Genomic DNA, 57671 nt, shown 5'->3' with positions numbered 1-57671 from the left:
GTTTGATGCATGCCTTGAACACCTAAAATAGTTTCGATTTTTCCGAATTTAGGGAAATGGTATTTTGCATTATAATTGAAAGTGTTCAATTTCATGTGAAGCGAAGCCTCGTTGCTGTCTTCAAATTCGCTTCTGTCATTGGAAATATAGCCTAAATCAACATCTAATTTTGAGTTTTCAAAAAACACAACATTGTTTAAACTCAATAAATGGTTGAAAATACCTTGTCTCGGAAATTCTGTGTCCTTGCTTGAAGTTTGTTCTGCAATTCCTTCTTCTGGAATTCCAATGTCCAATTTGTTGTAATTGTATCTTAAAACACTTGAAAAACTTGAATTGCTATACCCAATTCCGGTTTTGAAATCGGTTTCATTGTAACGTGAATTCGTTACGCGATCACCGCCAGAAATCTTGTAATCAGAATGTGTATTGTAACTTCCTCTTGCTAGAAATTTCCAATTATCTGTAGAAGTTTTTAAACCAATAGATGAATTGCTCCCTTCTGTATTGGTAAAATATTTTTGGCTGAAATTTGCTTTGAAAGTTCCTGCATCAGCAAATTTTTCAGGATTGAAATATAAAACACCACCAAGTGCATCTGAACCATATAATAAAGATGCTGGTCCTTTGATTACTTCCACACTTTCAATTCCGGCATCATTTAAACCTAAACCATGTTCATCACCAAATTGTTGATTTTCGATGCGCACACCTTGAGAATAAACCAAAACACGATTCCCACTAAGTCCTCGAATTACTGGTTTTCCTATCGAAGTTCCTGTCGAAATCTGAGCAACTCCAGGAATTGTAGCCAAACCTTCAATTAAAGTCGATGTTCCTTTTTGTTGCAATGTTTTGATGCTCTCATGCTCAATTTTCATTACGTTTTGCGATTGCAGTTTGTTGAATGGAGTTGAAACTACAACTTCATCCATTTCCATAATCGATTCTAAAAGTGTAATGTTCAGTGTGTTTTCTCTAGATAATTTTGCAATAGTTTGATTTTGATTGGCATAACCTACAAAGTTGAAAGCGAGGCGCAGACTTCCGTTAGGAAGATTGTTCAATTCGTATTTTCCGTTTACGTCAGTTGTAGTTCCTTTATGTAGTTCTGGTGCATATACAGAAACGCCAGGAATTGGTTGATTTTGATTGTCGGTAACAATTCCTGAAACCGAATTTTGAGCAGAAAGAATGCTCGAGAACCCCAAAATTAGGGCTAGTATTAATTTTTTCATTTGGAAATGATGCTATAGTTAATTGATTTTCTTCTTTCAAATAAAAAACAAAGCAAACAGCAAAGCATTCTAATCCTGATTTGTTTGAAATAGGACTAGGAAACTCAATGTAATTTGAATTTTAAATTGAAAGAAATAAGATTTTTTTCGAATGATCGAAATCTAAGAAACTAAAGCAACAGGAGGTCCCCGAAGTAAATAAACGCTTTTTGAAAACGAGCGAATGTTTTCTGAAAATGAAAAGAAATAAGGAATTTCTCTATGAAAACTGTGAAATTGAAAAGAAAAAACTTCAGCAACCGTATAACTTCCAAAAGCAAAATTACAAACATAACATAAGTCGTAATTGTGATGCTGATGCGTTATTTCACCACTCGGATCATTGTAAGCGTGATGACATTGTTTTTCTGAAAGTTGTTTTACAATATGCTCAAAACTGTGCAACGACTGAAACAATATTGTAAACAATATCGTCAGCGTCATTGAAACACTTAATATGAGCTGTTTTCTTTTCATGCAAGGCAAAGGTATAAAAGCGGATTGAAAAAATGGGTCATTTTTTGATTTCTGTTGCAGATTTATTGAAAAAAGTGCAACAAATGCCTTTGTTCGCGCTGAAAAAGAGAATAATTGTTTTCAAATCACATCTTCAACTAGCATTATATTATATTTGTATGTAAAATAAACTTACGGCAAAAAACGTTTAAACTTGAAAACCTCTTTAAAACCAAAATTCGATATGCGATTATTTTTTACTTGTTTGTTTTTTGTTTCATTTTTGAATGTCTTTTCGCAGCAAGAAGTGAAACCTGAAATCAAACCCGTAATTAAAATCGATTCTTTATATCGTGAAGATCAGTTTTACTTTTCAGTAGCGTATAATCTTTTAGTCAATACGCCCGAAAGATTGAAACAAGATAAGTTTTCTGCTGGGCTTTCTGCGGGCTTTTTGCGCGATATGCCAATTAACAAAAAAAGAACTGTTGCTATCGCGGCAGGATTTGGACTTAGCTATCAGAACTTTTACCAAAATTTCACCGTTTCAGAAGATACTAACGGCGCTCCGATTTATGGGGTAAATGACTATGGCGAGTTTGTTTCCAACAAATACAGACAATATTCGGTTGATTTGCCGATTGAGTTCAGATGGAGAAATTCGACTTACGAAAGCACTAAGTTTTGGCGAATTTATGGAGGGGTAAAAATGAGTTATATTTTCTCGAGTAAATCGGTTTTAGACGATGGAGAAAACACTTATAAAATAAAAAATAATCCTGATGTCAATACATTTCAATACGGAATTTACCTCGCAACAGGATATAATACATGGAATATTTATGCTTATTATGGCTTAAATCCTTTATTTGATTCGGTTTCAACCGTCTCTGGCGAAAAAGTAAATATGAAAGCCATGAATGTCGGGCTTATCTTCTATATTTTATAACCACAAAAATAAAAAGAGCAATTGTGGCAAGACTCCAATTGATAGTCCAATAAGAATTTCTTTTGCATCATGTGCCTGCATTTCCAGTCGGGATGAAGCAACGATTCCGGTCAATAAAATCAAAAGTGCTGGCCAATATGGATTTTGCATTTGCAAGTGCATATTCATTCCAATTACAAAAATGGCAAAACCACTAATAGCGGCTACGTGAAGACTGGCTTTTATTTTAAATAAAGAACAAACCAAAGCTAAAATCGTGGTGAACAACGCGCCTAGAAAAAAGAAATGCAATTCTGGATAACGTGTAATAATGATGCTTCTTTTTACCAATAAAATATACAGAAAGCATTGTAGGACTAAAGGAATTTTTCGTTGTGAAGTTTCATGAACCATTATAGAGGTCACGTGTCCTGTTGATTTTAACAGCAGAAAAAACATAATCGGAACTAGAATCGTAATAATCAGAATTTGAAATAAAACAAAGTATTTTTCATTATTCGAAAAAGCGTCTTCTTTGCAAAAAAGATAAAACAAAGTAGTGTACATCGCAATAAAAATCGGATGTAAGATATAGGAGAATAAAGGCAATATTTTTTTCAAAACGCGGTTATTTGTGGTGTAAAAACAAATATAATCAAATAATGGGGTTCGCCACGAATTGCACCAATTTTCGCAAATTCGATTGTGTTAATTAACATTTTATTTTTCGTCACAGTTATTTTTGCCACAGATTAAAGGATTAGAAATAATTCTAAGATCTATGTTTTTATTTCACGCAGATTTTACAGATTTAGGCAGATCAAAACCGATTTAATATAAAAAAATCTGTGGCATCTGCTAAGATCTTTTTAAATCTGCGTGAAACAAATTAATGCAATTCGTGCAATTCATGGCAAACCTTTTTTTAAATTTGACAAAAAGAATTTTTCAATGAGCATAAATATTAAAAGCCTTATCTCGGTTCTTGATGCGGAATGGATTGGCTCAAATTCGGATGTTTTTATTGATCATATTTCGATCGATAGCCGTTCACTTCAAAACGGATCCAAAACCTTGTTTATTGCCTTGTCAGGTGTTAACAACGATGCTCATTTGTATATAACTGAATTAATTGAAAAAGGCGTTCAGAATTTTGCGGTTCAATATATTCCTGAAAATGTAAAAGGCAAAGCCAATTTTTTAGTAGTGAAAAATACTTTAAATGCCTTGCAACAATTTGCCGCTTATTACAGAGATTTATTCGATTTCCCTGTAATTGGTTTAACCGGAAGCAATGGGAAAACGATTGTGAAAGAATGGCTTAACTTTTTGTTGAGTCCAGATTACAATATTATTCGAAGCCCAAAAAGTTATAACTCTCAAGTAGGTGTTCCATTGTCTGTGATCGCCATAAATGAAAAACACAATTTGGGAATTTTTGAAGCTGGTATTTCGACGATAAATGAAATGGAAAAGCTCGAAAAAATCATTAAACCAAAAATTGGAGTTTTGACCAGCATTGGCTCTGCGCATGATGAAGGTTTTGAGAATTTGGAGCAAAAAATCAACGAAAAACTATTGCTTTTCAAAAATACGGAAGTGATAATCTATCAAAAAAATGAATTGGTAGATAAGTGTCTTACTTCTTTTTCAGCAGAAAATCCAATTCAAAATAGAACTCTTTTTTCATGGAGTTTTAGCGATAAAACTGCTGATGTTTTTGTTCTGAAAAAAGAAATAAAAAACGAATCGACAACTATTCAATATCAATATCAAAACGAAATTTTCGATCTAGAAATTCCGTTTAGCGATTCGGCTTCTGTTGAAAATGCAATTTCGTGTTTGTTGGTTTTGCTTTATTTTAAATACGATTCTAAAACCATTCAAAACCGAGTGCAACTATTGTATCCGGTTCAAATGCGTTTGGAAGTCAAAAACGGAATAAACAATTGCAGTATTATTGACGACAGCTACAGTTCCGATTTTCAATCACTTAAAATTGCTTTGGATTTTTTAGAAAGCCAACAGAAAAAGAATGCTACAAAAACAGTAATTCTTTCCGATATTTTTCAAAGTGGCTTTTCGAATGAAGAATTGTATTCGAAAGTTTCGCAATTGATTTCTGACAACAAAATCAATCGCGTAATTGGCATTGGACCAACAATTTCTTCTTTTAAGGATAAGTTTTCTAATTGCATTGCATTTCAAGATACAGCTTCGTTTATTGAAGCTTTTGAAAGTCTGAATTTCAACAACGAAACCATTTTGATCAAAGGTGCGCGATCTTTTCAGTTTGAAGAAATTGTCTCGCTTCTTGAAGAAAAAACGCATGAAACGGTTCTTGAAATTAATCTCGATTCAATTAGTCACAATTTAAATTATTACAAATCAAAATTGGCCGATGATGTCAAAATCATGGTCATGGTGAAAGCTTTTGGTTATGGAAACGGAGGTTTGGAAATTGCAAAATTGCTCGAACATCATAAAGTGGATTATTTAGGTGTGGCTTTCGCCGATGAAGGAATTTCGCTGAAAAATGGCGGTATCAAATTGCCGATTATGGTTTTGAATCCAGAATCAACAAGTTTTCCGTCGATTATTCAATATAAATTAGAACCTGAAATTTACAGTTTAAAAGGATTAAATGCCTTTTTGAAAATTGCCAAAGAAAAGAATCTCAAAGATTTTCCGATTCATATAAAAATGGATACAGGAATGCATCGTTTGGGTTTTGAGGAAAATACAATTGATGAGTTGATTTCGACTTTAAAAAACAATTCAACTGTTCGCGTTCAAAGTGTTTTATCGCATTTGGCGACAAGCGATGATCCGAAACACTTTGGTTTTGTGGAAAAGCAAATCAATTTGTTTGAGAAATTGTCTTCTAAATTAATTTCGGAATTGAACATAAATCCGATTCGTCATATTTTAAATACGTCAGGAATCAGCAATTTCCCGAATGCACAATACAATATGGTGCGCTTAGGAATTGGTTTATATGGTGTTTCTAATGACCCAGCAGAACAAAAACATTTGGAAAACGTTGGAACTTTAAAATCGATTATTTCACAAATCAGAACAATTCCAGGAGGTGACAGTGTAGGTTACGGACGACGTTTTATGGCCGAAAAGGAAACTAAAATTGCGACAATCCCAATTGGTTATGCCGATGGAATTTCAAGATTATGGGGCAATGAAGTTGGTTTTGTGACCATCAAAAATCAAAAAGCCAAAATCGTTGGAAGCGTCTGCATGGATATGCTTATGGTCAATGTTTCGGATATTGATTGCAAAGAAGGTGATTCAGTAATTATTTTTGGCGAAAGCCCGACTGTCATTGAAATGGCTGAAGCATTAAAAACCATTCCGTATGAAATTATGACGAGCATTTCGCAACGAGTAAAACGCGTATTTTTTAGGTAAGTTGAGAGAAATCTGAAGAAAATTACGTATTTTCGATATTGTTATTAATAAACTTAAAAGAGATAATTATGGGATTTTTTTCAGAATTTAAGGAATTTGCAATGAAAGGCAACGTAGTTGACCTGGCTGTCGGTGTGATCATTGGTGCTGCTTTTGGTAAAATTGTAAGCTCATTTATAGAAAATGTAATTACGCCATTGTTATTAAAACCAGCTTTAGACGCAGCCCATTTGTCAACTATTGAAGAATTAACCGCTTTTGGAGGAGTCAAATACGGACTGTTTTTATCAGCAGTTTTAAACTTTATAATTGTTGCTTTTGTATTGTTCTTGATAATTAAAGGAATAAATTCTATTAAAAAGAAAGACGAAGCTCCAGCACCTCCTGCAGGACCAACGCAAGAAGAATTGCTTACACAAATTAGAGATTTATTGAAAAATAAATAAAAATATAATACCGCTACACTAAGTCTAACTTAACCACCTTCTAAAGAGGTGGTTTTTTTACAATTTGTTTATTTTATAACAATTTGTTATTTTTTGTGAATCGCCTTGCGGAGACTTTTATTATACTTATTTTTGCGCTATAAATTTGATTATAGAATTATTTAAAGATATAAAAATGAGAATTGCAGTTGTAGGTGCTACCGGAATGGTTGGCGAAGTAATGCTTAAAGTTTTAGCAGAAAGAAATTTTCCTGTTACAGAATTAATTCCTGTTGCATCAGAAAGATCAGTAGGAAAAGAAATTGAATATAAAGGAACAAAATATAAAGTAGTAGGATTGCAAACAGCTGTTGATATGAAAGCTGATATTGCTGTTTTCTCTGCTGGAGGAGATACTTCATTAGAGTGGGCTCCAAAATTTGCAGCTGCCGGAACAACTGTTATCGACAACTCATCTGCATGGAGAATGGATCCGACTAAAAAATTAGTAGTTCCAGAAATCAATGCTTCTGTATTAACCAAGGAAGATAAAATTATTGCAAACCCAAACTGTTCTACTATTCAAATGGTATTGGCTTTGGCTCCTTTACATAGAAAATACAACGTTAAAAGAATCATTGTTTCGACTTACCAATCAATCACAGGAACGGGTGTAAAAGCGGTAAAACAATTAGAAAATGAGTATGCAGGAATTCAAGGTGATATGGCTTACAAATATCCTATCCACAGAAATGCAATTCCACATTGCGATAGCTTTGAAGACAACGGATACACTAAAGAAGAAATGAAGTTAGTTCGCGAAACTCAAAAAATTCTTGGTGACAACACAATTAGAGTTACGGCTACTGCAGTTCGTGTACCAGTTGTTGGAGGACACAGCGAGGCAGTAAACGTTGAGTTTACAAATGATTTTGATGTAAACGAAGTTCGCGAAATCTTGCACAACACTGATGGAGTAGTGGTACAGGATAATTTAGATACATTCACATACCCAATGCCATTATACGCAGAAGGCAAAAATGATGTTTTTGTTGGAAGAATCCGTCGTGACGAAAGCCAGCCAAATACATTAAACATGTGGATCGTTGCTGATAACTTGAGAAAAGGCGCAGCAACAAACACCATCCAAATTGCTGAATATTTGATTCAAGCTGGATTGGTATAATCGGAGAGATTAAATAAAATTGTTATAAAGGAAAAGCCGTAATTACTTATTGTAGTTACGGCTTTTTTGATGAAACAAAATTTATTTTTAGTAATAAAAACTTTATATTAGCATCAAATACAAATAGGTAATTTAATTAAAAATATAAAATAATTTTATATGAGCGAAAATCAAACAAATGGAGCACAAACTGATCTTTCGATTCGGAATGAGAGTATCCAGAGAATTTTCAATTTTTATAAAAGTGATATACTTTTTGTAAATCGAAGATATCAAAGAAAACTTATATGGACTATAGAGGAGAAACAGCGTTTTGTTGATTCAATTGTGAAAGGACTTCCAGTTCCTTTAATACTTTTGGCAGAAACTGATGAAGGTGGAAGAACTGTTTATGAGATTATTGATGGTATGCAACGTCTTAATACTATTAATTCATTTATTGAAGGAGAATTTACTTATGATGGCAAATATTTTGATTTAAATACATTAGTAGAGTCAAAATCACTACTTGATGAAGGACTGCTCCAGCAGAAAACACCAATTCTTGATAGAAAAATATGTGAAAAGTTTTCGAGTTATATTTTACCAATTTCTATTTATTCATTTACAGATGAAAATAAAGTTGATGAAATTTTTATTCGTATTAACAGCTATGGTCGACATTTATCAAGACAAGAATTAAGAGCGGCGGGTACTTTAGAGACATTCGGAGATCTTGTTCGCCTTACTTCGTCTGAAATTAGAACAGACGTTTCACATGATGATATATTGAATCTAAAGCAGATGAAAGAGATCAGTATAACAAATTCCGGTTTAGATTACGGAATAAATGTTGATGAATTATTTTGGGTCTCAAATAATATTATTACGAAGGAAATGGTAAGAGAATCCAGAGATGAAGAAATTGTAGCTGATATTATTTCAGCAATGGCATTTACTACAATTCCATCAACAAGTTCAATAATATTAGACGAATATTATGGATTAAAAAAAAGTGACAGGTCTGAAGAATTAGATGTTGCTCTAAGAAAAGTTAAAGTTGACGTATTAAGACATCAATTTTTAACTGTTCATAATGTGATAAGACAAGTTATCTCAATTTCGGGTAAAAATTTCCGTGACTTATTGTTTAATGACAGCTCTCAAAGGATACCAAGATATTATCAAGTAGTTTTCCTTGCGATACATAAATTGTTATTTAAAGAAAATAAGGAGGTTAATAGTTATACAGAGTTAATTTCAAAATTACAAGGAATCTCCGCACAGATTAATATAACAGAAGGAGGCAATTGGAGTGCGACGAATCGAACTCAAAATGTTGATGCAATTGCTGGTGTAATTGGTAGTTGCTTTAGAGATAAAACTTCAGATCCTGCTGCGGCAAAATGGTTAACTGAATTTGAATCTTTATTAATGCAATCTAAAACCGAGCAAGCTTCATACGATTTTAAGCAAGGTTTTACTCGTTTAGATGGTAATTTGAAGTTTGATGATGAAAGCTTTGACAAAATTATACTTACTTTAACAGCTATTGCTAATATTTCCGCTAAAAGTTCTGGTTACGTATGTGTTGGAGTCAGCGATAACAAGAAAGATTCTGATAGGATTAAGCAAGTATATAACGTTGACTCTCAAAAATACAGAAATTTCTTTATTAATGGTATTGAGCATGAGATAAAAAGTATCGCAAAGGATTTAGACGATTTTTTCAGACAATTAATTCAAAAAATTAAAACCCAACCTATCTCAGATGAAGCTAAAGATTACATATCTAAAAATATTAGGATAATAAATTACTTCGATAAAGATGTAGTAATTTTCAAAACATCATCATTAAAAGCGCCAATGTTTTATGATTCCAAATATTATGTAAGACATGGGGCAAATGTTGAAGAAGTGAAACCACAAAATTATCCAACTTTCTTTCAATCATATGTCTAGTAAGATTAATGAGGAGATTTTAATTTTAGATAATAATTTTCATACCGAATAAAAAAAAGCGAGAATCAATAAATTCTCGCTTTTGTATTTTTTAATATTCAGGAGCCAATTCTAATTCCAGTCCTTCTAATTCTTCAGTAATTGGAATTTGGCAACCTAAACGGCTATTTGATTTTACATAAAATGCTTCCGAAAGCATAGCTTCTTCTTCATCTCCCATTTCTGGCAAAGCAACATCATTTAGAACATAACATTGGCAAGAAGCGCACATTGCCATTCCGCCACAAGTTCCTTCAACAGGAAGTTCGTATGCTTTGCATAATTCCATTATGTTCATTGCCATATCGGTTGGAGCTTGTAATTCATGAACAACTCCTTCTCGATCTTTAATCTTTATTAATACATCCATTTTTAGTATGGGAATTTTAATGTAGGATTTTATAACGTGAAAAAATCCTGGTTCAATTTAACTTGTTGGTTTTAGGCTGAATGCGTATTCTTTTTGCGTATTTTCTTTAAGATGCATTTTTACACCCAGATAGTTGCCTCCTTTTTCAAGCAATGTTACAACCGCAATTACAGAATAATAATCTCTATCACTTTGAAAGATTAATGTTCCTTCATACGTTGAATTCACAACTCCTTGTTTGTCTGTGGTTACAGAAACTTTTCTCGGATGTGAAAATTCAGCTGTGCTGTAAGTTGCTTTGTTGGCAAATTTTGCTTTTCCTTCGGCAAAATCATATAAAAAATCATAATTGCCAATTCTTAAACTTCCCTCTTCATTTGTTGCATTCGTATTGAATACAATTTGTCCTGAAAATTTGAAATCTGACCATTCTTCAGACTCACTTACCCATGCCTTGTCAACAATTAGAGTTTGTGCTTGCTGAGCATAATTTACAGATACAAAAAACAACAATAAAAATAAAGTGTAATAGTGTTTCATAAATTTAAGATTTAGGGTTATTTTACAAAAATAAGTTAAATAAGTAAAATAGCTTAACTAAAACTCTTAAATCTTTATATTGTTTTTTGTTAAATTCGCAATATTCAATATGTTTTTGATTGTTTTTGTTGAAAAATACAAGAAAAATATTCAAAAGAAATACTATTCTTGTTAATAATCAAAAATCATAAATCTGCAAATTTGATTTTCTACATGATGTTTACCACAGTTTCAATTTGTGGTGCATACTTTTTTATAGTGGTTTCAACGCCTGCTTTCAAAGTCATTTGATTTACGCTGCAGCTAATGCAAGCGCCTTCAAGACGAACTTTTACATGCTTATCATCATCGATAGAAACTAATGTAATATCGCCTCCATCTGATTTTAAAAATGGCCTTATTTCATCTAAAGCCAATAAAACGTTATTTGTTAATTCTTCTGTTGTCATAATATTTAATGTGTCAATTATGAAATGTGTCAATTAGAAAATTTAGTAATTAGATAATTACGCTTATTATCTAATTGGCACATTGTCTAATTATCTAATTAGTTTTTCTTTACCGCCGAACATCCTGCCATAGTTGTAATTTTGATGGCTTCTGTTGCTGGCAAGCTTTCGTTTCTGTTTACCGTTTCTTGTACAACATTTCGAGTGATTTCTTCAAAAACAGATTCGATTAATGAAGCTGTCTGCAAAGCAGCTGGGCGACCGTAGTCTCCTGCTTCACGAATAGATTGTACAATTGGAACTTCACCTAAAAATGGTACATTTAAGTCGGCAGCAAGGTTTTTTGCGCCTTCTTGTCCAAAGATATAATATTTATTGTTCGGTAATTCTTCTGGTGTAAAGTAAGCCATGTTTTCAACAATTCCTAAAACAGGAACATTGATATTGTCTTGCATGAACATTGCCACTCCTTTTTTAGCATCAGCAAGTGCAACAGCTTGTGGTGTACTTACTACAACTGCCCCTGTAATAGGAAGTGATTGCATGATAGAAAGGTGAATGTCTCCTGTTCCTGGAGGCAAATCTAAAAGCATGAAATCAAGTTCTCCCCAGTCAGCATCAAAAAGCATTTGGTTTAACGCTTTTGCAGCCATTGGACCTCTCCAGATTACAGCTTGGCTTGGCGCAGTAAAAAATCCGATAGAAAGCATTTTGATTTCATAACTTTCAATTGGTTTCATTTTTGATTTTCCGTCAACTGTAGTCGAAATTGGTTTTTCATTCTCAACATCAAACATAATTGGCATCGAAGGTCCGTAGATATCTGCATCTAAAATACCAACTTTGAATCCCATTTTTGCAAGTGTTACAGCAAGATTTGCAGTAACGGTTGATTTTCCAACTCCTCCTTTTCCAGAAGCAACGGCAATAATATTTTTGATTCCTGGAATTGCGCGACCTTTGATTTCGACTTTTTCAGGAACTTCAACTTTTACATTTACTTTTACTTTAGCGTCAGCCGAGATCAATTCATGAATTGTTTTTTTAACATCGTCTTCTGCTCTTTTTTTGATGTGCATTGCTGGAGTGTGAAGTACTAAATCTACTACAACTTCATCGCCAAATGTAATAACATTGGCAACAGCGCCACTTTCCACCATATTTTTACCTTCTCCTGCTATAGTAATAGTTTCTAAAGCTTTAAGGATTTCTTTTCTATCTAATTTCATTTTTAATGTAAGTGTTTTCTAGTGATGAAACTTGTTTAAGTACTATGTTTATTTAAACTCGTTTCAGAGTGCAAAGATAACAGATTAAGTTCGGATTCTTACCTTTTTTGAATCGTATTTATTGATATTGAAATTATTCAAAATGATGGAGTTGTATTTTTTTAAGGAGATTGCAAAAAGATGAAGTAAAAAGGAATGGGTTTTTAAATAAGAAAAATAAAATTTAAGCTTAAAATTGAAAAAAAAGAAACCCGCCAAGATTCTGATTTGGCGGGTTTCTTAAAAAAAATGGTCTACAAGTTATTCGTATTTTAAATATTTCAAAACATCTATTTTAGTTACTTGATAGGCTTTTGTCAAGACAATCAATAAAGTAAAAAACAGTAATGAAACTAATGCGATTGAAAAAGGCAAAGTTGAAATGCTGATTCTAAATGCGTAATCTTCAAGCCATTTTTGTAATAAAATATAAGCTGGAACAATTCCGATTCCAAATCCAAGTAAACAGAATAAGATATATTGTTTTGATAATTCTTTTAACAAGATATCAGTTTCTGCACCTAATGTTTTTCTAATTGCAATTTCTTTCAATCTTCTCTCCATCGAAAATGATGCCAAAGCGAACAATCCGAACACCGCAATTATAATTACAACCAAATTTAGAATGAAAAAAAGGTTTTTTTGCTTGATTTGTTCCTGATAGGTTCTTGCGAATCCTTTGTTAACAAATTCATATTCAAACGGATAATCTGGATTTACATTTTTGGCCCAATAGGTTTTTAATTTTTCTAAAGTTTCTGTCAAATTGTTTGGAGAAACTTTCACAAAAACATTGTTGAAGTTGTTCCACCCCAAAGTTTTGATGTTTACGAACACCATTGGAGGCACTTTGTTTTGTAAACCCGTAATGTGAAAATCTTTTACGACTCCAACAATTTTAAATTTCAAATTCCCACTATCGTCTTTCGACCAACCCGAAGTAATGATTGTATTTATTGGGTTTTTTAAATTCAAAGTTTTAGCAAGTGTTTCATTGATCAGCATACTGCTCACGGTGTCAGAAGCAAATTTTGGAGACAAATCACGTCCTTGAACGATTTTGATTTTCATCATTTCAAGAAAGCCAAAATCCATTTCTACATTTCGAGGCTGTACAAAAATACCTTTATGCGTAAATCCAGAACTTGAATTGGTGCTGCCACCAAAACTTCCAGCAAAAGTAGAAACATCAACAACGCCTGGAATTTTTTTGATTTCCGGTTTATCAACGCCATATTGTTGTGTTCTTTTTTGTCTGTCTGGTTTGTTGTACGGAATTGAAATTACTTGATCGCCACTAAATCCAAGGTCTTTGTTCATCATATAATTCACCTGCGAATTGACAATCAAGGCGCCAATGATGAAAAATGCTGCGATTCCGAATTGAAAAATAAGCATCGAATTACGAATCCAAATGCCACTTTTACTTCTTGAAAAATTACCTTTAAGGACTTTTAACGTCTCAAAATTTGAGATATAAATGGCAGGGAAAATACCCGCAAGAATGATTACTAATCCAAATATCAAAATGAGCTGCAGGTAAAATTCGCTGCCATTCATAGTCAAAGTCTTTTTCAAAAAGGTATTGTAGTACGGTAAAGAAAGCTCGACAATAGCTAATGCAAAAACAATTGCAAGTGTAACAATTATGGCAGTTTCAAATATAAATTGTCTGATGATTTGGCTTTTTGAAGCGCCCACAATTTTACGCACGCCAACTTCCTTAGCACGCTTGATTGCTGATGCTGTAGCTAGATTGATGTAGTTTACCAATGATAAAACCAAAATCAAAATAGACAAACCGGCCATGATGTAAAGCAGTTTTAAATTCCCCACACCTTCAGGGAAATTTTGTCCTGCTGAGCTTTTTGTTCCATGCAAACGAGACATTTGCAATTGGTCCAAAATAACCGTGACTTCACCATTTTCTTTTACATATTGCTCTGGAGTTTGGCCATTTTCTTTAGCATCTTTTAAAGTTCGGTTTACGTAATTTACGTTTTGCATTTTCTTTAAAACAGCAACAGGATCAGCATCTTTTTTGATTTTTACTAATAAGCCATAATTAAAATTTCCCCAGCTATTAATATCATTTTCACGTTTTACACCGCTAAAAACATAATTAGGCTCCATTGATGAAGGTGAAGTGATGCGATAAACGGCTTTTACAGTATAAGCTTTAGTATTGAATACAATTGCTTTCCCGATTGGATCTTCATTTTTGAAAATCAATTTTGCTTGTTCTTCAGAAAGGGCAACGCTGTTTTTTTCTTTTAAAATATTAGTTTTTGCCCCTTTTAAAATTTCAAAAGGGAAAAAATCGAAGAAACTTTCATCGCTTACAGTAATCTTTTTTGCCATTAATTTTTGGCCTTGATATTTGATGATGTCCTCATCGTACCAAGTGTTGAAAAAGCATATTTTTTCGATTTCAGGAATTGTTGCTTTGCAGGTTTCTCCAAACGGAATCGAGTTAGATCCCCAAGTGTCGCCCGTTGCGCCAATTTTGTTCAAAACCATATAAGCACTTTCCTTATTTGGATTCCATTGGTCGTATGCGTGCTCATTGTTCCAATATAAAATCGCGAAAATCACGCTCGCAATCCCGATGCTTAATCCTAAAACATTTAAAAACGAAAACAGTTTGCTTTGCTTTAAATGATAAATAAATATTTTAAACCAGTTAAAAATCATGGTGGTATGTTTTGTAGTTATTGAGGTTTATAACCCTATTATTTTTTTAAATCAAAGCCCATATTTTGCAGACAAATTCTACCAGAATTACGATTGCTGCTACGATAAATTTTACCATTTTTCTTCTTATTTAGCGTCCATAAAAACATCTACATTTCTCTGATTTAATTTTTCAGAGAATATCACACCGTCTTTCATATGAATCGTTCTTTGTGAGAACGAAGCATCATAATCAGAGTGGGTTACCATCAAAATTGTTGCGCCTTTTGCGTGCAAATCGGTTAAAAGTTCCATTACTTCATTACCATTTTTACTGTCTAAGTTTCCAGTTGGCTCATCGGCAAGAATGATTTTTGGGTCGTTTACTAAAGCTCTCGCAACGGCAACTCTTTGTTGTTGTCCTCCAGAAAGCTGTTGCGGAAAATGTTTCAAACGATGTGAAATATTTAATTTCTCAGCAATAGCTTCAATTTTTTGTTTTCTTTCTGATGCTTTTACGTTGTTGTAAAGCAACGGCAATTCGATATTGTCGTAAACAGAAAGCTCGTCGATCAAGTTGAAATTTTGAAAAATGAATCCGATGTTTTCTTTGCGAACTTGCGCTCTTCCTTTTTCTTTCAGCCCAATCATTTCTTGGTCTAATAATTTATAGCTTCCATCAGTAGCGCTGTCTAAAAGCCCGATGATGTTTAATAAAGTCGATTTTCCACAACCTGAAGGCCCCATGATAGTTAAAAAGTCCCCTTTTTTAATTTCTAAAGAAATACCGCTCAATGCTGATGTTTCTACTTCTTCTGTTCTAAAAACTTTGGTTAAATTTTGAATCGTTATCATTTTTGTTAAGGTTTTAAAATGTTGTTAATTACGTTTTTTGATTGATGATTGAAATGATGATTATTTTGGTTGTTTCAGGTTTCAGGTTTCATGTTCCTTGACTAACTTGAAACTTGAAACAATTTTTATTCGTTGTTTATGGAAAGCTCTTCGATATCCTTATAATCTGTATAAGATGATGTCACTACCAATTCGCCTTCTTTTAATCCTTCCAGAACTTCATAATAAGTAGGGTTTTCTCGGCCTAATTTTATGTTTCTTCTTTCGGCTTTATTTCCTTTTACTACAAAAATCCATTTTCCTGCAGTTTCTTGGTTGAAGCTTCCTTTTGGCAACACCAATATTTTATTTCTTTCAGATAAAATCAGTTTTACGCCAAAACTAAGTCCGTCTTGCAAAGTGATTGCTTCTTTAGAGGTAAATGCCAATTCTACTGTGAAATGTCCGCTTTTTACTTCCGGAATTACTTTGGTCACAATAACTTCAAGATTTTTTCCTTTAAATTCGACTTGGCCTTTTAAGCCTTCGCGAACTTTTTCCAAGTAAAATTCATCCACATCTGCAGCAAGTTTGTAACCGCGTTTTGAATCGATTTTTCCGATGCTTTCTCCAGCTTGGAATGATTTTCCTAAAACAGGTTCAAAAGAGGTTAATCGGCCTGTTTCTGGAGCGGTGATCAAGAAATTCTTTTTATTATTTCTCAAGATGTCCAAACTTTTTTCCATTGTTTGAATGGAACGGTTGATTTGCGAAATCTGAACTTGATTCGATTGTTTTTCTTTTTGAATACTCTGCTGAATCGTTCTTTTGCGCTCTTCCTGAAAACGAAGGCTTTCTTTAAAAGTATTCCAGTCGTTTTTCGAAATCACATCTTTGTCATATAATTTCGAATTCATATCATACAATCTTTTGGCGTCGTTGTAATCGTGCTCGATCAAAACCAAATCTTTGTTCAAATTCAATTCTTGATTTCTGATGTTCAATTTTCCGGTATTCAAATTATTGATTTGCTCAATAATTGCCGTTTCTTGAGTCAAGTAATTCAACTCTGTATTTGGGTTGTACAAACGAGCAAGTGATTGTCCTTTTGTAACCATAGCGCCGTTTTCAACAAAAATCTCTTTTACAGATCCTCCTTCTGTAACGTTTACAAGCATGACGTTCAAAGGTTCAACTTTTGCTTGAAAAACCACAAAATCTTCAAAAAAAGCTTTTTCAACTTTTTGAACTGAAATTTCTTCGGCTTTTACATTCAAGCTTCTTTTGGTATTAAAAGAAAAAAAGATGATTGCGCCCAAGGCTAAAAAAACTCCAATTGTTATTGTGAGATATCTAAATTTTCTATTTTTACGAGGAATTACCTTGTCCATTTTTTTAATATTTTACTGATAATCAATGGGTAAATACTGTGCCATAAAATTTATTATTTGTAAAGTATTGATTTTAAAGAAGCTTTAAAAACCACTTAAAAAAAGTAGTGTTCGATAATGAACAGTTGACCGTTCAAAATCGGACAAAAAAATCAACATGAGAAAAAAACAAGCTCAAATATTAATTGTTGACGATCAGGAAGAAATTCTTTTTTCGGCAAAAATGATTCTGAAAAAATATTTTGAAACCATTTTTACCACCAGCAGTCCAAAACAGATTATTTCGATTTTGAATGAAAATGAAATAAATGTGGTTTTATTGGACATGAATTACCGAATTGGTTTTGAAGATGGGCGCGAAGGAATTCATTGGCTAAAAGAAATCAAAACACTTTCTCCCAATACCATTGTGATTTTGATGACGGCTTTTGGAAAAATCGATACTGCAGTCGAAGGAATTAAAATGGGCGCTTTTGATTATGTTTTAAAACCTTGGAACAACGAAAAACTACTTGAAATAATTGATAAGGCTGTCGCCGAAAGCCGAAAAAACAGCAAAAAGCCAATTATTGAAAAAGTCGAAAAAAGATATTTTGTTGGAACTTCTCAAAAAATAAAACAAGCGTATTCTATTGCCGAAAGAGTGGCAAAAACCGATGCCAATGTTTTGATTTTAGGTGAAAACGGAACGGGGAAATATGTTTTTGCAGAATTTATTCATCAGCATTCAGAACGAAAAAACGAACCTTTCGTACATGTAGATTTGGGTTCTTTAAGCGATAATTTATTCGAAAGCGAACTTTTTGGATATGCTAAAGGCGCGTTTACAGATGCCAAAACAGATACTCCAGGAAGATTTGAAAATGCGCAAAACGGAACTATTTTCTTGGATGAAATTGGCAACATTCCGCTTCATTTGCAATCGAAATTATTGCACGTTTTGCAGACAAAAACCGTAACACGTTTGGGCGAAAGCAAAGCTAGACCTTTAAATGTCCGAATTATTTCGGCAACTAATAATGATATTAAGGCCGAGGTAAAAAACAAAATTTTCAGAGAAGATTTGTTATACCGAATCAATACAATGGAAATCAACTTACCGCCTTTACGCGAACGAAAAGACGATATTGTTCCGATGGCAAATTTTGTTTTGGAACAAGTTGCTGAAAAATACAATCAGGATAATTGGCGATTTGAAGAAAATGTTGCGCCATATTTGGAAAAATATCCGTGGAAAGGAAATGTTCGTGAAATGGAAAATAAAATTGAACGCGCTTTGATTTTGGCTGATAATAATACGATTTCTGTTCATGATTTGGATATTTTGGATTTTGAGGAAATTCAAGAAAATGATGAAAATCCGCTTTCTGAATTGGAAAAAACAGCAATCGAAAAAGCACTTTTCAAACATCACGGAAATATCAGCAAAACGGCCGAAGAATTGGGTTTGTCGAGAGCGGCACTTTACAGAAGAATTGAAAAATACGATTTAAAAAATACTTAAACGCTGTGTTGATTTACCGCAAAGCACGCAAAGTATGTTTTATATTGTGTTTGTGCTTGCTTTATTAAGTTCGCAAAGCTCTGTGGCGACCTTTGCGTAAATCCTTGCGGCCTTTGCGGTTAAGTTTTTAAGCTAAATAAAAATAAAAAATGAAAAATTGGAAGTTTTATAACGCCTTGTTTGTGAGAGTCTTGTTTGTCATGATTTTCTTTTTCTTTTGCGTTTTTCTGATTTATAAAATGTTTTATTACAATGCAATTTTGGTTGGCGTTTTCGTGTTTATAATGCTGGCCGAAATGTATTTCTTTGTCAAAAATCAACTGCAGTTTTACGACAGAACGTTGCTTTCGATTTTAAAAAATGATTTCACAACCAATTTTCCCGAAGAGAATCGAAAAGACAATTTTGAGAGTTTGTATCTTTTGTATGAAACATTGAAAGTCCAACAACAAGAACAAACATCGAAAGAATTGATTTATCGTTCGCTTTTGAACAATATTGATAGCGCAGCGTTGATTTTGGAAAAAGAAAATGAGGATTGGAATATTTTCTTGATGAACGATTGTTTTTCGGATATGTTCAAAGTACCAAAAGTGAGTCATTGGAAATACCTTAAAAATTACCTTCCCGCGCTTTGTTTGGAAATTGAAAAAACAGAATTCAGCGAATTGAAATCGGCTATTTCGATAAAAATTGAAGAGCAGGATTTGCAGACTTTTATGCTTCAAACTTCAAGAACTCAAAGTTATAACCGCGAATATTTTATTATTTTATTGGATAGTATTCAGCGCGTTATTGAGAAAAAAGAGAAGGAAGCTTGGATTAATTTGATGAAAATTATTTCGCATGAATTGATGAATTCCTTGACGCCAATTCGTGCGCTTTCGCAGAATTTACTCCACATTGTCGATCAGGAAAAATTAGAAGAAGATGATTTTGACGACATAAAAAGCAGTATTTCGACCATTATAAACCGAAGCGATCATTTGCAGGTTTTTGTTGAAAATTACCGCAAATTGGCCATGTTGCCAACACCGACTAAAGTGATGACGCCAATAAAAGAACTTTTTGATGATTGTCTTAAAGTCATGAGTCCGATTTTGAAGGCAGAGAATATTGAATTGATTAATGATATTCACAGCTCACGTTCTATTTTGATTGATAAAAACCAAATGGAACAAGTAATTATTAATTTGATTACCAACAGTATTTATGCATTAAAAGAGAAGACAGATAAAAAGATGTTTGTGTCGAGTTATACTGAAAATAACCGTTTTTTTATCTCCATTTCTGATAACGGAAAAGGTATTCCTTCTGAAATTCAAGATAAAGTTTTTCTCCCATTTTTTACGACAAGAAAAGACGGCGCCGGAATTGGTTTAACGCTTTCGAAAAACATCATCGAAGCGCATGGCGGTTACTTAAGCTACCAAACCGATGAAGATAGAACGAGTTTTGTGATTTGCTTGATTTGATTTTTTTGTGAACCATATAAGTGATATAAGTTCATTTGAAGTTTTACTTTGTCATTTAATCTCGCAAAGACGCTAAGTCACAAAGAAGATTTATAATAAGATTAGCGACTTAGTGTCTTTGCGGGAGATATAAACACAATGCTAAAATGAATTTATATCACTTATATGGTGGAAAAACGTTAGCTTTCAAATTCAGGTTGCCAAAAGTGTTTTTCAAAATCTACAATTTGATTATCAACGACTTTAATTCCTTCGTTTTCTAAAAGTTGTTGCATTAAATTGGTTCCGTCAAAATGGAATTTACCAGTCAAAAGTCCTTTTTGATTTACGACTCTGTGTGCGGGAATATCGTCCATGTTATGTGAGGCATTCATTGCCCAGCCGACCATACGTGCAGAACGTGCAGCGCCAAGTGCCTTCGCAATTGCGCCATAAGAAGTCACTTTTCCATACGGAATTTGTCTTGCGACAGCATAAACTCTTTCGAAAAAATTCTCTTCAGCCATAATTATTGCCACCGATTAAAAGTATTAGTGGGATTTTAAAATTAATATTAATCTGCTGAAATTTATGAAATCTAAGTAAAAATTTTATCTGAAGTAGTAATTCAAGATATTGAAAAGTGTTGCAAGTGCTACTAATCCTGTAATGCTTCCGATAATAGTATTCATGTTGCGCATGAAGTAATCTGTTTTCTTTTCAATTCTTCCAAAGAAAGCGATATAACTATATAAAATTCCAAAAGCGCCAAGAACAGACCCTAGTACAAATGTTAGGATAATGGAATTTTCGAATACAAAAAGATTGTACGAGGCTAAAGTTACACTCACTACAACATAATACGGAATTGGAAAAAAGTTCAAACCGGAAAGCAACATTCCTAGGAAGAAACGGCTTTTTTTGCTGCTCTTTTTGATTTTTGTTTTTTTCTTCGCTACTGGATCTTTGGCGAAAAATAAAAAGTAAATGGTTAAGATCGAAAAAATGACAAAACCAACTTCTCGCAATAATGTTATAACATCTGGGCGATTATCAATCACGCGGGCAAATAATACCGCCACAAAAGCTTGGAAGAAAATAACAAAAACAGCACCGACTACAAATGACAAAGCGTTCTTTTTGCCTTCTTTCATTTTTATTTTTGCAGCTGTCATGTTGAGCAATCCGGGCGGAATTGTCCCAATAGCAGCGGCAATAAAACCTGAAAGTAATGGAGTAAGGTAAGTCATTTAGTAATTAAAATCGATTAGAATAAAAGTTTCAAAATCAAGGTTAGTCCTTAATTTTGAAACGAATATACGTAATTGCCTTGTTAATTTCTAAATATTGTTTTTCGTAGAATGTCTGGATCGAAGTTACTACCTCTGGACTTCCTTCGTTTTTGTAAACATTATGATTAGCATAAAGCACCTCATGCCCTTCGCCATGAAGCAATCCAAGAGTATAACCGTGCATAAATTCGCTGTCAGTTTTTAGGTTTACGACACCGTCTTTTTTAAGGATTTTTTTGTACAGTTTCAAGAACTCAGAATTCGTCATTCTGTGTTTTGTTCTTTTGTATTTGATTTGTGGATCTGGGAAAGTAATCCAGATTTCGTCTACTTCGCCTTCAGCAAAAATATGATTGATCAATTCGATTTGCGTACGAACGAAAGCCACATTATGTAGTCCGTTTTCAACAGCGGTTTTAGCACCTCTCCAGAAACGAGCACCTTTAATATCAATTCCGATAAAATTTTTGTTTGGATATTTCTCTGCTAATCCAACAGAATATTCTCCTTTTCCGCACCCTAATTCTAAAACTAATGGATTATCATTTTTAAAGAAATCAGAATTCCATTTTCCTCTTAAAGGCATTAAGTTGCCTACAACTTCTTCTCTTGTTGGTTGAAAAACGTTTTGAAATGTTTCGTTTTCTCTGAATCTTTTTAGTTTATTTTTACTTCCCACTTTACAAAAATTTTCCGCAAAATTAAGGAATATAAACGAATGGACGAGGCGTAATTATGGTTTAAATTTTTTTGGCCACAGATTTTACAGATTAAATTGATGCTATATGAAAATATATTTAGTCCCTATGGGACAACTTGCAAGAGGGAAAGGGTATTGTTTTACCAATATTTTACTCCTAGCGGAGTATCTCGTAGAGATTATATATCGGTAGAAAAAATATAGGTAGAAGCCAAAATGTCCCGTAGGGACTTCATGGTTATTAATTTGTGAAATTTCCTGTTTTTAAAGTTTTCCGCCACGAATTCACGAATTTAATTTTTAGAATAATTCGTGAATTCGTGGCAGAAAAAAAATCTTTTTAACCGTAATGTGGTTCGGTGATTGGTTTTGATTTTGGATCTAAAGTTTCATCGTGTTGTGATAAATCTAATCCAATATGTTCTGATTCTTCTGAAACTCTTAACGGAATAATGAAATTCGTTACTTTAAACAAGAAATAAGCTCCGAAGAAAGTGAAAATTGAAACTAAAACTAACGCCATCATGTGATGTCCGAAAACATTCCATCCTCCGTGAAGTAAACTTGCATCTTCGCCATGAGCGAAAATCGCAGTCAGAATCATTCCCATAATTCCACCCACGCCATGACAAGCAAAAACGTCAAGTGTATCGTCGAATTTTTTAGAATATTTGCAGTTTACAGCTGTGTTAGAAACCAAAGCCGTTACAAATCCGAAAAACATACTTTCTGGAACCGAAACAAATCCGGCAGCAGGCGTAATCGCAACTAAACCAACAACGGCGCCAATACAAGCTCCAAGAGCAGAAACTTTTCTTCCGTTCATTCGGTCAAAGAAAATCCAAGTTAGCATTGCCGCGGCAGATGAAGTTGTTGTCGTTGCAAAAGCCATAGCGGCTGTTCCGTTTGCAGCAAGGGCAGATCCCGCGTTAAATCCGAACCATCCAAACCAAAGCATTCCAGTTCCTAATAAAACAAAAGGGATATTGGTTGGAATATGTTGACTGTTTTTTCTTTTTCCTAAAACAATAACTCCAGCCAAAGCGGCGAAACCAGAGCTCATGTGAACCACAGTTCCTCCAGCGAAATCTTTCACGCCAAAATAACTTCCTAAAACTCCCGTTGGATACCAAACGGCGTGACATAAAGGAGCGTATATAAAAACAGTAAATAAACTGATGAAAATCAAATAAGAAATAAAACGAACGCGTTCTGCAAACGAACCTGTAATAATTGCTGGCGCAATAATGGCAAATTTCATTTGGAACAAAGCAAAAAGCATAAACGGAATCGTACTAGCCAATTGTTTATGAGGCAAAACGCCTACATAGTCCATAAAAGCAAATGTCGTAGGATTTCCGAAGAAACTATAAAAATGCTCTCCCGAACCAAAACCAACTGGTTCTCCAAAAGCTAAGCTAAAAGCCACTACAACCCATAAAAGTGTCACAACGCCAAGGCAAATAAAACTTTGTAGCATTGTCGAAATCACATTTTTTTTGCCCACCATTCCGCCATAAAAGAAAGACAATCCTGGCGTCATGATTAAAACCAAACAAGAAGAAGTAAGCATCCAAGCAACATCAGCTGGGACAATATGGTCTGTTGTGCCAAATTCAGACAAAACATAACTATTTTCAGTCATTGCTGGCCAAAATGCACCGGTGATACACACAATGCTTATCATTATAAAGGAGATGATCCAGCGTTTTTCTATTTTCATTTTTCAAATACTTAATGGAACCCTATTTTTTTTGGGGTCAAAGTTAAAAAAAATTAAATATTTTGATTTCAAGGGCTGTTAAAATAGTGGTGTGGTTTTTATTTTAGTTGATTTTGCAATTTATGGATTGGTTTTTTGAGAGTATTTTATTTTCGACTTCTAAATTTACGCTAATATTATCAATTTTGCTATAATTATTTCGATAATATGTTTTGTAAAGCCCTCTAAAAGTTAGGATTATAAGAATAAAATCGAAAAATGTTTATTTTTTTTGAAGCTTCGCAATCAAAGCATCTTCAATTGGTGCTTTTACTTTAGTAACAGCATTCACATTATCATTCGGAATTGTCATTGAAAGCACATAATGTTGGATTTTCCATTCTTTTCCAATTTTAACCAAAACGCCAGAACCGCGGCAAATTTTCATTTGTGTATTCAGCAATTCGTCAAACCAAGCGATGGTTCCTGTTTTGTCAAAAAATATGTGACGCTCTAAAGCGGTAAAATTCCAAGTTTTTCCTTTATCGAAATAAGGTTTTGCCCAAATTTTGAAATCCTTTTTGGTCCAGTTTTCGGTTGCATCTGTTCCAATGAAAATGGCATCGTCAGCCATTAGAGCGAAATAAGGTTCAAATTTGACATCAGCTGCAGCTTTGTGCCAAGTATCTAAAGTTTGATTGATTTTGTCTTTGTCGGTTTGTGCATTTGCAAAAGAAGTAAGGAATAAAAGAAATAGGAATGTTTTTTTCATGAGTAAATAGTATTTGACTTTAAAGGTATTAATTTTTTTGAACCATATAAGTGATATAAGATAATTTAAAGACATGCCGGGTGAGGGTTGCATGCTCGGGATCGCAGATTTAAGCTATAAGCACAGATTTATTTTAATCTTTTGTGGTTTTGTAAAATCTGTGTAAAAAAATGCACATTTTTAAAAATAAAAATCCTTTTTAAATCTGCTCAGATCTGTGTAATCTGCGTGAAACAAAAAGTCACAGTAATAAAGGTAATTTATACCAAAAGTTAAACTTTAATTATCTTATATCACTTATATGGTGGAAACCCAAAAACGAGTATATTTGAGTGCTTTAAAATACCACGTTATGAATCCGAAAATCTTTATAAGTTCGCTGGCTTTTTCGTCATTGCTTTTTATTTCTTGCAAAAAGGAATTAGAGCCACAAGAAAATACAGCAACATCAGAATTAGTTCGATTAGGACTTGCAAAAGATACTACAAAACCAGCCACAACAACACCAGTTGTACAGACACAAACTGCAAATCCAAATACCGTCTTAGGAGAAACAAAAGGACTTAATCCTGCTCATGGACAACCAGGGCATCGTTGTGATATAGCTGTTGGAGCGCCTTTAAATTCGGCTCCGCCACAGCAAGGACAAGTTGTTGCGCAACCGCAAGTGGTTCAGGTAAATCCGAATCAGAAAAATGTGGTGACTACCACTACAACAACGCCAGTAAAAGTAGCAAAAGGAATGAATCCGCCACACGGACAGCCAAATCATAGATGTGATATTCCTGTTGGAGCGCCATTAAATTCGCCAGTTGCAAAACCAGTTGCGAATACGGCGCAAAGCGGAAGCACTTCACAATCGTTTACGGTAACGCCACCAGCTGGAAATAATCCAACTCCGGCATTATTAAGTACAGAAACCACTCAGGCAGTAGCGGAAGGAATGAATCCGCCACACGGGCAAGCAGGACACAGATGCGATATTGCGGTTGGAGCTCCTCTTCCAAAATCTTAAAAAAAGTAGCAAAGCAACAAAGTGACAAAGTAACAAAGCGACAAAGTAACAAAGCGACAAAGTAACAAAGCGACAAAGGTGCAAAGTGACTAAGTTTTACCCTTGTCTCTTTGCACCTTTGTTACTTTGTCCCTTAATAAATTAAAAAGCGTTTATTTTTTCGAAGGTTGTAGTTAGTGATTTTTTGATTTTGCTTAATGCGCCACTAAAAGCTTTTTCTAAAGTTTCAGCGTGTTCTGTAACGGTAATTGGCTGTAGTTTTTGAGGGCGAACTTCGATTACACATTTTTTGTCATGTAAACTGAATTTCTCGCCATTTTCATCTCCAAAGTGAACTTCAATACGGGTAATTTTGTGTTCAAAACGGGCTAAACCTTTTTCTAATTCTCCAGAAAAGTAGTTTTCTAATCTAGCGTGTCCCTCAATGTTTTTGTCGGTGTTGATTTGAATCTTCATAATGGTTTAAATTTTATGATTGTCTCTCAAAGCTATCTTTTTTGATGGAAATAGACAAGCGAGTTAAGGAAAGATTATGAAAAATTTTTGTCTTTTTTGTTATTCCCAAGAAGGCGGAATTTTAGACAATTGTTTTGTTCTTAAATTCACTGCATTTAAAATTTCTACCATGCAAGATCCTAAGTTTTTCTTGATATCAGTGCTCCAAAAACGCAAGACTTTCCAATTTTGAGATTCTAAATACGCGTTTACTTCGAGGTCGCGTTGCATGTTGCGTTCGATTTTTTTGATCCAATATTCGGAGTTGGTTTTTGGTTTTTTTCGGGTTTCCCAATCTTTTCCGTGAAAGAATTCGCCGTCGACAAAAATGGCTATTTTTAAAGAAGTAAAAGTCAAATCAGGACAGCCAAAAACCTTTTTATTGTTTTTCCGATATCGCAAACCAATATGCCATAACGCTTTAGCCAAACGAACTTCGTCTTTGGTATTCGTGCCACGAATCATACTCATGACTTTGGATCGTTGTTCTGGAGTAAAACAGTCCATGGAAATTTAATTATTAAAGGTTTGAAATTTAATAATTAGTGGTATTTAATTTGTTATAGGTTGTTTTGGTAAAGTTATATTATTATGTTGATTGTTTTGTTGAAAATTGTGTCTAAATGAAATACTTATCTTAAAAATATCTTCTTAAGGATCAATGCTTAAAGCGAACTTCATTATGGTATTTAAGAAATTCTGGATCCGGTAAAAATCTTGATGGCAAAATGATGTCTTGATTGTCTAATTTTAAGAAATATTCTTCAATAGATTTTGATTTCTTTTTATTTAACAAAGTTGGAGAGATTTTGATTTTAAAGTCAGTCGTAATAGTTAATAAGCCATTTTCAAAAGCTTTGTCATGGAGTGCATTAATTGCAATTCCATTTTGAGGATTTAATCTGTTTTTTTTATCAATACTCCAAGGCCTTATATGACTAGCGACCAAAAGTTCTGGTTGTTGAATTCCAGTGACACAGCACGTATTATTGTATGATGCTAAAATTGAGCTTCTGAAAAAAGATTGATTAACTCGAGCTTTTATGATTTGTTCTCTGGTTTTTCCCTCTTTTAATAATTCAAATTCTGGAATGTGATTTAATTGTTCAATAGGCTTGTTTTCAAAATTTGCAAGTAGTGTTTCACTTTCAAAAGCTAAAATATCCACATCATTAAAAAACTCATTCCATATTTGGACGTCTAATTTACTGGTATTTGATGCGCCTTTAATTCCTCTTGCCTTTAAACTTGGGTCAAGACTTGCAAAGTTTACGAGTTTGTAAGCAACTGCATCTGGAGTCCTTCCAATGAGATTTGCAAGATGGATTACTTCAGGATTTAAACGATGTAATCTGCCAAACGGTAATTTGTAATACAAATTTATAGTAAGAATTAGTTCGGATCTAGTCCAAAGTTTTTGTCCTTCTTTCATGAGTTATTAATTATTGTCAAATTCTAATATAAATTCAAAATTGCATTCTTTGGAAAGACATGTATGTTTTTGAGATAATTTGAATTCTTTTAAAATCTCAGTCCTATTTCCACATTTAGGACAAGTTGCTGGTTGGTCTGAGCTTAAAAATATTTCTAATTCTTTCATTATATTACATTTTTTAGAAAGTAGGGATTAAAGTTAGAAAAATCTTTTCTGGGCCACAAGTCAAGATATTGTGTGTTTTCGTAATAATTGTAAATTGAACTTTAACTTCAATTTCTAAAATTTTAATACTTCTCTTGAAACCGATTGCCCTAGCCCTGATGGGAGGGAAAATCCTTTTGTGCCGGTCCCGATAGCTATCGGGAGCACAAAAGATTGGAAGGACAGCAGGAATCAGCTCCTTATTATAATTCTAAAAACTATTTAGTCTTTTCTTTCTCCTTATCTTTTTTCCCACGCTTAATTTTCATCTTCCCATTTTCTTCCACTGCCACTAAATGCAACACAATTCCTTTTTCACGCACAGCATCACGTTCGGCTTTTGTGGCGAGTTTGGCATCGTCTTTAGAATTTCGAAGCGGAATTGTAAGTGCTAGATTTGTTCCGCGACCGAAGGAATAAACGCCTTTTGCATCAAGATTTAAAACACTCGAACTTATGGTCAGTTTGTTGACATCGACCATTTCGCCACGAAGTTTGAAATCGCCAGATAAATCACTAAAAGTTATATTTTCAACATCGCGAAATGGGAATGCGTATTTACCCACTTTCATAATAGGCTCAAATTTGATCAAAGCACCTTGAGTGACATTGAAAGTCAGACTTCCATGCGTAGAATTTGTAATCAATTCGCCGTTGCTGTTCATGAAACCGGTAACATTGGCATTGCTGGACAATTTTCCGCGAATGTTATTTGGCGTAAAAGATTTGATTCCGAAGTTATTGAACGACCTTAAAAAACTAGCAATATCAACTTGATTTACTTGTGCATTTGAACCAAAAGCGAAATTTTTTCCACTTGGCGAAATCTCGGCATTAAAATTTATGCTTCCGCCTGAAGTTTTCAATGCTCCATTTTTGATAACCAATTTTGAATTAATCATCTGAATAGTTGCTGTGGTATTTGTTGCGGTCAGTTTGTTGTAGACTATTTTATCAGCCTTGATGTCAATTACCACCGAACATTTTTCGATTACAGATCGCAAATGATGAGACATGGTCGGTTTTTTTGCCGTTGTTGCAACAGGTTTTTCTTTTTTTGAAGCAGCCATAACACCTAAAAACTGTCTGACATCAATATTTGGACAATAGATTTTCCAGTTTACGACCATTTTTTCAGGCGCATCATAATAGAGATTGAGGAAATTATCAATTTTTCCTTCAATAAAAATCGTGTTCTTTTTGTGTTTGTAAGCGATTTTTTTGATTAATAATGCTTCTTGCGTGAACTCAAGTTGCACATTTACTTTTTCGGCATGCACATTTTTCGGAATAAAATAAAATGAAGTATTCGTCACATTTACATTTCCAATGAATTTCGGCTTATTGATGTATAAATCAACAATGTCAAATTGAAAATCTAAATTGGCTGTCGCGTGTCCTTCTGAAAACTGAATCCATTTGTCGTTGCTGATTTCATTAAGTTTGCTGACATCAAAATCAGAATGGACAGTTCCAGTTGCCAATGGTTTTTCAAGATTGTTGATTGACAATTGCGGAATTTTCAAAGGAATATTTTGATAAGTCGTCGAAAATCGAGTCAAAATTACAGCCGAGTTAGCATCGCTACAACCTTCTTTCGGCTTGAAATTATTGGTAAAAATTCCTTTAAAATTACAATCGTTAAGTTGCCCATCAGGAATGCTCAATTCATTGTCTTTGATAATGGCTTGAACCACAATCCTAGGATCTCCTGCAGCATTCAAGTCGCCTTTAATGTCGCAATTCACGTCGATTGGTTTTTTCAGATTGAATCGGTCTAATTTTGAGCTGATATTTCCGGACAATAAATTAGATGCATTTTGCCATAAAATGGTGGTTCCAATATTGATTCCGAACAAAGAATTGTTTTTGGCAATATTGAAAAAAGCAACAATATCAAACGAATCGGTTCCAATTTTTAGGCCGTCTGTTTTGACATCAATTTTTTGCTTGTCCGAAGAATAAACAACATGTAAAGTTCCTTTTAGCTGTTTTTGTTTGGCAAAACTCCCGTGCACGGTATTAAAAGCTAAACTGTTAATTTGAGTATCCAAGAAAAGATCGGTCTGCCAATTATCGTCGTCATAATCTACTTTTGATTTTAAGCTGGCGACTTCAAAATCAAACAATTTATGTCCGACTAAATTGTCTATCGTGAAGCGAACATTGTTCAAGTCAATTTGATCGATCGTGGTTTCAGGTTTCTCTTTATTTTCGGGCGTTTTTTTCTTTTTCGGCTTAAAAATATTAGAGTTCGAATAGCCGTCTGCCGCTTTGTAAATATAAATTTGCGCGTCGTTAATCAGGACTTTATGAATGTTGATTTCTTTTTGAAGTAAACTTATAATGTTTAATCGCACTTCGATTTCCTGTGCTTTCAATAAAGTATGTTTGTGTTTTTCCCATTGATTGTCTTTTATCTCTACATCTTTTAGCGCCAAAGTAAAATTGGGAAAGCCGGTTAAAAACTTGTAATGAAAATCGCCAATATGAAATTTGCCGTTAATATTGTCATTGATTTTCGTGTTTACTTTAGCAATTATTTCCGCTTTATTTCGGTTGAAGTAAATGGACAAACCCCCACAGGCAATTAAAAGAAGTGCTATTAATCCTAAAATAAAAAATCCAAAACGTTTGGCATATTTTTTAAAACCAGCCGATTGGAAAAAGACTTTCATGCGATGTAGAGTTTCTTTCATAGGATAAATTTTAAATGGTCAACTAAAGATAGCGAAAAAACAATTACAATAATAAATTGATTTTCAAATTAATGCGTTGTTGAGTTTGGGAAATGAAAGTGTTTTTTATGATATAATTATTTACAATACTTTTATAATCAAAACTAATTTATGAATGGTGTATCATTGGTTTTTAATTTCTAACTTTGTACCTCAGTTTAAGAAATAACAAAAAAAAGTCTTTCGAGACAAAAGCTGAAATAACATTTAAAAGATAAATTATTATGGCATTAGCAATAACAGATGCTACTTTTGATGAAGTAGTTTTAAAGTCAGATAAACCAGTAATGGTAGATTTTTGGGCAGCATGGTGTGGTCCTTGTAGAATGGTTGGTCCAATCATTGACCAATTAAGCGACGAGTACGCAGGTAAAGTAGTTGTTGGTAAAGTAGATGTAGATGCTAACCAAGAATTTGCTGCAAAATATGGTGTGCGTAACATACCAACCGTTTTGGTGTTTCATAACGGTGAAGTAGTAGGGAAACAAGTTGGAGTTGCTCCAAAACAAACCTACGCAGATAGTTTAGACGCTTTGTTGTAATCGTAAGATTATGATTTATATAAAAAAGGTTTGGCGAAAGTCAAGCCTTTTTTATTTGTATTCGCCATGAATTATAATAATTGTTTCACGCAGATTTAGCAGATTGTAGCAGATTTATTTTAGATTTTGATTATTGGAATCTGTGTGTATCTGCTTAAATCTTTTAAAATCTGCGTGAAAAATTTAGCGCATAGATTTGTTTCGCTTCATAGCTAAAACCAATCCTTTTTTTTATTTTTACGAATCTTATATTCTCTTAAAAATGAAAATTTTTTACTGCTTTCTTGCCTTTTTTATAATCACAACTATCGGTTTTTCTCAATCGAAACAAAATGGAAATTTTATTGTCGAAAACGGCGTTTCGGAGCAATTGGCGCAATTTCGTAAGCAACAGATTTCTAATGTTCAGTACCAATTGTCTTTTGAAATTCCGAAACAAAAAAGCGAAGATATCAATTCAAGTTTGACGGTTAATCTGGTTTTATCAGATTTAAGCAAACCTCTGGTTTTAGATTTTAAAGAGAAAACAACAAACATAAAATCAGTTTCTGCAAATGGGAAAAATGTTGGAATCGTTCATGAAAATGGACATATTGTTATTCCTGCTGAAAATTTGATTTCGGGGAAAAACTCGGTTTCAATTTCGTTTATCGCAGGGAATCTTTCTTTAAATCGAAACGATGATTTTCTGTACACTTTATTAGTTCCAGACCGAGCGAGCACTTTATTTCCATGTTTTGACCAACCAGATATAAAAGCGACATATAAATTAACGCTTTCTGTACCAAAAGATTGGTCCGTTTTGGCCGGAGCCGATGTAAAAGAGAAAGTTGAAAAAGGTGATTTTACGAGCTATACTTTCGGAGAATCGGATAAAATGAGTACGTATTTGTTTTCATTTGTAGCAGGAAAATTTAAAAGTGTTACACAGAAACCAGGTTTAGAAATGACGTTTTTATACCGTGAAAATAATCCTGAAAAAATAAAAACAAGTACCGATACGATTTTCAATCTACACCAACAATCGTTGGACTTTTTAGAAAAATATACCAATCGTAAATTCCCTTTTCAGAAGTTGGATTTTGCTTCGATTCCGGTTTTTCAATATGGCGGAATGGAGCATGTTGGGGCAATTCAGTACCGTGAATCAACTTTGTTTTTGGACAACAGCGCAACCGACAGCGAAAAATTAAACCGAGCAAAACTTATCGCGCATGAAACCTCGCACATGTGGTTTGGCGATTTGGTCACGATGAAATGGTTTGATGATGTTTGGATGAAAGAGGTTTTCGCCAATTTCATGGCAGACAAAATCATGAATCCGATTTTCCCGAAAATCAATCATAATCTGCAGTTTTTTAGTACGCATTATGCCAGCGCTTACGCGGAAGATCGCTCTTTAGGAACACATCCAATACGACAACATTTGGCAAATTTAAAAGATGCAGGTTCGCTTTATGGCGCGATGATTTACAACAAAGCCCCAATTATGATGCGTCAGTTGGAAGCTTCAATGGGAAAAGATGCTTTTCAAAAAGGAATCCAAAAATACATCGAGAAATACGCCAACGACAATGCCGATTGGAATAATTTGGTGGAAATTCTGGATGCTGAAACGCCTCTAGATATGAAGAAATGGAGCGAAGTTTGGGTAAACAAATCGGGAAGGGCGATTTTCTCGGATAAAATAGAATACAATGCTCAAAACCGAATCAAAAAGTTTGAAGTTTTTCAAAAAGCAGAAGATAAATCGAATAATGTTTGGCCTCAGATTTTTCAAATTGGTTTAGTTTATGCCAATGATGTAAAAGTGTTGACGGCAAATGTTACAGATAAAAACCTGATTATTAAAGATGCTGTTGGGCTCGAAAAACCGCTTGCTTTTATTTACAATTATAATGGTTTTGGATATGGTGTTTTTCCGCTTGACGGGAATAATTTAAATGTAATTTCAAGTTTAAAAGATGAGGTTGCACGAGCTTCGGCTTATAGTAATCTTTATGAAAATACATTGATTGGAAACGTTACTCCAGAAAAAGCTTTTGATTGTTTCTTTAAGGGAATTCAGAGTGAGGAAAATGAATTGGTTTTACGAATTGCATCTGCTAATTTGAATACTATTTATTGGAGATTCTTTTCGGAAAAACAGCAAAACAAAGTTCAGAAACAACTTGAAGATGTTTTATTTGCTCGTTTGCAAACCAATTCATCGGCCAATATTAAAAAGACGTTATTCGGATTGTTTAGTTCAATTGCATATTCTAATTCGGCGAAAGCCAAATTATATCAGATTTGGAATAAAGAAATTGTGATTCAAAATTTGAAGTTAAACGAAGATGATTATACCAATATTGCAATGAATTTGGCGATTTTCAAACATGAAAAAGCCGACGAAATTTTGGAAAAAACAAGAACAACAATCACAAATCCAGATAAAAAGAAGCGTTTTGAATTTTTGCTTCCTTCTTTATCAAAAGACGAATCGGTTCGATCTGCGTTTATAGAATCTTTAAAAGACGATGCGAATCGCGAGAAAGAATCTTGGGTTTCTGTTGGTTTGGCAAATGTAAATCATCCACTTCGTCAGGAAAGTGCGCAAAAATATATTAGATTTTCACTAGATTTGGTTGAGGAAATCCAGCGCACGGGAGATATTTTCTTTCCGAAAGATTGGTTGGATAATACCGTTGGAAGATATTCATCGAAATATGCTTTTGATGAAGTACAGCGTTTCTTAAAAGAAAATCCTAATTTTAGTCCGATCTTGAAACGCAAGTTGTTCATGGCGACCGATTTGCTTTATAAAGCGCAAAATATTAAAAAAGAAACCGAATGAAAATTGAATCGGAAATAGAGAAAGTCTCGAGTTTTCAGCATCTTGAAATGCTGGCGAATCAGGTTGTGGAAGGTTTTATATCCGGAATGCACAAGAGTCCGTTTCATGGATTTTCGGCCGAATTTGCTGAGCATAAAGTCTATAACGCAGGCGAAAGCACCAAACATATCGACTGGAAATTATTCGCCAAAACCGATCGTTTGTATACGAAACGTTTTGAAGAAGAAACCAATTTACGCTGTCATCTTATTGTAGATAATTCGTCGTCGATGCATTATCCGGAACTGAAATCGAATCAGCCTTTTTATGAAAAGAAGATTGGTTTTGCAGTTTTGGCTTCGGCAGTTTTAATGAATATTTTAAAGAAACAGCGCGATGCTGTTGGTTTAAGCGTTTTCTCCGATCACTACGAATATTATGCTCCAGAAAAAGGAAGCGATCGTCACCACAGGATGCTTTTGAATAAACTGGAACAATTATTAGAACAGCCAAAAGCAAAGAAAACCACCGATACAATTACATATCTGCACCAAATTGCAGAGAAAATGCATCGTCGTTCGATGATTATTTTGTTTACGGATATGTTCCAAACACAAGATGACGAGAAATTATTCAACGCTTTGCAGCATTTAAAACACAACAAACATAAGGTGGTTTTGTTTCATGTGGTTGATAATCAAACCGAATTGAAGTTTGATTTTGATAATGCACCAAGAAAATTTATTGATTTAGAATCAGGAGAAGAGGTTTCAATTTTTGCCGACAATGTAAAAGCAGCATATGAAAAAAGGGTGGAAGCCTATTTCAAAAACTTGGCTTTAACCTGCGCGAAGAACCAAATTAAGTACGTTTCGGTAAATGTTGGCGATAATTTTGAAAAAATATTGACGACTTATTTGGTTGAAAAACAAAACTTTGGATAATTTTTTAAACAAATTTTTAATTTTTTTTATAAAAAGGCTTGCAGAAATGAAATTCTGTTATATCTTTGCAACCGCAATAACGCAGAGGTTTGGTAGTTCAGTTGGTTAGAATACATGCCTGTCACGCATGGGGTCGCGGGTTCGAGTCCCGTCCAGACCGCAATATTGGGAGAAGCCTTTCTTAACAGAAAGGCTTTTTTGCCCAAAATCGGTATCTAAGATTAGTTGTGTTGTTTTGCTACGACTTTGTAACTCGTAGCTGGTTTAGTAGTTAGACCAATGAAAAGCTTTCCACTTTTGTGGATGGCTTTTTTGATTTAAGACCTTTTGTAAAAGGTAAATTCCAAACCGAAATTTCGGTAAAAATTGCAAATTCCATTTTATCATACAGTTTGTCATTTCGACGAAGGAGAAATCTTCGCTAGTAACTCTACAAAGATTTTACTGCAAAGCACGCAAAGATTTACGCAATCCCGATAGCCATCGGGAGCAAAGTTTTTTTTAAGCTTTGCGGACTTTGTGTTTTTAACCTTGCGGACTTTGCGGTTAAATAAAAGAAAGTTCTTACTTTTTGATCAAAACCTGAATTTTTAAAATATTGGATTTTAGTCGATTAAAAATTTATCAAATTTTATTCGTAAAAACGCTTGCAGAAATGAAATTCTGTTGTATTTTTGCACCCACAATAACGCAGGGTTTGGTAGTTCAGTTGGTTAGAATACATGCCTGTCACGCATGGGGTCGCGGGTTCGAGTCCCGTCCAGACCGCCTAAGTTTGTAAAATGCCTCTCATTACGAGAGGCATTTTTTTATGTAAACTTTGTGGGGTTTAACCGCAAAGAACGCTAAGTTTTACGCAAAGCACGCAAGGTTTTTTTAGCAAGATTTATAAAAGTTCGCAAAGCTTTATCGTATAGCTTTGCGAACTTTGCGTTTATAAGCGCAATCCTTGCAAAAAACCTTGCGTGCTTTGCGGTTAAAATTCTCCTATCTTTATATTATGGAACAAGGAACATTTAAAGTAGACAAATATTATCTCACTAAAGTAGATGCCGATAAAAAAAGCATTTATTGTCATCACGATATTATGGGCGAGTTATTGGTTCCAACGCATAAGCACAACAAAGCACAAATGCTATACGCGGAAGGCGATGTAGTTTTTGTGACGACTGAAACGAAATCCTATTTTTTACCTGCAAGACATTTTATCTGGATTCCCGCTGGATTGGAGCATAGTATCGAACCAAAGTCGGAACACGTGATGATGCGAAATCTCTATTTTCCAGTTGAAAAAGACGAAGATGAATTTTACAAAAGCGAAGGCATTTATCCGGTAAACAATTTATTGCTTCAAATGATGATGTTTACCAATCAGTGGAATGGAGATTTGAAAAAAAATACTCCGAATTTTGTGATTGCAAAAGCCATTAAAGCGATTCTTCCGCAAATATGCACTAATAATTTACCTTTAGAATTGCCTCAGCCAAAAGATAAACGACTTGGAAAAATACTCCGACATATCGAAAATAATCTCGGAGAAACAATTCTCTTTGCTGATGTAGCACATGAATTTGGCTTTAGCGAACGCTCTTTGTATCGCTTGTTTCAGAAAGATCTCAAGATGTCTTTTATTCAATATTATACCATTCGAAGAATCCTTAAAGCGATCGAACTTTTATTAGAAAGAAAGCTTTCTGTAAAAGAGGTAGCTTTAGAAGTTGGTTATAATAGTGTTCCGACTTTCAGTAACACTTTTTTCAAAATTTTAGGCCAAAGACCTTCTGATTACTTAAACGGAGAAGAAATTTTGGAGCGCGGTAAATAGATTTTGTTTCGCGCAGATTTTACAGATTTAAGCTGATTGAGACAGATTTTCTTATCGTATCACTTAAAATTTTCTCTCGCAGATTCCGCAGATTTAGGGGATTTTTAAATGCGAAAATGATTGTTTCACGCAGATTTGTTTAGATTTAAGCAGATTGTGCAGATTTTAAATTAATAATCTGCACAATCTGCCAAATCTGCGAGAGTAAAAAGAAAAATCTGCATCCTCTGCTAAAATCCCCTTAAATCTGCGTGAAACAAACGTGACTTTTAATTGTTTGTTTTTCAGTATTTTAATATAACGTTTTCGAAAATGAAATTTTAACATTTGTCCGAAATGAATATGTTATTGACTTTTTATAATCTTCCGCCAAGGAAAAAATGAAGGAACTTTGCAGCATAAAATATTCAAATATTCATGTTCCTTACAAAAACAAACTCTAAAGAAGATTGTTTTCCCAGAAGCTTATTGATTTTACTAATGGTGTTAGTATTCAATAGTTTACAAGCTCAGGAAGTTCATACGGTTTCTTTACAAGAAGCGATGAAACTGGCAAAGGAAAACAACAAAAAAGTCCTTAAATCTCAACTGGAGATTACGCTCGCTGAGCAAAACATCAAAGAAAGAAAAGAACTAAGATTGCCAGATGTACAATTGAACGGAATGTACTCTAGAATTACCAACATTACAGAATTTAAAGGAGATGGTTTCTTAAACGGAAAAGAAGTTACGAAAGCAATTCCTGAAATCTACGAGGTCAATTCAACTTTTAAAATGCCAATTTACGTTGGAAACAAGATTAACAATGCGATTAAAATTGCGAATCAGGAAAACGAAATTGCAAAAATAAAATCGGAAAAAACAGAAAATGATATTGAACTGGAAGTTGTTGCAAACTATTTGGCGATTTATAAAATGATGGAGCTTCAAAAGATATTTGAAGAAAACATCAAAGAAGAAAAAAACCGATTAAAAGAAGTGCAATCGCTTCAGAAACACGGAACGGTAACCAAAAATGAGGTTATTCGTGCCGAATTACAACTCTCAGATCGTGAGCTGAATGCGCTTACAAATTCCAAAAACATTAAAATAGCGCTTCACGATCTGAAGACGTTGATTCAGATTCCGGAAAACGAAGAAATTGCTATCGATACGACTGCAAGTCTGGACGAAATGAATGGCGTAGATCCCTATGATTTCTATTTGAATAAGGCGATGCAGAATGAAGAAATGCGAATGGCAAGCCAAGAATTAGATATCAGTAAAACCGAATTGAAATTGGTAAAAGGGAATTATCTGCCAACCGTAGATTTCTTTGGGAATTATGGTTTTTATTATCCAAACTACAAATTCTTTCCACCAAATCCGTACTTGTACACTTTAGGTCAAGTTGGTATTGAGGCGCGTTTTGATCTTTCGGCTTTGTATAAAAACAAAACGAAAGTGGCAAAAGCAAGTACTAAAATCGATGCGCAGAAAATGCAGAATGAAATCATAAAAGATGAAATTCAGGATCAGTTGTACAAAGAGCATACGCAGTATCAGGAAATCCTTGAGAAGTTTGTTGTGGTGGATAAAGCTTTGGATTTAGCCGAAGAAAACTACCGAATTGTAAAGCTGAAATACTTAAACCAATTGGTTTTAATTACCGAAATGGTTGATGCTGATAATGCTTTGCTTCAAGCGAAATACAATAAAATTTCTACTCGATTGGATGCTGTTTTGAAACATTACGAAATGATGCATACGGCGGGGATTATGCCTGAGAGTTAGAAGTTAAATGTGAAAAGTTAGAAGAAAGAAGTAAGAGAAAAGATTAAAAGCAAAGTTTCTCAGTTACGTAGTAACGCTCCATATTGTAGCGCCGGATTTCAATCCGGGGAGAGAAAAGATTAAAAGTAAAGTTTCTCAGTTCCGTAGGAACGCTTCATATCGTAGCGCCGTCCCGATAGCTATCGGGGTTAATCCGGTGGAGAATTAAAAAAGAACTAAGATAAAGAGATAAAAAGATGGTTAAGATAAAAAATGAAACTAAAAGAAATAAGACGTTTCATATACTAATAACAATTATTGCGTGTACGCTGGTGATAAGCGGGGTTATTTTGGGAATTTGGTTTTATGTGTTTAACCGAAATCACGAAGAAACCAATGACGCTCAGGTAGAACAATACGTTACGCCAATTATGTCGAGAATTACAGGTTATGTGCAGGAAGTTCGTTTTGACGAAAACCAATTTGTGCATAAAGGAGATACTTTGGTGGTGATTGATAACAGAGAATACAAATCGAAATTGAATGTGGCTTTGGCAGATGTTCAAAACGCGCAACAAAATAGCGTTGTGGCTCAGAAAAATGCTATTAATACAGCAAGTGCGACTGCAATTAACGAAGCGCAATTAGAAGCTGCAAAAGCGAATCTTTGGAAAACAAAATTAGAATACGAAAGATATAAAGCTCTGGTTAGTGAAGAAGCGGCAACTTCTCAGCAATTAGAAAAAGTAAAAGCAGATTACGAATCGGCTCAAGCGCATTTTTCAGAAATGAAAAACAGAATTCATTCAGCTTCTTTAAGCACTTCTGTTGCTGAAGCGAATGTTCCAACTACGCAGACTAATATTGCTTCGAAACAAGCTGTTGCAGACAATGCGGCATTATTTCTTTCGTACACGGTAATCACAGCGCCTTATGACGGCTGGGTTGGAAAACGAACTTTACAACCAGGACAAATGGTAAAAGAAGGACAGTCTTTGCTTTCTATAGTAAGTAAAGAAAAATGGATTACGGCGAATTTTAAAGAAACACAATTGCAATATTTAACGGTTGGGCAAGAAGTAGAAATTAAAGCTGATGCAATAGATAATAAGACTTTTGTGGGAACAATTGCTTCGTTATCGCCTGCGAGTGGTGCGAGATTCTCGTTGCTTCCGCCAGATAATGCAACAGGAAACTTTGTGAAAATTGAACAAAGAATTCCAGTTAGAATTCAGTTAAAAGAACAAGACAAACAAACCGATTTTTTAAGAGCAGGAATGAACATTACGGTTGTTGCTACTCACAAATAAAATGGAAGATAAAAGTATATTCAAATCATGGGTTCCAAAATGGGCGATCATTATTATTTTGTTCGTTTGTTTGTTGCATTCCATGATTTTATTGGGAGTTTACACGTCAAACGTAACGTATGCGGCGAGTTTTCTGGATATTGAGCCAGAAGATCTGCAGTTCGCAATGTGCGTTACGTACGGAACTCTGCTAGCAACCATTTTGATAGAAAGCCGATTTTCGAGTTTTTTTCCTGCGAAAAACTATCTGATGGCGGTTTATTCCTTGATCGGAATTACGATTGTTTCATCAGCTTATATAACCAATTTTTCGGTCTTTTTATTGATGAGAGTTGCGGAGGGAATCTTGATGGCGCTTCCGGTAATTACAATCAGGCAATTGCTTATTGAGCAGTTTAATTCTAAAAATGCCATTATCATCGGGTTTTCATTTTATTATGGCTCGTTGTTGTTGTCCACGCCGTTTATTATGAATATTGCCGTGTGGTTTCTGGATCATTACGACTGGAAATATATGTTGTATGTATCGGGAGGGCTTCAGGTTCTCAATGTGTTTTTAATCTTAGTTACTTTCAGAGGGCACCGAATCACAAAGAAAATCCCATTATATCAAATTGATTGGATGAGTTATTTTTTGGTTTTAATTTCAATTCTTTGCGGTGCCTACTTTTTTGTTTATGCGGAGAAAAAATATTGGTTACAGTCATCAGAAATGGTTTTAATGCTGATGATTTCGCTTATCACAGGCGGATTATTCATCTTTAAAGAACGTTTGGTAAAAAGACCAAGTTTTGATTTTGAAGTGATAAAATACGCCAATCTGCGAATAGGATTTTTATTGTTTTTCCTTTTCTATATCAGCAGAGCGACGTTGAGTCTTTGTCATGCTGCGATGTTCTCCATTTGGAATTGGGATCCATCGCGTGTGGCAGGGGTACAATACATCAACGGATTAGGAAATGTAATCGGACTTGTTTTGGCCGCTTTTTTCCTCATGAAATCTGTTTCGACTAAAATAATTTTTATGATTGGTTTTACGCTCATTGCTATTTTCCACTTCTGGTTTACGTTTCTATTTGTGCCAGATGTTGCGCTGAGCGATATTATCGTTCCCTATATTTTGCAAGGAATCGGTGTGGGGTTTTTATTTGTTCCGCTCATCTTATTTACCACATCATCGGTTCCAGCAAATATGGCGGTTTCTTCTGGAATTGTTGGGGTTTCAGGGCGTTTCTGGGGAAGCACAATTGGTTTCTGTGTGATGCAGAATGCAATGGTTTTCTTAAATAAAAAACACTTCCTGAAATTAAGCCAATTCGTAACAGGAGAAAATCCAGAAGCGCAAAATACAATTGCGTCAACAACGCAAAGTTTTATTGCCAAAGGATATTCGGCAGATAATGCCAATGTTTTGGCAATGAAAAAGGTTTTCGGTACAATTGCTAAACAATCGACTTTATTGGCTGATATGGAGATTTATACCATTGTAGGTTACGGTTTAGTGGTTTTGATTATTCTAATTGCGTGCAATCAGCATTTGAGACAGACGATGACTTTGGTGAAAAGTAAAATTTGGATCGGATAATTTTGTTTGCTTCGCCTGTTCGAGCATAGCTCTCGAGTCAGGTTTAAAGTTTGAACCTCAAAGTTATTTCCGTCTAGTTTGTCATTCCGACGAAGGAGGAATCTCCGCAAGTAACTCCGCAACGAGCGTCCAATCTTTGTAGAGCTTCTCGTGGAGATTCCTCCTTCGTCGGAATGACAAACAATACTTGATAATCCATTGCTTAAAAAACTCAGCGAATCTCAGCAAAAACCTTTATGAATCTCTACGTAATAACCGCTTTATTGCCTTATCTTGCACCCGTTTAAAAAACAAAATAAAATTATGAGCCAACAATGTGTAATTTTTGATATGGATGGCGTGATTTGCCACACCAATCCGCATCATGTAGTCGCTTTTGAAGAGTTTTTCAATAAATATAATATTCCGTACACCAATGAAGAGTTTGAAGAGCATATGTACGGAAAACACAATAGTTACATTATGTCGCATTTCTTTAAGCGTCCGATTCAAGGAGAAGAATTGACAAAACTCGAAGACGAAAAAGAAGGAATGTTTCGTGAGATTTATAAAGACAAAGTCGAAACGATTCCGCACTATATGCAATTTTTAGAAGAACTAAAATCTCGCGGATTCAAGACAGCTGTTGCAACATCGGCGCCGCGTGCGAATTTAGATTTGATTGCCAATTTCTTGAAACTCGACCAAAAAATGGATTCGATGATGTCAAGCGAAGATGTGAAATTTCATAAACCAAATCCAGAAGTATATTTAAAATCAGCAGAGCGTGTTGGAGTTTCTCCGTCTGATTGTGTGGTTTTCGAAGATTCTTTTTCGGGTATTACAGCAGGATTAAATGCCGGAATGAAAGTCGTTGGTGTTTTGAGCACGCATACAAAAGAAGAACTTCCTCCATGTGATTTTTATATCAATGATTATAGCGAAGTGAATGTGGATAAAATAATTACATTATTAAATTCCAATAAATAAAATACAAATTCTAAAACTATACAGGAGACCTTTGTCAAAGTTTAAGATTTTGACGAAGGTTTTTTTGTGAAAGGAGAAATTTACATAATTAAACCCGACAGGTTTTTAAAATCTGTCGGGTTTAGACCTGTGAATCTCCTAACTCCGTTTTTTAAAAATAATTGTAACCACAAAGTTTGTCATTCTGAGGAACGAAGAATCGCACGCGGGATTCGATTCAGATTGGCGAATTCACTTTGCGGAATTTCTCGTGCGATTTCTCCTTACGTCGAAATGACAAACGAGGTGAATTGCATTCTTTTGCCCAAGAGGTTTTATGGTTTTGAAGGGATGGTTATTGTTTTTCTTCCCAGAATATTTTTTTATTGTGTTCCACTAAATAGAAACAAGTTGTATCTGTAAGAGTTATGTCTTTTTTTAAGTCGAGAAAATAAGTTCCTTTAGATCTTATTTCTCTTCCTTCGCCACAATCGCTCCAGTAATCTTGGACTATCTTTTTATTTTTAATCATTCCGCTAATTTGTTCGTAGGGGAAGTTATCAGCAAATTCAAATTCTTTAAAACTAATATATTCTGTTGATTGACCTTTTTTTAACGATCCAATAAAAGTTCCGGCAATAACTAAGGAGTCAATGTCGTCTCCTGTTTTATTGTAGAATTTTGCATGAAAGCCTTTGAAATTTAGAAAACTAATCAAAATGATAATGGATAATAAAATAAAAAGAGAAGATTGAATGATTTTTGATTTTGAAATCTGCATTTTCTAAAAGAATGATTTTTATACAATATTATTAAACAAATCTAAAAAAGAAATGAATTGCCTTTAGTTTTAGCGGGAGTTTTTTTATGTCTAAAATTAAAAGGCTTTAGCCGAATCAATATTTCTCATCCAAAAAAGCCTTCCAACCTTTCTCAAATTCTTCAGTCGATACGTTTAATGTTTTTTCGATATTCCCAAAAGAACCAATTAATTTGGGTAAAATATCTTTTCCCCATTTTTGAGTAAGATATTCGATTATCGTATATCCAATATTATAAATCTGATTGCTTTTGTTAAGTTCAGCTAAAGTCAGATTTTTGCTTTTAGCATATTTTACGCTTAAGGTATTTACTTCTTTCGCTTCGAAAATACTGATGGCTTCCCAAAGCCAACGTGGATATTCAGAACCAAACTTTTTGTCGAATTCCTTATCAAAAGTAAGTCGGTCTTGCGTGATGATGGTTTCTTTTGCTTTGTCGATTAAAATGTTTAACTGAACACAATGTGTAAATTCATGTACCGCAGTTTTAAGTGGATCATCAGGAAAAACCGAATTAAACCAATTCGTCCAAAGAAAATGAAACTCATTTGGTCCGCGACTTGTTCCATTTACATTTCCTTTTAAACCTGTTGCTTGATTGAATTTTTGTTGCGAACCATAAATGAAAACCTTTATGGTTTCATGTTCCAAATCTTTTAAATCAGCTCTAACTTTCGCAAAATTATTTTCAAGCTGTTGACGGATTTTTTCTGCATCGTTCTTGTAAATGCCACTATAGCAAATAGTAAAATGCTCCGATTTTAGGATTTGAATTTCCTGTTCAACGGTAAAATTTCGAATCATTTTCGAAATAAAGAAAACCAAAATAATTCCAATAATAACAATGAAGAATTTGCGCTTTTTCATATTGTTTTAATTGAATTTAAAAGAAATTAATATTGTTTAATATGTTGTTTATTAGAGTGTTGATTGTTCAAAAATATGATATTTACTGAAATAAAATATGGGCACACCAAAAATTAAATGTTGACTTTGGAAGTTTGGTTTGCAAGTAAATGACTTGGGCAAAAGTCTTATTTTTTAATTGTCGTTTTCCAAACTTGATTCTTTTCATCAAGAATATAAACTTCATTTAAAGTTAAACATAGAAATTTTTGAAGTTTAATTTTTTCAGGGAAAACAATTTTTCCGGAAGGACGTAGTTGTCCATTTTCCATTTGAAGTATCTGAATCGTTTTTCTTTGATCTGTTGAGGGATCATTGTAAACGATAAACGAATTTGTGTGTTCAATTCGTAAAGGAAAACCTCCTAAGGTTAAAGCATTGCAGTTTTTTTTATTTAAAAAAACGTAAAATTCTTCATTGTAGGTAAATTTATTTAAAACAATGATTTCTGTTTTTTCAATGTAGCCTAATTCTTGAAATTCAACATAATTCTCATCTGAATCATCGTTGCAAAATGAAGTTTTTGAACCATTGCTGCATTTATAGTTAAGGCAGTTTGGTTTTTTCTTTGGTGGTTTGGTTTTTACAAGTTGAACCTCATAGAGTTTTTGAGTTTTTACTTTTCCGGATACTTTTAAAAATACATTTTCAGTAGTTTTTTGAGCATTGGCAAAATTTCCAACAGCTAAAAAGCAGATCAATACAAGGGTTTTTATAAAGTTTTTCAAAGGCTATTTTTTTATTTTTCTTCCCAAAATATTTTCTTGTTATGCGCTACTAGAAACAAGCTAGGATTTCCCTCGTCGTTCACAGCTTTTTTAATATCAAAAATATAAGAACCTTTAGATTTTGTATTTCTTTCTGTACCACACCAGCTCCAATGTAATTTATCTAATTTTTTATTGTTGGTAGTTCCGCTAATTTCTTCGTACGGTAAATCACCGTCAAATTCAAATTCTTTAAAGCTAATATATTCTGTTGATTGGTCTTTTTTTAATGATCCAATGAAAGTTCCGGCAATAACTAATGAGTCAATATCTTCACCGGTTTTATTGTGAAATTTCACGTGAATGCTTCTGAAACTTACAAAACTGCTTAGTATAATTAAGCTCGCGAAGATGAAAATAACAACTTCTATTTTTCTTTCTTTGGATAGCTTCATTGTTGTAACGAATAGTATTTAAGGGTAAATGTAAAAATTATTCGCCTTTGTTTTTAGCAATCAACTTAAATATTGTTTTTGAAACTGAGGCAAATTATTTTACAAGTTTTAAAACCTCTTTCGGAACCGCTAGGTCTCCAGCAACGCATGGCTCGGAAGCAATAGATTTGCAATCAGCTTTTATGACTATGTTATTTTGCCCTTGTTCAGTTCCTTTATAAGTTTCTCCAACTTTAAACTCCCGCCTCCAAATACCAACAACACCGCCTACGTATATATTGCCTTGATAAGGAGCGATAAATTCATACGTTCCTTCAACTGGTTTTGGATCGTCATCAGAAGAACAGCCCAGAATTCCTAAAGTTAAAATCAAAAAGCAAATCAATTTTTTCATAAACAAACGTTTTTATTTTTTTCTTAAAAAAGATCCATCGCCTCCTATTGCAAATACTGCACCGTCTTTAGCAATGATTTTCGTGATCGATTCATTCGGTTTTCCTTGTTCAGCTGGGGAACTGTAAACTATTTTCCAATTTAAGCCACCATTTTTAGTTTCAAAAATTTGCCCATCATACGCTGAGAAGTATCCTGTATTTTCATTTGTAAAACAAACTGATAATCCTGTAGTAGGCAAGTTTGCTATTTTTGTCCAACTATTTGAACCGTTGCTCGTTTTGTATAATTCTTTTTTTGAATTGATATAGTAGCCAATATTGTCTGATATAAACCAACTTGATAGATTTGAATCTGAATCTAATGTTTTAGTCCAGGTTTCACCGCCATCGATAGTCTTAGCAATTTGACCTGCATCAGAAGAATCAGAAGTATATCCGCCCGAAGCATATCCTACCAAAGCGGAGGTTTGTTGTAAATCATTTAATAAATTCAAGTCATTATTTATTGCTGTCCAAGTATTTCCAGAATCGCTTGATTTTAAAAGCGAACCACCGCGTATTATTACTCCTGTAGTTGAATTAAAAAATTGAATTGCAAAAATGGTTGAAGTACTTGGCAGGCTCTCAATTTTCTTGAACGTAGTGCCCGAATTTGTAGTAGCAAACATTTCGAGTCTTGCGGTATAAAAATTCTGTTCATTTAGCATAAAAGCACTCATAAATGTTTGATTAGTTCCTACATTTAATTTAGTCCATGTTCTTCCGCCGTCATTAGTTTTTGCTAAATAGCCAAAGCCACCGCAAATTATTCCTTGGTTTTTATTGATAAAAGAAATATTGCTTAAGCCTATCGAGGGAGCATCAGTAGTTATTTTTTCAAATACAGCTCCATTATCATCTTCATCAGACGAACAGCCAAGAATTCCTAAAGTTAAAATCAATAAGCAAATCAATTTTTTCATAACAATCTTTTTTTAGTAGATGTTTGAATATCAAAAAGGTTGCGTAAAATTGGGAAGAATTTTCTATTTAAACATTATTTCGAAATATTTTTTATTGTGATGTTTCTGAAATCAATTGGCGAACGCTCGTAGTTTAAAGAGATTTTACCTTCCGTTGCCGAAGCTTCGGTGCATTCGTTTACCAATTTTCCGTTTAAATATTGCGTGATTTTTCCGTTTAAGGATTTAATTACAACCACATTCCATTCGCCATACGGTTTCTCATTTTCCAAAAATTTAGGCGAAACGACACTTGCGCCGGCTTCAATTGGTTTTCCATTTACTTTAGCCGTTACTTGATCCAAAAAGATTAAATCGCCGGTAGTTTTTTCTTTGATTTGAAACTGAATTCCCTTTGGCCAAATTCTGTCTGAAGCATCTAACGGAATATTATACATCACACCGCTGTTTTTTACGCCTTTCATTTTGTATTTCTCTTCCATGTTCCATCTGTACTCCAATTCCAGTTCAAAGTTTTTATAGCTTTCTTTGGTCATCAAACAACTCGGATCTTCTCCATACATGCGAATCATTCCGTCTGTGAATTCATAAACTTTTGAAGGTTCTTGTCTGGCAGTATTTGATTTGGTAAATGCATACCAGTCCTGCATTTCCAAGCTTTTTCGCTGCACAACGCAAGAATTTAATAGGAGAACAAGAAGAATTGCGAAAGCTGATTTTTGGAACATAATTGAAAGCTAATTTGGTTGATAGTTTATAAAAGTAAAAATAACGATCCAAACCAATATAAAAATATGCAGTTGTGTTTTTTTTGTTTTGAAAAGTTGTAAAAAGAGCTTTTTACGTTTGAAGGAATACTTGAGTTGAAAATTATTTCAAGGGGAAATCCAGCAATTCTTTAGGTTCAACATCTAAAGCATTGGCGATTTTTATAAGAGTTTTTATGGTGGTATTTATTTCAGCTCTTTCGATTCTACCTATTTGAGTTTTACGGATTTCACAGTCATCAGCTAAATCTTGCTGCGACATGCCTTTCTTTTCTCGTAATTGTCTAATGTGAACGCCAAGATTTGCAATAAAAGTTTCCTGTGAAATATCCATATTTCAAAATTCCTAAGATTTATTTTTGCTCAGGTCACATTTATGTGTTCAAAAGTATTATATTTGAAAACTTTAAAAAATAAGATAATGGCTACATATTCGTATTCAAAAGAAGTTGAAACCAGATTAAAAGATTTTTTTACTGATGTTATAGAATCAGATGATATGGCAAAAACCATTCGTCAAGTAAATTACACGCTTTCGTTATGCGCAATGCGAGGATGCGAAACGGTAGAATCTGAAATAAAGAATATTGAAGATAGTTTTTACTGGCTCAATAAACTAGCAGAAGTTCTAGACCCTTATTTAGAGATTGATTAAAAAATGTGTTTAAACACAGTTCATTTCGACGAAAGGAGAAACCAAACAGCAAAACCGACAAAAACTCCGAGTGATTTCCGCACTTTTTCATAATTTGACAACTGTTGGTAATGCTGAAAATCTCCTTTCGTCAAGGTGAAAATCTTTGTGGTTGATGGATTTTAATCCATCTTCCCAATCATAATCGTCAATTTTGTCATTCCGAGGAACGAGGAATCGCACGCTGGATTTTGCAATCTATATCAAGCTTTATGCCTTAGAAGAATTTAGACGATTAACAATAAACTGATTTTAAAGGATTAAATAGATAGTGAAAAGGAGAAATCTTAAAAATATATTTGTATCGTAAGAAAAACATGTATATTTGAAAATATATAAAACAAAAATTTCTGCTTTTTCGGACTCGTTTTAAATGATTATATATTGTTGTATTATGCAATCGACGTATTTGAGCTTAAATCAATAAATCATAATAATTAGATGGAATTAATAAAAAGTTTACCTTTTAAAATTATTTTACCATTAGTTTTGTTGGGGGTACAATTTTCTTTGAAATACTTTATTGATAGAAGGGCTACTGCATATAATTTTGCAACATCTATTCTTGAGATACCAATAAGTATTTTATTTATATCAATTTCTCTTTTGTCTGGTTATATAATTGCGGAATTATATAATGTTCAGACTGCTTTTTTGTATTTATTGGGGATCATAGTTATTGTAATATTTTGCATCTTTTTTTGGAGACGTTCTATAGAACATCTTGAAAATAAAAATTTTGGATATTCTATTATGCTAGGAATCCTTAATCTAATAATTTCACTTCCGATTTTAATTTTTATTATATTCTTTATAATTTCAAATACTATTAAAAAATAATGAACGATATATTTTCAAACAAAGATTTTATAATAACCGTGATGAGTCTAACAATTTCTATTGTAACTATTCTACTTGCAGTTATGTTATATGTTAGGTATAGATCTCAAAAGTCTTTAATGGAAAGATATGATTATGAGGCAAAAATGGTTGAACTCGAATATGTGAGGAAAAATTTAGAATTGCAATTATATGATGTAAGTAGAAAATTGGAAGAAAATGAAAATAGATGGAAAGATATAAATCATTTAGTTATTTCTTCTCAAAATCGATCCGAAATTGAAAATGTGAATAATCCAGCTGTAAAGCAAAATGAATTTTTGAAAAATTTTGGTCTTTCAAACGTTGATTTTGTTATTGATGAAAAACAAGTTTTTATGTTGACTCCTTTTAATGACCAATATCGCTCAGATTTTAAAACGGTACGAGAAGTGTGCAATAATTTAAATTTAAATTGTATTAGAGGTGATGAAGAATATGTTCCAAATGATATATTTGGACATATTTTAAAGCAAATTGTAAAATCAAGATTAATTATTGCAAACATAACCGGACGTAATCCTAATGTGTTGTACGAGTTAGGTGTGGCTCATACCCTAAATAAACCAACATTAATTATTGCAAAAAATTTTAATGAAATTCCTTTTGATTTAAATAATAAAAGAATTGTAATTTATGAGAACGATAGGGATCTTAAATTGAAAATTGAAAGATCAATACTAGATATGCTAATTAGTAAAATAATTTAGCAACTTGAAAAATGCAGGAATTGGAATAATTATTTAAGATTAAAATATACAATTATTCACAAAAACAAAAAAGCTTCTGAAAAAATCTTCAGAAGCTTTACTTAAGTGCGGATAATAGGACTCGAACCTACACGCCTTGCGGCACCAGATCCTAAGTCTGGCACGTCTACCAATTTCGCCATATCCGCGGTAATTGTGGGTGCAAAGATAAGCATACTTTCCAATAATCAAAGGATTTTTTCAAAAAAATTATTAATTCTCTTTTTCGTACTTTTGGGTTTCTATAAAAATTATTTAAATGGAAAATATTAAGTCCTACGTTCAACAACATAAAGATCGGTTTATCAATGAATTGATCGAATTATTAAAGATTCCGTCGGTTAGTGCCGACACTGCATATTCGCAAGATGTTATTGACACAGCAGAGGCTGTAAAACAAAGTTTATCAAAAGCAGGGTGCGATTATGTCGAAACTTGCGACACTCCAGGTTACCCAATTATCTACGGTGAAAAAATAATCGACCCAAATCTTCCAACAGTTTTAGTTTACGGACACTACGATGTTCAACCGCCAGATCCATTAGAATTATGGACTTCACCACCATTTGAACCAGTTATCAAAACCACAGAAATTCACCCAGAAGGAGCAATCTTCGCGCGTGGAGCGTGTGACGACAAAGGTCAGATGTACATGCACGTAAAAGCGCTTGAATATATGGTGCAAAACAACGAATTGCCTTGTAACGTAAAATTCATGATCGAAGGAGAAGAAGAAGTAGGTTCAGCAAGTTTGGCTTGGTTCGTAGAGCGCAATCAAGAAAAACTAAAAAATGATGTTATCCTTATTTCTGATACTGGAATGATTTCGAATCAACAACCGTCAATTACTACAGGTTTAAGAGGTTTGAGCTATGTTGAGGTTGAAGTTACTGGTCCAAATCGCGATTTGCATTCAGGTTTGTACGGAGGAGCTGTGGCGAACCCAATTAATATTTTGGCAAAAATGATCGCTTCGCTTCACGATGAAGACAATCATATCACAATTCCAGGATTCTACGATAAAGTTCAAGAATTATCTGCAGAAGAAAGAGCTGAAATGGCAAAAGCGCCTTTCAACTTAGAGAAATATAAAAAAGCTTTAGACTTAAATGATGTTTATGGCGAAAAAGGATATGTAACCAACGAAAGAAACTCAATCCGTCCAACATTAGACGTAAACGGAATTTGGGGCGGTTACACTGGCGAAGGCGCAAAAACGGTTATTGCGAGTAAAGCTTTCGCTAAAATCTCAATGCGTTTGGTTCCAAATCAAGATTGGGAAGAGATTACAGAACTTTTCACCAAACATTTCACAAGCATTGCGCCAGCCGGAGTTACGGTAAAAGTATCGCCTCACCACGGCGGTCAAGGTTATGTAACGCCAATTGACAGCATTGGTTATCAAGCGGCAAATAAAGCGTATACAGAAACTTTTGGAGTTCCGGCAATTCCGGTTCGTTCTGGAGGAAGTATTCCAATTGTGGCTTTATTTGAAAAAGAATTAAAAAGCAAAACCATCTTAATGGGATTCGGATTAGACAGCGACGCGATTCACTCGCCAAACGAGCATTTCGGAATCTTTAATTACTTGAAAGGGATTGAGACTATTCCGTTGTTTTACAAGTATTTTGTGGAGCTTTCGAAATAGTTTTTTAACCGCAAAGAACACAAAGAATTTACGCAAAGCGCGCTAAGTAATTTTAAAGCGAACTTTGTGTTTATAGGCGTAATCGTGAAAAAAAACCTTGCACTTTGCGGTTAATTTTTACCGCAAAGAACGCAAAGGTTTACACAAAGGACGCTAAAAATTTTTAAAGCGAGATTTATAAAAAGTTCGCAAAGCTAGACGGATAAGCTTTGCGAACTTTGCATTTATAAGCATAACGTTAAAAAAATCCTTGCGTTCTTTGCGGTTAAATTTTTTCACACGCAAAGACATAAAGCTTTTATACCTAGAGTATTGGAATTTAAATTAAATCAGTATTTTTATCAGAAAATAACTAAAAAAATACCACTATGTCCCCAAAAGTAGATTCGGTTTTCAAAATGAAAATAGTTTTGTGTTTTGCTCTTATTTTACTTTTCAATGTCAGAACTACAGCGCAGGAAGCAAAGCCAAAACCTACTCCAGAAGAAGCGCAAAAAATGCGAAATGACATCGAAACATATTATGCCAATACTACTTTTAAAATTAAAAATTACGAAGGAGTTTATGTTGCAGAAAAGAAATTTACTGCTCTTGACCCTGTAGAAGAAATGGAGGCTATAAAAGTTTTTTTTGAAAATAGGAAATTAACCAAAGGAGAGATTACCGAAAAACTTAAAAAAGGCGGACCAGAAACGGAAGAAATTACGCTCCCTAAGATTGATGAAAATAATGTAATAATGGTTCGAAACGGCTTTTATCAAACAGCAGATTTAACCGAAAAACCAACTTATCCGGGAGGAATGCCGGAGTTTTATAAATTTTGCGGGCATTTTTATAAAGTGCCGTCGACACCAACAGGAATTGTGATAAAAGGAACCATCCGCGTTACTTTTATTGTCCAAAAAGACGGCTCGCTAACCGATATGCAAATTGTAAAAGATCTTGGCTACGGCACCGGCGAAGAGGCTTTGAGAGTACTGCGATTATCCCAAAAATGGATACCTGGCAAACTAAACGGCCAAGTAGTTGCGGCTAAATTTCATCTTCCAATTTCTATTCAAGAACCTGATTAAACGAACAGTAAAATTTTAGTCTAATAAAATTTTTAGCTAAAAAAGTTGCACGTTTGAATTTTATCTCTACATTTGTAGAGCAATATCTATAAATGTAGAAATAAAGCATTTTATGAAAAAACAATTTTTAATAGTGTTTTGCGGATTATTACTTTTGAGTTGCAAGAGCAAACCGGTTAATCAAAAAATTGATCATAAAAGAGAAGGCATTTGGATTGATAATTATAAGCAAGACAGTACGGTTTACAAATCATACGAATATTATAAACATGATGTTCCAGTAAGAAAGTGGAAATCGTATATCAACGGAAAGCTTTATAAAACTGAAAAATATAAAAACGGAATTTGCATTGTAAAAAGTTATTACGAAAACGGAAAACTAGAATCAAAAGGAAAAACAAAATTAGAAACGAATTCGGTTGAAACGCATTGGTTTTATTTTGGAGAATGGAAATTCTATTCGGATAAAGGAAAATTAAAAAGCATCAAAAATTACGATAAAGGCAATTTAATCTCAGAACAAAATATCAAATAAACCACGATCATTAGTCATGAAAAAAATAATTGTTTTTAGTTTTATTGTCCTGATTTGCTTTTCCGCGAAAGCACAGACCTATAAAGAATGGGTGCGCAAAGCAGATTCTTGTTATGGGAAGGAAAACTATAAAATGTCTGTTTCTTTTTATGAAAAAGCTTTTAAAATAGAGCAAAAATCGGCGAAAAATTTCTACAATGCGGGCTGTTCTGCTGCCTTGGCAAAAGAAAATAAAAAAGCATTTAAATGGCTAAATCTGGCAATTGATAATGGATTTCAAAACATGGATGAACTTCAAATTGAGATGGATTTAAAATCATTGCATTCAGAAAAAGAATGGACAAAAACAATTGAAAAACTGCAAAAGAAACTTGAGATTATAGGAGTAAATTACGATAAGGCGCTGGAAAAAGAACTTTCGGAAATTTATGCCAATGATCAGGAGATTCGAGGAGAATTTTTGAATGTTTATAAAAATCCAAAGTCAGATAAGAAGAAAATTGACAGTATTGGTAAAATCATGATTAAAAAGGACAGTGTTAACCTGATCAAGGTCATGAAAATATTAGACGAAAGAGGATGGTTAGGAAAAAATGTTGTTGGCGTTCAGGGAAATAAGACTTTGTTTTTAGTTATTCAGCATGCGGATTTAAAATATCAACAAAAGTATTTGCCAATGTTGAGAGTAGCAGTTAAAAATGGAAATGCAAGCCCAATAAATCTAGCCTATTTAGAAGATAGAGTGGCTTTACGAGAAGGACGAAAACAAACTTACGGAAGCCAGACTGCAAAGAATAAAAAGACGAATAAATGGTACATATCGCCTCTAATAGATCCAGATAATGTGGATAAAAGACGCGCTGAGGTAGGATTGGGGCCAATAGCCGATTATGCGGCCAAAATGAATATTGACTGGAATTTGGAAGAGTACAAGAAAGAATTGCCAGAATTGGAAAAACTTGAAAATATTACAAAATGACACAATTATCAAACGCAGAAGAACAATTAATGGAACATTTATGGAAGCTTGAAAAGGCTTTCATGAAAGATTTGCTCGAAGCTTATTCGGAGCCAAAACCGGCAACAACAACTGTTGCTACATTGCTAAAGCGAATGATCGACAAAAAGTTTGTTGCGTACAATGAATTTGGGAATTCGAGAGAATATTATCCTTTGGTAAAGAAAACTGATTATTTTTCGAAACACGTAAAAGGATTGATTAGCAATTTCTTCAATAATTCAGCATCACAATTTGCTTCATTTTTTACAACTGAAACTAATTTGAGTGCTTCAGAATTAGAAGATCTTAAGAAAATAATAGACTCGGAAATTCAAAAGAAGAAAAAATGATCGACTTTCTTATAAAATCAACTATTGCTTTAGGAGTTTTTCTCGCCTTTTACCATTTTGTATTAGAGCGCGAGAAAATGCATCGGTTTAATCGATTCTTTTTGCTTTTTTCGATTGTGTTTTCGTTAGTCATTCCGTTTGTTTCATTTGAAATTGTCAAAGAAATTCCGGTAAATGTTTCAAATCAAATTGCGGTAAATCAGCCTATAATTCAAATGCAGAATGTTGTTGAAGAAACCAATTATAAATTGATTTTTTTATGGAGTTTGTATGTATTTGTGACTTTAATGTTGGCAATACGATTTGGAACAAATATTAAAAACTTTGCGACTAAAATAAGCCAAAATCCGGCAGTAGATTTTAAAAATTCAAAATTGATTTTGGTAGAAGAAGAAATCTTGCCGTATACTTTTTTGAATTACATTTTTGTCAATGCTAATGATTATAAAAATCAAAATGTTGAAGCCGAATTGTACACGCATGAGTTGGTTCATGTAACGCAGAAACATACGCTCGATATTTTGTTTATAGAGTTTTTGAAGACTGTTTTTTGGTTTAATCCCATCTTCTTATTCTATAAAAAAGCAATACAACTTAATCACGAATTTCTTGCCGATCAAGAAATTGTGGAAACTTATAACGATGTTCCATTTTATCAAAACTTGCTTTTGCAAAAAGGAAGTGGAAATCAAACGATTTACTTGGCCAGTAATTTGAATTATTTAGTAACAAAAAAACGATTAATTATGATGAAAAAAAGAACATCAAAAAACACAGCGTTTCTAAAGAAAATTGCTGCCTTGCCCGTTGCCATGACTTTAATGAGCCTTTTGTGTATTGAAACCGTTGCTCAAGAAGTGAAAACTAATGCGAATCAAGTAAAGCAAAGTGATGCTTCACTTGGAAAATATTACGCTAATACCGCTTTCGTTTTCAAAAACAAAAACAGTAAAATTGCTATTAAAAAGCAATATAATGAATTAACGGCGCAGGAGAAAAAACTCATTCCGCCAGTGCCAACTTTGGCTAAAAAATCTCCAGATTCGAAGGATTATGAAGGTTTTAAAAACAGCGAAAATTACGCCGTTTGGATCGATGGAAAACATGTTCCAAATGCAACTTTGAATGATTTTCAAGCAAGCCATTTTGTTTCTTACTTTAATAGTTTTGTGTATAAAAATGCTAGAAGCACGAAATTTCCGCAACGTTATCAGGTTACATTGTATACTGCCGAGGGTTATGAAAAAGCGTATGGCAAGGATAAAGTAAATGGTTCTGGAACAATTACACTTTTACTGAACGAAAATGCATCGAAGAACAAAATTCAAAAAGCTCCGGAAAAAGAAAATGTTCCAGTTGTTAACGGAATTGAAAAACAACCCGAATATCCAGAAGGAACATTGGCGTTTTACAAATTTATTGGAAGAACCTTTAAAGTACCAGCTGAAGCAGGTAAAATTGAAGGAAAACTATATCTGGAATTTATGGTTGAAAAAGATGGTTCGCTTTCAGAATTTAAAGTGGTAAAAGATTTAGGATTTGGACTTGGTGATGAGGCAATTCGTGTTTTAAAACTTTCTCCAAAATGGAATCCTGGAATTCAAGATGGAAAACCAGTTCGAGTATTGTACAAATTGCCAATTACGATTCAGACTGATAAGTAACAAAGTGACAGAGTAACAAAGTGATAAAGGTTTTTTATTGCAGAGGCCTTTGTCACTTTGTTACTCTGTATCTTTGTTCCTTAAAAAGAAAAAATCCGCTTCTGTTGCATCGTAGAAGCGGATAAAATAAACTAAAAAAAAAATTCTAAAAAATTAAAATCAAAAAACTAGACTAAAACAAGTCTGGGTTGTATCCAAAATAGGGTACTATTTGCTCATTGAATACAACCCCATATTCTTCTAACTCCTTTAAAATAGGCTCGTAAACTTCTTTTTTAATTGGAAGTTGAACGCCTGGAGTTGTAATTTTCCCATTTAAAATCAATAGTGTCGCCATCGCTACCGGAAGTCCAACGGTTTTTGCCATTGCGGTATAGGTTTGATCATCGCCGATGCAGACCATTTTTGAGTCGATTTGTTTTTTTTCGCCGTTGCATTCATAACCAAATTTATGATACATGACGATCATATCTTTGTCATCTGGTTCGAGCGCCCAACTGTCGGTCAATATTTTTTCTAAGATTTGAGCCGGAGTTGCATTTGGCAAATTCACTTTTTTGTTTGGGTTGAATAAATCCAATTCCAAAAGTTTGTCCCACATGATATCATCTTGATCAATTTTTAAGATGAATCGTGTCTTAATTTCAACCGAATCAGTTGGATGATAAGGCAAAAATGAATTCATGAATTGGCGATAGCTCATATTTTCAGAATCTTCAATAACATAACTGTCGTCTGTCATTCCGAGTTGAACGAACATATTCCAAGCTTTTGAAAAACCAACTCTTCGAATGGTTCCCCGATATAAAGTTAGAATATCGTCAAGTCCATAAACTGATCTGTATTTTAGTGAATCACGATTCGAATAGGCCTCAAATTTTCCGTAGCCTTCCACTTCTAGAAATTCAGTTCTGCGAAACAATGCGCTATACGGAATATATTTATAAGTGCCTTCCTGAATAAATTTGGCTGCGCCTCCTTGACCGGCCAAAACCACATTTCGTGGCGCCCAAGTGAATTTGTAATTCCATAAATTGTTATCAGATTCAGGAGCTACAAGTCCGCCACAGAACGATTCAAACAAAAGCATTTTACCACCTTTTGATCTAATTTCATCAATCACTTTCATGGCGCTCATGTGATCAATTCCAGGATCAAGACCAATTTCGTTCATGAAAATTAAATTGTTTTTCTTCGCTTCTTCATCAAGTGCCTGCATAGCATCACTTATATAAGATGCTGTGACAAGATGTTTTTTGAAATGAAGACAATCTTTGGCAATTTCGATATGCAAATGTGCTGGAAGCATCGAAATAACAATCGAAGCTTCTTCAATTGCCGATTTTCGTTCTTCGGCATTAAAAATATCTAAAGCAATTGGAGTTGCGTTTGGGTGTTTTTGCGTCTTTTTTTCGGCTAAAGCCAAAGATAGATCGGCAACAACCAAATGAAGGTTCTCACTTTCTGATTTTGAAAGTAAATAACGAATCAAAGATGACGCTGAGCGTCCTGCTCCAAAAATTAATATGCTTCTCATATTTTATATTTATAACACAAATATATTAAAATGTTATAAATATAACATGTATAGGTAGTAAAAAATGTAATTTATTTTTCAAATAAGTTAAAAGATGAATTTTTCAGTTACAGTGATATTTTTTGGCAAAAAGCAAACGGTTTTTTCTAATTGTATTGAGTATTTTTGTTGGGTAATTAGAAAAACAGAAACATGAAAAGAAGAATAGTTTTGACGGGAGCTTTTATCGGAATGTTAGCTATTATTTTAGGCGCTTTTGGAGCTCATTTGCTAAAAAAATATTTATCTGTGGAAGAA

55 protein-coding genes and 3 tRNA genes (2 of these 58 running past the window's edge) are annotated in these 57671 nt (G+C 33.8%); 28 read left to right on the top strand and 30 right to left on the bottom strand.

The genetic code is table 11. The annotated features are described in order from the left end of the window. Together AAYQ19_RS10730 and AAYQ19_RS10725 are read right to left on the bottom strand one after the other, a co-directional pair. Positions 1-1238, bottom strand: partial view of a TonB-dependent receptor gene (locus AAYQ19_RS10730; protein ID WP_343536233.1) — the 5' portion only. The gene continues 970 nt to the left of window position 1, outside the view; only the first 1238 of its 2208 coding nucleotides appear in the window; its start codon is at positions 1236-1238; the stop codon falls past the left edge of the window. A 162-nt stretch (positions 1239-1400) separates the two neighbouring features. Continuing rightward, on the bottom strand, positions 1401-1754 hold the full coding sequence (locus tag AAYQ19_RS10725; protein WP_343536232.1) for a hypothetical protein: 354 nt from the start codon (positions 1752-1754) through the stop codon (positions 1401-1403). A gap of 223 nt (positions 1755-1977) precedes the next feature. Here AAYQ19_RS10725 and AAYQ19_RS10720 point away from each other — a divergent pair, with 223 nt between their 5' ends. Next, positions 1978-2682, top strand: a complete 705-nt coding sequence (locus AAYQ19_RS10720) for a porin family protein (RefSeq protein ID WP_343536230.1) — start codon at positions 1978-1980, stop codon at positions 2680-2682. On the opposite strand, the gene AAYQ19_RS10715 is transcribed toward AAYQ19_RS10720, so the two are convergent. Beyond that, complete coding sequence (locus AAYQ19_RS10715; protein WP_343536229.1) at positions 2677-3282, bottom strand: hypothetical protein; 606 nt, start codon at positions 3280-3282, stop codon at positions 2677-2679. The two genes, AAYQ19_RS10720 and AAYQ19_RS10715, sit on opposite strands and share 6 nt — an antisense overlap. A 330-nt stretch (positions 3283-3612) precedes the next feature. Between AAYQ19_RS10715 and AAYQ19_RS10710 the strand changes: the two genes are divergently transcribed. The 4 genes from AAYQ19_RS10710 to AAYQ19_RS10695 all read left to right on the top strand — a co-directional run bounded on the left by AAYQ19_RS10710 (position 3613) and on the right by AAYQ19_RS10695 (position 9636). Beyond that, on the top strand, positions 3613-6084 hold the full coding sequence (locus tag AAYQ19_RS10710) for a bifunctional UDP-N-acetylmuramoyl-tripeptide:D-alanyl-D-alanine ligase/alanine racemase (protein ID WP_343536228.1): 2472 nt from the start codon (positions 3613-3615) through the stop codon (positions 6082-6084). A 68-nt stretch (positions 6085-6152) separates the two neighbouring features. Beyond that, positions 6153-6530, top strand: coding sequence for a large conductance mechanosensitive channel protein MscL (mscL, locus tag AAYQ19_RS10705; RefSeq protein WP_343536227.1), 378 nt, complete (start codon positions 6153-6155; stop codon positions 6528-6530). 175 nt (positions 6531-6705) lie between these two features. Next, a complete protein-coding gene (locus tag AAYQ19_RS10700; protein ID WP_343536226.1) occupies positions 6706-7695 on the top strand; it encodes an aspartate-semialdehyde dehydrogenase in 990 nt (329 codons plus the stop codon). Positions 7696-7854: 159 nt separating this feature from the next. Then, entirely contained in the window at positions 7855-9636 is a 1782-nt protein-coding gene (locus AAYQ19_RS10695; protein WP_343536225.1) for a GmrSD restriction endonuclease domain-containing protein, read from the top strand. Positions 9637-9727: 91 nt separating this feature from the next. Here AAYQ19_RS10695 and AAYQ19_RS10690 read toward each other — a convergent pair whose 3' ends face one another. The 7 genes from AAYQ19_RS10690 to AAYQ19_RS10660 form a co-directional block, all read right to left on the bottom strand. Then, positions 9728-10045 (bottom strand): 2Fe-2S iron-sulfur cluster-binding family protein, encoded by a 318-nt coding sequence (locus AAYQ19_RS10690; RefSeq protein ID WP_320569609.1) that lies wholly within the window; start codon positions 10043-10045, stop codon positions 9728-9730. A 57-nt stretch (positions 10046-10102) separates the two neighbouring features. Next, positions 10103-10585, bottom strand: coding sequence for a hypothetical protein (locus AAYQ19_RS10685; protein ID WP_343536223.1), 483 nt, complete (start codon positions 10583-10585; stop codon positions 10103-10105). A 209-nt stretch (positions 10586-10794) separates the two neighbouring features. Next, positions 10795-11034 (bottom strand): NifU family protein, encoded by a 240-nt coding sequence (locus AAYQ19_RS10680; protein WP_343536222.1) that lies wholly within the window; start codon positions 11032-11034, stop codon positions 10795-10797. 98 nt (positions 11035-11132) lie between these two features. Next, complete coding sequence (locus AAYQ19_RS10675) at positions 11133-12263, bottom strand: Mrp/NBP35 family ATP-binding protein (protein ID WP_343536220.1); 1131 nt, start codon at positions 12261-12263, stop codon at positions 11133-11135. Between the two features lie 300 nt (positions 12264-12563). After that, positions 12564-14996, bottom strand: a complete 2433-nt coding sequence (locus AAYQ19_RS10670) for an ABC transporter permease (protein ID WP_343536218.1) — start codon at positions 14994-14996, stop codon at positions 12564-12566. A gap of 126 nt (positions 14997-15122) precedes the next feature. Continuing rightward, entirely contained in the window at positions 15123-15830 is a 708-nt protein-coding gene (locus AAYQ19_RS10665; protein WP_026727034.1) for an ABC transporter ATP-binding protein, read from the bottom strand. Positions 15831-15955: 125 nt separating this feature from the next. Next, a complete protein-coding gene (locus AAYQ19_RS10660) occupies positions 15956-17200 on the bottom strand; it encodes an efflux RND transporter periplasmic adaptor subunit (protein ID WP_343536216.1) in 1245 nt (414 codons plus the stop codon). Between the two features lie 157 nt (positions 17201-17357). Between AAYQ19_RS10660 and AAYQ19_RS10655 the strand changes: the two genes are divergently transcribed. Further along, a complete protein-coding gene (locus tag AAYQ19_RS10655; RefSeq protein WP_343536214.1) occupies positions 17358-18704 on the top strand; it encodes a sigma-54-dependent transcriptional regulator in 1347 nt (448 codons plus the stop codon). A gap of 149 nt (positions 18705-18853) precedes the next feature. Next, complete coding sequence (locus tag AAYQ19_RS10650) at positions 18854-20179, top strand: sensor histidine kinase (protein ID WP_343536213.1); 1326 nt, start codon at positions 18854-18856, stop codon at positions 20177-20179. Positions 20180-20358: 179 nt separating this feature from the next. On the opposite strand, the gene AAYQ19_RS10645 is transcribed toward AAYQ19_RS10650, so the two are convergent. The 5 genes from AAYQ19_RS10645 to AAYQ19_RS10625 form a co-directional block, all read right to left on the bottom strand. After that, positions 20359-20685 (bottom strand): MGMT family protein, encoded by a 327-nt coding sequence (locus tag AAYQ19_RS10645; protein ID WP_343536212.1) that lies wholly within the window; start codon positions 20683-20685, stop codon positions 20359-20361. A gap of 84 nt (positions 20686-20769) precedes the next feature. Continuing rightward, positions 20770-21408, bottom strand: coding sequence for a lysine transporter LysE (locus tag AAYQ19_RS10640; RefSeq protein ID WP_343536211.1), 639 nt, complete (start codon positions 21406-21408; stop codon positions 20770-20772). A gap of 43 nt (positions 21409-21451) precedes the next feature. Then, on the bottom strand, positions 21452-22129 hold the full coding sequence (trmB, locus tag AAYQ19_RS10635; RefSeq protein WP_343536210.1) for a tRNA (guanosine(46)-N7)-methyltransferase TrmB: 678 nt from the start codon (positions 22127-22129) through the stop codon (positions 21452-21454). Positions 22130-22490: 361 nt separating this feature from the next. Then, positions 22491-23873: an ammonium transporter gene (locus AAYQ19_RS10630; protein WP_343536209.1), complete on the bottom strand. Its 1383-nt coding sequence runs from the start codon at positions 23871-23873 to the stop codon at positions 22491-22493. A gap of 262 nt (positions 23874-24135) precedes the next feature. Further along, positions 24136-24624, bottom strand: a complete 489-nt coding sequence (locus AAYQ19_RS10625; protein WP_343536208.1) for a nuclear transport factor 2 family protein — start codon at positions 24622-24624, stop codon at positions 24136-24138. 352 nt (positions 24625-24976) lie between these two features. Between AAYQ19_RS10625 and AAYQ19_RS10620 the strand changes: the two genes are divergently transcribed. Continuing rightward, entirely contained in the window at positions 24977-25639 is a 663-nt protein-coding gene (locus AAYQ19_RS10620) for a hypothetical protein (RefSeq protein WP_343536207.1), read from the top strand. 141 nt (positions 25640-25780) lie between these two features. Here AAYQ19_RS10620 and AAYQ19_RS10615 read toward each other — a convergent pair whose 3' ends face one another. The 5 genes from AAYQ19_RS10615 to AAYQ19_RS10595 form a co-directional block, all read right to left on the bottom strand. Next, on the bottom strand, positions 25781-26095 hold the full coding sequence (locus AAYQ19_RS10615; RefSeq protein ID WP_343536206.1) for an HPF/RaiA family ribosome-associated protein: 315 nt from the start codon (positions 26093-26095) through the stop codon (positions 25781-25783). 99 nt (positions 26096-26194) lie between these two features. Next, positions 26195-26641 (bottom strand): very short patch repair endonuclease, encoded by a 447-nt coding sequence (locus AAYQ19_RS10610; protein ID WP_343536205.1) that lies wholly within the window; start codon positions 26639-26641, stop codon positions 26195-26197. Positions 26642-26792: 151 nt separating this feature from the next. Then, positions 26793-27566, bottom strand: a complete 774-nt coding sequence (locus AAYQ19_RS10605) for an HNH endonuclease (RefSeq protein ID WP_343536204.1) — start codon at positions 27564-27566, stop codon at positions 26793-26795. A 6-nt stretch (positions 27567-27572) separates the two neighbouring features. Further along, a complete protein-coding gene (locus AAYQ19_RS10600; RefSeq protein WP_343536203.1) occupies positions 27573-27734 on the bottom strand; it encodes a hypothetical protein in 162 nt (53 codons plus the stop codon). Between the two features lie 257 nt (positions 27735-27991). After that, on the bottom strand, positions 27992-30472 hold the full coding sequence (locus AAYQ19_RS10595; RefSeq protein WP_343536202.1) for an AsmA family protein: 2481 nt from the start codon (positions 30470-30472) through the stop codon (positions 27992-27994). A gap of 263 nt (positions 30473-30735) precedes the next feature. Here AAYQ19_RS10595 and trxA point away from each other — a divergent pair, with 263 nt between their 5' ends. The 10 genes from trxA (at position 30736) to AAYQ19_RS10545 (ending at position 42253) form a co-directional block, all read left to right on the top strand. Next, the gene (gene trxA, locus AAYQ19_RS10590) at positions 30736-31053 is read left to right on the top strand and encodes a thioredoxin (protein ID WP_012023423.1); all 318 of its coding nucleotides are present in this window, start codon (positions 30736-30738) and stop codon (positions 31051-31053) included. A gap of 262 nt (positions 31054-31315) precedes the next feature. Next, entirely contained in the window at positions 31316-33889 is a 2574-nt protein-coding gene (locus AAYQ19_RS10585) for a M1 family aminopeptidase (RefSeq protein WP_343536200.1), read from the top strand. Next, the gene (locus AAYQ19_RS10580; RefSeq protein ID WP_343536199.1) at positions 33886-34812 is read left to right on the top strand and encodes a DUF58 domain-containing protein; all 927 of its coding nucleotides are present in this window, start codon (positions 33886-33888) and stop codon (positions 34810-34812) included. The genes AAYQ19_RS10585 and AAYQ19_RS10580 overlap by 4 nt, the downstream gene beginning before the upstream one ends. A gap of 86 nt (positions 34813-34898) precedes the next feature. Further along, positions 34899-34972: transfer RNA gene (locus AAYQ19_RS10575), tRNA-Asp, on the top strand. A gap of 534 nt (positions 34973-35506) precedes the next feature. After that, a tRNA-Asp gene (locus AAYQ19_RS10570) sits at positions 35507-35580 on the top strand. Between the two features lie 232 nt (positions 35581-35812). Beyond that, positions 35813-36637 carry a helix-turn-helix transcriptional regulator gene (locus AAYQ19_RS10565; RefSeq protein ID WP_343536198.1) on the top strand — a complete coding sequence of 275 codons (825 nt, stop codon included), beginning with the start codon at positions 35813-35815 and terminating at the stop codon, positions 36635-36637. A gap of 480 nt (positions 36638-37117) precedes the next feature. Beyond that, positions 37118-38410 carry a TolC family protein gene (locus AAYQ19_RS10560; protein ID WP_343536196.1) on the top strand — a complete coding sequence of 431 codons (1293 nt, stop codon included), beginning with the start codon at positions 37118-37120 and terminating at the stop codon, positions 38408-38410. Between the two features lie 236 nt (positions 38411-38646). After that, the gene (locus AAYQ19_RS10555) at positions 38647-39699 is read left to right on the top strand and encodes an HlyD family secretion protein (RefSeq protein WP_343536194.1); all 1053 of its coding nucleotides are present in this window, start codon (positions 38647-38649) and stop codon (positions 39697-39699) included. Position 39700: 1 nt separating this feature from the next. Next, positions 39701-41284: an efflux MFS transporter permease gene (locus AAYQ19_RS10550; protein WP_343536193.1), complete on the top strand. Its 1584-nt coding sequence runs from the start codon at positions 39701-39703 to the stop codon at positions 41282-41284. A gap of 303 nt (positions 41285-41587) precedes the next feature. Beyond that, a complete protein-coding gene (locus tag AAYQ19_RS10545) occupies positions 41588-42253 on the top strand; it encodes an HAD family hydrolase (RefSeq protein WP_343536192.1) in 666 nt (221 codons plus the stop codon). Positions 42254-42587: 334 nt separating this feature from the next. Here the strand turns inward: AAYQ19_RS10545 and AAYQ19_RS10540 are convergent, their stop codons facing one another. The 8 genes from AAYQ19_RS10540 to AAYQ19_RS10505 all read right to left on the bottom strand — a co-directional run bounded on the left by AAYQ19_RS10540 (position 42588) and on the right by AAYQ19_RS10505 (position 47579). Further along, positions 42588-43013 carry a hypothetical protein gene (locus AAYQ19_RS10540; RefSeq protein WP_343536191.1) on the bottom strand — a complete coding sequence of 142 codons (426 nt, stop codon included), beginning with the start codon at positions 43011-43013 and terminating at the stop codon, positions 42588-42590. A 115-nt stretch (positions 43014-43128) separates the two neighbouring features. Then, the gene (locus AAYQ19_RS10535) at positions 43129-43920 is read right to left on the bottom strand and encodes a hypothetical protein (RefSeq protein WP_343536190.1); all 792 of its coding nucleotides are present in this window, start codon (positions 43918-43920) and stop codon (positions 43129-43131) included. Positions 43921-44087: 167 nt separating this feature from the next. Beyond that, complete coding sequence (locus AAYQ19_RS10530) at positions 44088-44687, bottom strand: hypothetical protein (RefSeq protein WP_343536188.1); 600 nt, start codon at positions 44685-44687, stop codon at positions 44088-44090. 11 nt (positions 44688-44698) lie between these two features. Beyond that, positions 44699-45121: a hypothetical protein gene (locus tag AAYQ19_RS10525; protein WP_343536187.1), complete on the bottom strand. Its 423-nt coding sequence runs from the start codon at positions 45119-45121 to the stop codon at positions 44699-44701. A gap of 94 nt (positions 45122-45215) precedes the next feature. Continuing rightward, positions 45216-45515 (bottom strand): hypothetical protein, encoded by a 300-nt coding sequence (locus AAYQ19_RS10520; protein ID WP_343536186.1) that lies wholly within the window; start codon positions 45513-45515, stop codon positions 45216-45218. Between the two features lie 12 nt (positions 45516-45527). Beyond that, positions 45528-46478 (bottom strand): WD40/YVTN/BNR-like repeat-containing protein, encoded by a 951-nt coding sequence (locus tag AAYQ19_RS10515; protein ID WP_343536185.1) that lies wholly within the window; start codon positions 46476-46478, stop codon positions 45528-45530. A 74-nt stretch (positions 46479-46552) separates the two neighbouring features. Further along, positions 46553-47128 carry a 3-keto-disaccharide hydrolase gene (locus tag AAYQ19_RS10510; protein ID WP_343536183.1) on the bottom strand — a complete coding sequence of 192 codons (576 nt, stop codon included), beginning with the start codon at positions 47126-47128 and terminating at the stop codon, positions 46553-46555. A gap of 220 nt (positions 47129-47348) precedes the next feature. Then, positions 47349-47579, bottom strand: a complete 231-nt coding sequence (locus AAYQ19_RS10505; RefSeq protein ID WP_343536182.1) for a helix-turn-helix domain-containing protein — start codon at positions 47577-47579, stop codon at positions 47349-47351. An 87-nt stretch (positions 47580-47666) separates the two neighbouring features. Between AAYQ19_RS10505 and AAYQ19_RS10500 the strand changes: the two genes are divergently transcribed. The 3 genes from AAYQ19_RS10500 (at position 47667) to AAYQ19_RS10490 (ending at position 49528) form a co-directional block, all read left to right on the top strand. Next, complete coding sequence (locus tag AAYQ19_RS10500) at positions 47667-47900, top strand: hypothetical protein (RefSeq protein WP_343536181.1); 234 nt, start codon at positions 47667-47669, stop codon at positions 47898-47900. Positions 47901-48380: 480 nt separating this feature from the next. Then, on the top strand, positions 48381-48779 hold the full coding sequence (locus AAYQ19_RS10495; protein ID WP_343536180.1) for a hypothetical protein: 399 nt from the start codon (positions 48381-48383) through the stop codon (positions 48777-48779). Next, on the top strand, positions 48779-49528 hold the full coding sequence (locus tag AAYQ19_RS10490; RefSeq protein ID WP_343536179.1) for a hypothetical protein: 750 nt from the start codon (positions 48779-48781) through the stop codon (positions 49526-49528). Before AAYQ19_RS10495 ends, AAYQ19_RS10490 begins: the two co-directional genes overlap by 1 nt. 106 nt (positions 49529-49634) lie before the next feature. Here AAYQ19_RS10490 and AAYQ19_RS10485 read toward each other — a convergent pair. Further along, positions 49635-49716, bottom strand: a tRNA-Leu gene (locus AAYQ19_RS10485). A gap of 110 nt (positions 49717-49826) precedes the next feature. Between AAYQ19_RS10485 and AAYQ19_RS10480 the strand changes: the two genes are divergently transcribed. The 6 genes from AAYQ19_RS10480 to AAYQ19_RS10455 all read left to right on the top strand — a co-directional run bounded on the left by AAYQ19_RS10480 (position 49827) and on the right by AAYQ19_RS10455 (position 55837). Then, positions 49827-51215, top strand: a complete 1389-nt coding sequence (locus AAYQ19_RS10480) for a dipeptidase (RefSeq protein WP_343536178.1) — start codon at positions 49827-49829, stop codon at positions 51213-51215. Positions 51216-51583: 368 nt separating this feature from the next. Next, positions 51584-52288, top strand: a complete 705-nt coding sequence (locus AAYQ19_RS10475; protein WP_343536176.1) for an energy transducer TonB — start codon at positions 51584-51586, stop codon at positions 52286-52288. 112 nt (positions 52289-52400) lie between these two features. Beyond that, positions 52401-52823, top strand: a complete 423-nt coding sequence (locus AAYQ19_RS10470) for a toxin-antitoxin system YwqK family antitoxin (protein WP_343536174.1) — start codon at positions 52401-52403, stop codon at positions 52821-52823. A 16-nt stretch (positions 52824-52839) separates the two neighbouring features. Further along, on the top strand, positions 52840-53802 hold the full coding sequence (locus AAYQ19_RS10465) for a DUF6624 domain-containing protein (RefSeq protein WP_343536173.1): 963 nt from the start codon (positions 52840-52842) through the stop codon (positions 53800-53802). Next, positions 53799-54173, top strand: a complete 375-nt coding sequence (locus tag AAYQ19_RS10460; RefSeq protein WP_290964543.1) for a BlaI/MecI/CopY family transcriptional regulator — start codon at positions 53799-53801, stop codon at positions 54171-54173. Before AAYQ19_RS10465 ends, AAYQ19_RS10460 begins: the two co-directional genes overlap by 4 nt. Then, positions 54170-55837: an energy transducer TonB gene (locus AAYQ19_RS10455; RefSeq protein WP_343536170.1), complete on the top strand. Its 1668-nt coding sequence runs from the start codon at positions 54170-54172 to the stop codon at positions 55835-55837. The genes AAYQ19_RS10460 and AAYQ19_RS10455 overlap by 4 nt, the downstream gene beginning before the upstream one ends. A 172-nt stretch (positions 55838-56009) precedes the next feature. On the opposite strand, the gene AAYQ19_RS10450 is transcribed toward AAYQ19_RS10455, so the two are convergent. Beyond that, on the bottom strand, positions 56010-57374 hold the full coding sequence (locus AAYQ19_RS10450) for a saccharopine dehydrogenase family protein (protein WP_343536169.1): 1365 nt from the start codon (positions 57372-57374) through the stop codon (positions 56010-56012). A 192-nt stretch (positions 57375-57566) separates the two neighbouring features. Between AAYQ19_RS10450 and AAYQ19_RS10445 the strand changes: the two genes are divergently transcribed. Then, positions 57567-57671 carry the beginning of a DUF423 domain-containing protein gene (locus AAYQ19_RS10445; RefSeq protein ID WP_343536168.1) on the top strand. The gene runs 282 nt beyond the window's last position, so the window shows 105 of its 387 coding nt (coding positions 1-105); the start codon lies at positions 57567-57569; its stop codon lies beyond the right edge, outside the window.

It is taken from the genome of Flavobacterium mesophilum (assembly GCF_039581405.1).
GTDB lineage: Bacteria > Bacteroidota > Bacteroidia > Flavobacteriales > Flavobacteriaceae > Flavobacterium.
The sequence above is the reverse complement of the archived record's forward strand: the minus strand, read 5'-3'. Positions and strand labels throughout refer to the sequence as shown.

Coding starts and splice junctions, on each gene's coding strand:
- AAYQ19_RS10725 (WP_343536232.1), bottom strand. CDS start 1,754: ATGAAAAGAAAACAGCTCATATTAAGTGTTTCAATGACGCTGACGATA.
- AAYQ19_RS10720 (WP_343536230.1), top strand. CDS start 1,978: ATGCGATTATTTTTTACTTGTTTGTTTTTTGTTTCATTTTTGAATGTC.
- AAYQ19_RS10710 (WP_343536228.1), top strand. CDS start 3,613: ATGAGCATAAATATTAAAAGCCTTATCTCGGTTCTTGATGCGGAATGG.
- mscL (WP_343536227.1), top strand. CDS start 6,153: ATGGGATTTTTTTCAGAATTTAAGGAATTTGCAATGAAAGGCAACGTA.
- AAYQ19_RS10700 (WP_343536226.1), top strand. CDS start 6,706: ATGAGAATTGCAGTTGTAGGTGCTACCGGAATGGTTGGCGAAGTAATG.
- AAYQ19_RS10695 (WP_343536225.1), top strand. CDS start 7,855: ATGAGCGAAAATCAAACAAATGGAGCACAAACTGATCTTTCGATTCGG.
- AAYQ19_RS10690 (WP_320569609.1), bottom strand. CDS start 10,045: ATGGATGTATTAATAAAGATTAAAGATCGAGAAGGAGTTGTTCATGAA.
- AAYQ19_RS10685 (WP_343536223.1), bottom strand. CDS start 10,585: ATGAAACACTATTACACTTTATTTTTATTGTTGTTTTTTGTATCTGTA.
- AAYQ19_RS10680 (WP_343536222.1), bottom strand. CDS start 11,034: ATGACAACAGAAGAATTAACAAATAACGTTTTATTGGCTTTAGATGAA.
- AAYQ19_RS10675 (WP_343536220.1), bottom strand. CDS start 12,263: ATGAAATTAGATAGAAAAGAAATCCTTAAAGCTTTAGAAACTATTACT.
- AAYQ19_RS10670 (WP_343536218.1), bottom strand. CDS start 14,996: ATGATTTTTAACTGGTTTAAAATATTTATTTATCATTTAAAGCAAAGC.
- AAYQ19_RS10665 (WP_026727034.1), bottom strand. CDS start 15,830: ATGATAACGATTCAAAATTTAACCAAAGTTTTTAGAACAGAAGAAGTA.
- AAYQ19_RS10660 (WP_343536216.1), bottom strand. CDS start 17,200: ATGGACAAGGTAATTCCTCGTAAAAATAGAAAATTTAGATATCTCACA.
- AAYQ19_RS10655 (WP_343536214.1), top strand. CDS start 17,358: ATGAGAAAAAAACAAGCTCAAATATTAATTGTTGACGATCAGGAAGAA.
- AAYQ19_RS10650 (WP_343536213.1), top strand. CDS start 18,854: ATGAAAAATTGGAAGTTTTATAACGCCTTGTTTGTGAGAGTCTTGTTT.
- AAYQ19_RS10645 (WP_343536212.1), bottom strand. CDS start 20,685: ATGGCTGAAGAGAATTTTTTCGAAAGAGTTTATGCTGTCGCAAGACAA.
- AAYQ19_RS10640 (WP_343536211.1), bottom strand. CDS start 21,408: ATGACTTACCTTACTCCATTACTTTCAGGTTTTATTGCCGCTGCTATT.
- AAYQ19_RS10630 (WP_343536209.1), bottom strand. CDS start 23,873: ATGAAAATAGAAAAACGCTGGATCATCTCCTTTATAATGATAAGCATT.
- AAYQ19_RS10625 (WP_343536208.1), bottom strand. CDS start 24,624: ATGAAAAAAACATTCCTATTTCTTTTATTCCTTACTTCTTTTGCAAAT.
- AAYQ19_RS10620 (WP_343536207.1), top strand. CDS start 24,977: ATGAATCCGAAAATCTTTATAAGTTCGCTGGCTTTTTCGTCATTGCTT.
- AAYQ19_RS10615 (WP_343536206.1), bottom strand. CDS start 26,095: ATGAAGATTCAAATCAACACCGACAAAAACATTGAGGGACACGCTAGA.
- AAYQ19_RS10610 (WP_343536205.1), bottom strand. CDS start 26,641: ATGGACTGTTTTACTCCAGAACAACGATCCAAAGTCATGAGTATGATT.
- AAYQ19_RS10605 (WP_343536204.1), bottom strand. CDS start 27,566: ATGAAAGAAGGACAAAAACTTTGGACTAGATCCGAACTAATTCTTACT.
- AAYQ19_RS10600 (WP_343536203.1), bottom strand. CDS start 27,734: ATGAAAGAATTAGAAATATTTTTAAGCTCAGACCAACCAGCAACTTGT.
- AAYQ19_RS10595 (WP_343536202.1), bottom strand. CDS start 30,472: ATGAAAGAAACTCTACATCGCATGAAAGTCTTTTTCCAATCGGCTGGT.
- trxA (WP_012023423.1), top strand. CDS start 30,736: ATGGCATTAGCAATAACAGATGCTACTTTTGATGAAGTAGTTTTAAAG.
- AAYQ19_RS10585 (WP_343536200.1), top strand. CDS start 31,316: ATGAAAATTTTTTACTGCTTTCTTGCCTTTTTTATAATCACAACTATC.
- AAYQ19_RS10580 (WP_343536199.1), top strand. CDS start 33,886: ATGAAAATTGAATCGGAAATAGAGAAAGTCTCGAGTTTTCAGCATCTT.
- AAYQ19_RS10565 (WP_343536198.1), top strand. CDS start 35,813: ATGGAACAAGGAACATTTAAAGTAGACAAATATTATCTCACTAAAGTA.
- AAYQ19_RS10560 (WP_343536196.1), top strand. CDS start 37,118: ATGGTGTTAGTATTCAATAGTTTACAAGCTCAGGAAGTTCATACGGTT.
- AAYQ19_RS10555 (WP_343536194.1), top strand. CDS start 38,647: ATGGTTAAGATAAAAAATGAAACTAAAAGAAATAAGACGTTTCATATA.
- AAYQ19_RS10550 (WP_343536193.1), top strand. CDS start 39,701: ATGGAAGATAAAAGTATATTCAAATCATGGGTTCCAAAATGGGCGATC.
- AAYQ19_RS10545 (WP_343536192.1), top strand. CDS start 41,588: ATGAGCCAACAATGTGTAATTTTTGATATGGATGGCGTGATTTGCCAC.
- AAYQ19_RS10540 (WP_343536191.1), bottom strand. CDS start 43,013: ATGCAGATTTCAAAATCAAAAATCATTCAATCTTCTCTTTTTATTTTA.
- AAYQ19_RS10535 (WP_343536190.1), bottom strand. CDS start 43,920: ATGAAAAAGCGCAAATTCTTCATTGTTATTATTGGAATTATTTTGGTT.
- AAYQ19_RS10525 (WP_343536187.1), bottom strand. CDS start 45,121: ATGAAGCTATCCAAAGAAAGAAAAATAGAAGTTGTTATTTTCATCTTC.
- AAYQ19_RS10520 (WP_343536186.1), bottom strand. CDS start 45,515: ATGAAAAAATTGATTTGCTTTTTGATTTTAACTTTAGGAATTCTGGGC.
- AAYQ19_RS10515 (WP_343536185.1), bottom strand. CDS start 46,478: ATGAAAAAATTGATTTGCTTATTGATTTTAACTTTAGGAATTCTTGGC.
- AAYQ19_RS10510 (WP_343536183.1), bottom strand. CDS start 47,128: ATGCAGGACTGGTATGCATTTACCAAATCAAATACTGCCAGACAAGAA.
- AAYQ19_RS10505 (WP_343536182.1), bottom strand. CDS start 47,579: ATGGATATTTCACAGGAAACTTTTATTGCAAATCTTGGCGTTCACATT.
- AAYQ19_RS10500 (WP_343536181.1), top strand. CDS start 47,667: ATGGCTACATATTCGTATTCAAAAGAAGTTGAAACCAGATTAAAAGAT.
- AAYQ19_RS10495 (WP_343536180.1), top strand. CDS start 48,381: ATGGAATTAATAAAAAGTTTACCTTTTAAAATTATTTTACCATTAGTT.
- AAYQ19_RS10490 (WP_343536179.1), top strand. CDS start 48,779: ATGAACGATATATTTTCAAACAAAGATTTTATAATAACCGTGATGAGT.
- AAYQ19_RS10480 (WP_343536178.1), top strand. CDS start 49,827: ATGGAAAATATTAAGTCCTACGTTCAACAACATAAAGATCGGTTTATC.
- AAYQ19_RS10475 (WP_343536176.1), top strand. CDS start 51,584: ATGTCCCCAAAAGTAGATTCGGTTTTCAAAATGAAAATAGTTTTGTGT.
- AAYQ19_RS10470 (WP_343536174.1), top strand. CDS start 52,401: ATGAAAAAACAATTTTTAATAGTGTTTTGCGGATTATTACTTTTGAGT.
- AAYQ19_RS10465 (WP_343536173.1), top strand. CDS start 52,840: ATGAAAAAAATAATTGTTTTTAGTTTTATTGTCCTGATTTGCTTTTCC.
- AAYQ19_RS10460 (WP_290964543.1), top strand. CDS start 53,799: ATGACACAATTATCAAACGCAGAAGAACAATTAATGGAACATTTATGG.
- AAYQ19_RS10455 (WP_343536170.1), top strand. CDS start 54,170: ATGATCGACTTTCTTATAAAATCAACTATTGCTTTAGGAGTTTTTCTC.
- AAYQ19_RS10450 (WP_343536169.1), bottom strand. CDS start 57,374: ATGAGAAGCATATTAATTTTTGGAGCAGGACGCTCAGCGTCATCTTTG.